Genomic DNA, 56696 nt, shown 5'->3' on the forward strand with positions numbered 1-56696 from the left:
CGTTCAAACTTTTCCTTTGCCATCTCGCAGGGCGCCTCTGGTTAGGGGGCCGCTTTGGCGCGGGCCCGAGTCAATATCGCGCGCTACCTATTGCGCTGGCGGGGAAAAATCAAGCCCGGATTGCACGGTTTCACCGCCCCGCGAACGGTTTCATATTGGCCGTACGGGCGCCCATGCTACCTTTTCCGGATGCAACGCTCCGCCTCTGCCTCGCCGCGGGCCCTGCCCGCCCGCGCATCGCTCGCCGAAAAACCGCTCGGCATCCTGCCCAGCCTGCGGGCCGCGCGGCGCAATCTGCTTGAAATCATTCCCGAATTAGCGACCCACGCGCCGATCATCTCGGGCAATACCGGGGCGCGCTGGCATATGGTGATGGACCCCGACAGTCTGCGCCATGTGCTCAAGACCCGCGTTGAGGACTACCCCAAGTCGCTGGTCACCAAACTGATCCTCGGCCCCGCCGTCGGCGAGGGGCTGTTCGTCGCTGAAGGCGCAGAATGGCGCTGGCAACGCCGCGCCGCGTCGCCTGTCTTTGCCGCGCGCAACATGGAAGCCCTCGCCCCGGTGATGCAGGCCGCCGCCGAAGCCTCGGCACGCCGGATCGAAGCGACGGCCGGAACCGGCCGCGCGATCGACCTGCATCAGGAGATGGTCGCGGCAACCTTCGAGGTGATCTCGGACGTGACCTTCTCGGGCGACGAGGGGTTCGACCGCGCCGCGATCCATGCCGCGATCGACGCCTATATCGCGCAGACCGCCCGCGTTTCGATCCTTGATCTCTTCGCCCTGCCGGCATGGATTCCGCGCCCGCACCGGATGATCTCGGCTGGCGTGGTGCGCGATCTCAAGGCCCATGCGGATCGCGCCATCGAGGCGCGGCGCGCAGTGGGCGCCAAGGACGTGCCCGACCTTCTCGACCTGCTCGATCGCGCGCAGGACCCGGAAACAGGCCGCGAGATGAGCCCCGCCGAGCTGCGCGACAACCTGCTGACCTTCATCGTGGCCGGGCACGAGACGACGGCCCTGACGCTGGCCTGGGCGCTCTATCTGAGCGCCTTCGATCCGCAGGTGCAGGAGGCCGCGCGCGCTCAGGCGCAAGCGGTTCTGGGCGCGCGATCCACCACCGTCGCCGATCTCGAAAACCTGCCGCTGACCGCGCAGATCGTGAATGAAAGCCTGCGCCTCTACCCGCCCGCCGGGTTCCTCTCGCGCACCGCGCAGAAACCCGATCGGCTGCTGGGCCGCGAAATCCGCAAGGGTGACACGGTGATGCTGCCGATCTATGCGCTGCACCGCCACCATGCGCTCTGGGACGACCCCGACGCCTTCCGCCCCGAGCGCTTCGCCAATCCGACCCATGACCGTTTCGCCTTCCTGCCCTTCGGCGCGGGCCCCCGGATCTGCATCGGCGCGGGCTTCGCGCTGCAGGAGGCGCAGATCATCCTCGCCACGCTGCTCGCCCGGTTCCGTTTCACCGCCGTGCCCGGTCGTGCACCGGTGCCGGAAATGATCCTCACCACGCGTCCCAGAGGCGGTGTCTGGCTGACAGTGGAGCGCGCGTGAACAGACCGGGGAGAGGCCTAGCCTTTCCAACTGCTTGAAATATCCCGGGGGTGAATTGCCCGTCAGGGCAAGAGGGGGCAGCGCCCCCTTGCGGGTCGCCCGGCCAAGGCCGGGCGAGACCCTCAGGTGAAGGTGTTGTCGCGCGGGAAACCGCGCGGCGCCATCCGGCCCGCCGAGGCGCGCTTGGCCGTCCATTCGGCAAGGTCGAGCTCGGTGCGGGTACGGCCCGCCGGATCCTTCCAGCTCAGCCCATCGGCCAGCGTGAAGGTGGTGGCGTCAGACAGCCCGCCATCCTTGTATTTCTGTAGCCGCACGCCCTTGCCGCGCGCCATCTCGGGCAGCTCGTCGAGCGGGAAGACCAGCAGTTTGCGGTTCTGGCCGACGCAGGCGACCGTATCGCCCGCGATCTTCGCGCAGACGGTGGTCTTCGCGGCGCCCTTCATGTTGAGCACCTGCTTGCCCGAGCGGGTCTGCGCCACCAATTCCTCGCCGGGACAGACAAACCCGTCACCATCGGACGAGGCCAGCAGGTATTTCTCGCCCGCCTTGGGCACCAGCAGATGGGTAACCTCGGCCTCGTTGGGCAGGTCCACCATCAGCCGCAGCGGCTCGCCCATGCCGCGCCCGCCGGGCAGGTTCGCGCCCAGCACGGTGTAGGCGCGTCCGTTCGAGCCCATCGCCACGATCCGGTCGGTGGTCTCGGCATGCATGGCGAACATCGGCCCGTCGCCATCCTTGAACTTCACCTCGGCGTCGAGCGCATTGTGCCCCTTCATCGCGCGGATCCAGCCCATCTTCGACAGGATCACGGTGATCGGCTCGCGCTCGATCATCGCCTCGATCGGGACTTCCTCGACCTCGCCGGCCTCGGCGAAACCGGTGCGGCGCGCGCCACCTGCGGCATCACGGCCGAATTTCTTGTCGATCTCCTTCAGCTCGGAGCCGATCTTGCGCCATTGCAGCTTGTCGGAGGCGAGCAGGTCCTCGAGCCCCGCGCGTTCCTCGATCAGCGCATCGCGCTCGCGCTTCAGCTCCATCTCCTCGAGCTTTCGCAAGGACCGCAGGCGCATGTTGAGGATTGCCTCGGCCTGCACATCCGACAGCTCGAACTCGGCCATCAGCATCGACTTCGGATCGTCCTCGTAACGGATGATCTCGATCACCCGGTCGAGATTGAGGAAGGCGATGATATAGCCTTCGAGCACTTCGAGACGCGCGTCGATCTTGTCCATCCGGTGCTGCGAGCGACGGATCAGCACCTCGCGGCGGTGATCGAGAAAGGCGCGCAGCACTTCCTTGAGCGAGCAGACCTTGGGCACCCGCCCATCGATCAGCACGTTCATGTTGAGCGAGAAACGGATCTCCAGATCGGAGTTCTTGAACAGCATCCCCATCAGCATCTCGGGCTCGACCGTGCGGGTCTTGGGCTCGAGCACGATACGGATATCATCAGCGCTCTCGTCACGCACATCGGCCAGAGCGGGCACCTTGCGGGTCTGGATGACCTCGGCGAGACGCTCGATCAGCTTGGATTTCTGCACCTGGTAGGGGATCTCGGTGACCACGATCTGCCATTGGCCGCGGCCCAGATCTTCCTTTTCCCACCGCGCGCGCAGACGGAACGCACCGCGCCCGGTGCGGTAAGCCTCGCGGATATTCTCGGGCGGCTCGACCAGCACGCCGCCGGTCGGGAAATCGGGGCCGGGAATATGCTCGACAAGCTCGTCATCACTGATGCCGGGCCGCTTGATCATCTCCAGCAGCGCCTCGACCAGCTCGCCGAGATTATGCGGCGGAATGTTCGTGGCCATACCGACCGCGATGCCGCTCGCGCCATTGGCCAGCAGGTTCGGGAAGGCGGCGGGCAGCACGATCGGCTCTTCGAGCGTGCCGTCATAGTTCGGACGGTAATCGACCGCGTTCTCGGCCAGACCTTCGAGCAGCGATTCCGACGGATGTGCCAGACGCGCCTCGGTATATCGGCTCGCCGCCGGGTTATCACCGTCGATATTGCCGAAGTTGCCTTGGCCATCGACCAGCGGGTAACGCATCGCGAAATCCTGCGCGAGACGCGCCATCGCGTCATAGATCGCGGCATCACCATGCGGGTGATAGTTCCCCATCACATCGCCCGAGATCTTCGCCGATTTCCGGAAGCCGCCAGTGGGCGACAGCTTCAGTTCGCGCATCGCATAAAGGATGCGCCGGTGCACCGGCTTCAGCCCGTCACGCGCATCGGGCAGCGCCCGGTGCATGATCGTCGAGAGCGCATAGGTCAGGTAGCGCTCGCCGATCGCACGGCTAAGAGGTTCGGAAGTGGTGGAGAGGGGGTTTTCGTCGTCACTGCTCATGAGTTTTTTCTACTGCCGCGCCCGATCACGGTCCAGCGGGAAACGCTTTCGGGGGAAATTCTCGGGAACTTTTCCCCTGCCGGGGGAATTCCCCCAGCGTAAGGACGAGAGAGACGTGATAAAATTTGAGTGATCCGAGTCTGTTACGGTCACGGGGGAGAGGAAAATGGGGAAGCTGCTGATTACGACCCTCGCGGGCATCTACGCGGTCATGGCGATCGGCGGGCGCGACCTGCCGACGGACGAGGTGCAGATGGCACAAGCCGCGCCCGCACCTCAGGAACAGGTTGCCCAGGCGGCAATCGATCCGCTCTACGATCCGACAAAGATCATCGCCCCCTCGACCAGCGCGCCGGTGGTTGAAAAGGCGGCCCTGATCACCCGTGTCACGCCCAAGGCGCGGATGCCCGGTCCGGCGCTCAAGCCCTCGCCCGAATACCGCACCCGCGAGAGCGCGCCTGAAATCGCAGGCGGCACGCTCTGGAAGGTTTCGGCCAATTCGCTCAACGTGCGCTCCGGGCCTTCGACCGGCAACAGCGCGGTCGACCGGATCCGTCGCGGCGAACAGGTACTGGTCGTGGCCGAGAAGAACGGCTGGGCGCATGTGAAAATCGAAGGCGACGGCATCGATGGCTGGGTCGCGAAACGCTATCTGACCCCGGCGAACTAAGCGCCGCGCAATTGCTGAGCTGAGATCAGACGGGCCCTTGAAACGGCCCGCTTTTTTTGCCTTTTGCGCAACGCTGCGGAGGTGCAGCGCCACCGCGACACCCCTGACGCTTGCCTTTTCACCGCCGCCTTCATATCCCCGCCCAAAGCACGAATGCCGTCGCGCGCAGCGCAACAAGGGGCGACGGTCAGCAAGGGGCACGCGAGAATGGCAAAGACGATCCTGATCACCGGATGTTCCTCGGGCATCGGCTATGACGCGGCGCATGGGCTCAAGGCCGCCGGCTGGAAGGTCTTCGCCACCTGCCGGCGCGAGGAGGATTGCGAACGTCTGCGCTCCGAGGGGCTGACCTCCTTCCAGCTCGACGTGTCCGATCCCGACAGCATCGACGCGGGCTTCAACGAGGCATTGGCGCGCGGGCGTGGCCGTCTCGATGCACTTTACAACAACGCCGCCTTCGCTTGTCCCGGTGCGACCGAAGACATCCCGCCCGGCGCGCTGCGCGAGATTTTTGAAACCAACCTCTTCGGTCTGCATGACCTGACGACCCGTGCGATCAAGGTGATGCGCGCGCAGGGCGACAATGGGGAAGGGCGCATCCTGCAATGCTCCTCGGTGCTGGGCTTCGTGGGCCTGCGCTGGCGCGGCGCCTATGTCTCGACCAAGTTCGCGCTCGAAGGTCTGACCGACGTTCTCCGCCTCGAGATGGCCGATACCGGCATCAAGGTTGTCCTGATCCAGCCCGGCCCGATCACCTCGAACATCCGGGTCAACTCGATTCCGCCTTTCGAGAAATGGGTGAACTGGGAGGGCTCGGCCCGGCGCGCGCAATATGAAAACGGCCTGCTCAAGCGGCTTTACGAGAAACGAGAGCCCGACACGTTCGAGCTGCCCCCCTCCGAGGTGACCAAGGTGATCCTCAAAGCGCTCGAGGCGCCCAGACCCAAGGCACGCTACAAGATCACCACGCCGACCAAGGCAATGAGCGTCGTGCGCCGTCTCCTTCCCGATCCGATGCTCGACTGGGTGCTGCGCAAGGGCTGAAAAACCTTTCGCAATTTCGCTCGCTCCGGCTATGACTTGGTGCAAGAGGGAGAGGGAATGAATGCGCAGCGATCCGTTGTTCTATGTCGTGGCCGCGGCGAGTTTCGCGGTTTTGGTGATCCTGATGATCGGGATCGCGGGCTTCGGGCGCGGCGGTGATTTCAACAAGAAACACGCCAACAAGCTGATGCGCCTGCGCATCGCCGCCCAGGCGGTCGCCATCGCGCTGATCTTGTTGTTCGTTTATCTGAGAAGAGGTGGCTGATGGTCGTCCTGAATCGCATCTACACGCGCACCGGCGATGCCGGAGAGACCGCACTGTCGAACGGAACCCGCGTGGCCAAGCACTCTGCCCGCGTCGCCGCCTATGGCACGGTCGATGAGCTCAATGCGACGCTCGGCATCGCGCGGCTGCATGCGGACGAGGCGCTGCAAAAACAGCTCTCGGTGATCCAGAATGATCTATTCGACCTGGGCGCCGATCTCGCGCGGCCCGACATGGAGCACGACCACGAAGCGGGCTATCCGGTGCTGCGCATGATCGAATCCCAAGTGACCCGGCTCGAGACCGAGATCGACGCGATGAACAAGAAGCTCGAACCGCTGCGCAGCTTCATCCTGCCCGGCGGCACGCCTCTGGCCGCCCATCTGCACATGTGCCGCACCGTCGCACGCCGCGCCGAGCGCGAGGCCGTGGCGCTGGCCGCGATCGAGGGGGTGAACGAATGGGCGGTGAAATATCTCAACCGCCTGTCGGACTGGTTCTTCGTCGCCGCCCGGATCGCGAATGACGACGGCAAGGACGATGTGCTCTGGGTGCCGGGCGGCAGCCGGTAAGCCTCTTTGGCTCGGGCGACCAGCCCGGGCCGCGCCCGTCCGGCCTTCGCGAAGCTCAGGCGTTCGTCGGGGTGTCCTTCCACTGGAAGGCCACCCTCTCCCGGCTCACCCCTCCCCGTGGGAGGGCGCATTGGCGATGTCATCGCGGGCATGCAGGTCATTCGGGCTTTCGAGATAAAGCGCAGACCACAAGCGTCGCGACGCGCCCACCCGAGGGTCAGGCGCGCCCCTCATCGCTCATCTCACCGCCAGCCCATCCTTGTCGAAGAACACCAGCCGGTCGGCCTCGAAGGCCAGCCCCGCCACGTCGCCGGGGCGCAGATGCGTATCGCCCGCCACCCGCACGTTCACCGGCCCCAGAGGCCCGCAATCGAACAGGATGAACGTATCCGCGCCGAGAAACTCGACCACATCCACGCGCCCGTCGCATTGGCCCTCACCCTCGGGGACCAGCGCAATATGCTCGGGCCGGATGCCCAGCTGCGTGGCCGTGCCCGCCGCACAGGCCCCGCCGCGCCCGCCTTCAAGGCTGTAGCTTCCGCTCGCCGAGGAACAGGGCATCACGTTCATCTTCGGCGAGCCGATGAACTGCGCCACGAACAGGTTCGCCGGGTTCTCGTAGAGCTCCCGCGGCGTGCCGACCTGCGCGATCTTGCCGTATTCCAGCACCACGATCCGATCCGCCAGCGTCATCGCCTCGACCTGATCGTGGGTTACGTAGATCATCGTGCGCTTGAGATTGCGATGCAGTCGCGCGATCTCCAGCCGCATCTCGACCCGCAAAGCCGCATCGAGGTTCGACAGCGGCTCGTCGAACAGGAACGCCGTCGGATCGCGCACGATCGAGCGCCCGATCGCAACGCGCTGACGCTGCCCGCCCGAGAGATCCTTGGGCCGCCGGTCCAGATAGGGTTCGAGCTTCAGGATCTCGGCGGCCGCATCGACCTTGGCGCGCCACTCGGCCTCCTTCACCCCGGCCATCTTCAGCGAGAAGCCCATATTCTCGGCCACCGACATATGCGGATAAAGCGCATAAGACTGGAACACCATCGTCAGCCCGCGCTTCGAAGGCGGCTGATCGGTCACGTCCTTGCCGTCGATCTCGATCGCCCCGCGCGACGTGTCCTCAAGCCCTCCGATCATCCGCAGAAGCGTGGATTTCCCGCAGCCAGAAGGTCCGACAAAGACGACGAATTCCCCATCCGCGATCTCGAGGTCGATCCCCTTGATGACCTGCACCTCGCCGAACCATTTCTCGACGCCCTTTAGCGTGATCGCACCCATCTCACCCCTCCTTCCCGGCCCAGGCGAGCCAGACCGCCGCCGTCCAGGTAAACGCCTTTCCGCCCGCGGCCTCGCCGGTCATCGGGTCGAAATATTCCACGAAACCGTATTTCGCGATGACCTCCTGCGTGCGCTGGCGAACCTCCTCGCCAAGCGCGATCCCGGCCTCGCTCGCCCCTTCGCCGATCATCATGTTCATCATCGCCCAGGTCGGCCCGCGCCAGTAGCGCTTGGCATCGAACCGCGGATCGAAGGGCGCGAGCGAAGGAACGCCATAGGGCGCGGCATCCAGAACGCGGCGCAGATGTCTTTCCATCTCGGGGGCGCTTACGCCGCCGAACCAGCACAGGAAGGAAGCATTGGTCAGCGCGTTCGACCAGATGCCGTTGTTGCAGTTATAGCTGTCGAAGAAGCCCATGCCCGGGTTCCAGAGCGCCTTCGCACCCTCCTCCAGCGCAGCGATCTGATCTTCCAGACCGCCTGTGTCGAGCCCCAGCTGATCGCCTGCGATGAGCAGCTCGCGCAGCCCCCGCAGCAAGATGAAATGCATCGTCGGATCGGCCACTCGGAACGGGTTGCCTTCCGCCATCGCCGCATCGTCCCAGCCCAGCCGCTTGCCGCGCTGCACCAGCCAGATATAGCGGTCGTAATCGTATTTCGTCGGCCGCATCGAGGCGTCGACATGCTGGGTGTCGCGGCGTTCGTAGTAGCCCACCCCCTGCGGGTCGACCCCCTCCATCGCATCATCCCAGTCCGGCGCATTGTCGCGACCCGACTCCCATGGGTGAATGACGAAGATCGCGCCCTTCTCATCGCGCCGCCAGCGCAGGAACCACTCCGCCCAGGCCCGCATCTTCGGGAAAAGCGCGCGGAACCGCTCGGCCCCGAAATCGGGATCCTGACGCAGCAGGCGCGGCGCGAAACTCAGCGCGACCGGCGGCTGGGTAATCCCCGAGGACGCGATCGGCCCATGGCACCCCCAGACATCGGGCCCCGGAAAATAGCCCGGATCGGGCTTGTGGAACAGGATATGCGGGACCATCCCGCTCTCCCACTGCCCGGTGAAGAGCGTCTCGATCTCGGCCCAGGCCCGGTTCAGATCGAACCGCGCGAAGCCAAGCGCGGCAAAGGCGCTGTCCCAGTTCCACTGGTAGGGATAAAGCCCCGCCGTCGGCACGGTATAGCCGCCCCGGTCATTGGCGATCAGGATCGCGCGCGCAGCCTCGTCGCGCTCTGAGAATACCGCCTCGGGCGGCAAGGTATCGGTCATCATCGTGTTATCCTTTCACCGCGCCGGCCGTCAGACCGCGGGTCATGAATCTCTCCAGCCCGAGGAAGATCGCCATGATCGGCACCGTCGCGATCACGGCCCCCGCCATCAGGTGCTGGCGCGGGATCTCGGAGGAGTTGAGCGAGGCGATGCCCCGCGTGAGCGTGAACTTGTTGGGATCGTCAAGCAGCATGAAGGCCAGCAGGAACTCATTCCAGGCGATCATGAAGACATAAAGTCCGACCGAGGCGAGCGCGGGCAGCGCCAACGGCAGGGTGATCTTCCAGATCACCTTCAGCCGCGAGAGCCCGTCCATCAGCCCGGCTTCCTCGACCTCCACGGGCAGGCCGCGGAAATAGCCCTGCAGCATATACAGCGCCACCGGGATCGTGGTGACCGGGTAGATCAGCACGATCCCGAGGATCGAGTTGCGCAGCCCCACCATCGAATAAGCGATGTAGATCGGCAGCGCCAAGACGATCATCGGCACCATGTAGATCAGCAAAATCCCGCGCGAGAACACCTTCTGCCCCCGGAACCGCAGCCGCGCCACCGCATAGGCACCCGGCACCGAGAACAACAGCGTCAGCGCCACCGTCAGCACCGAGACATAGAAGCTCGTCCACAGATAGCGGCCGAAATGGAACCTCTCGAACAGCTCGTAATAGCTGTCGAAGAGATGCCAGCCCTTACTGAGATCAATGGTGAAATCGAGCGGGTTCAGCATCAGCTCCTGCTGCGATTTCATCGAGGTCATCACCATCACGTAGAAGGGGATGATGACGATCGCGGTGAAGAACAGGTAGCCAAAGCCGGTGAGGAACCGGATCACCGCCTCCTCGAATTCGTGCCGGTTCGCGGCGCCGAAAGGCAGCCCCTTCAGTATGGTGTTGAGCGGGATCGCCACCGTGCCCGCGAGCACGATGGTCAGCGCGACCCGGCTCGCCATCGCGAACCCGTCCCCGAATTGCAGCGCGCCAAGCCCCACGCCCATCAGCGCCAGCGCGACGACCACCGCGACCGCATCGGTCAGCCAGCGATTGCCGCGCCAGACGGTGACCAGCCCGGTCAGCGCACCAAGGATCAGCGCCCCCCAAAGCGCGGGCCGCGCCGCCTCGCCACTGGCAAAGGAGATCGCCACCCCCAGCGTCACCGCCATCACCAGCGCCCAGAGCGCCCCGATGATCGGCCCGGTCAGCCAGCCTTTGTGCAGGATTTTCATAGCCCTTCCTCCCGGCTGATCATGCGGAAGAAGAAGGCGGAGAAGATCAGCAGGCAGCCGAACACGACCACCGCGACCGCCGCCCCCGCCCCGATATTCGAGATCGCGAAGGCCTGCTCATAGACGTTCACGGTCAGCGTGCGCGTGCCCGCATTGCCGCCTGTCAGCAGGAAGATGTCGTCGAACTTGTTGAAGGTCCAGATGAAGCGCAGCAGGAACAGGACCGAGAGAATGCCAAGCAATTGCGGCAGGCTCAGATACCAGAATTTCTGGAACGGAGAGGCCCCGTCCATATCGGCCGCCTCATACATATCCGTGTCGATACTTTGCATCCGCGCGAGGATGAACAGGAAGGACAGCGGGAAATAGCGCCAGACCTCGAACAGCGTCACCATGATCAGCGCCAAGGGCTTCTGACCGAAGAAATTGATCGCGCCCTGGCTCACGCCCATCTGCACCAGTAGCGCATTGGCCGAGCCCGAGAACGGATCGAAGAGCGTGATCCAGGTGAAGGCCACGGCGATCACCGGTGCAACGTAAGGGAACAGATAAAGCCCCCGCAGGATGCCCTGGCCCTTGAAGCTCTTGTTCAGCAGCATCGCCGCGAACAGCCCCACGACCAGCGCGCCGAGCGTACCGAACACCGTGTAGAAGACCGTCACGCCGAAGACGCCCCAGAACTCGCCGCTATCGAAAAGCTTGCGGAAATTCTCCAGCGTGAAGGTGGAATCCGTCAGCACATTGTCGGCCTTGCCGCGCACGACAGGCTCGGCATCGCGCACTGCCTGCTCGGCAGTCTTAGGGTCACCCGTGATCTGGGCGTCGATACGGAACCGTTCGTTGTAACCGGGCGCGAGCGTGCCGAAATCGCAGGTCACGGTCTGGCCGCTCAGCGCGCAGCCCTGCGGCAGATCGCCTGTCAGCGTCACGCCCTCGGGCAAGGTATCGGTGAAACCCGCCCCGTGCAGCTCTGCCGTGCGCGAGGGGTTCATGACCCGGTATTCGAGTTGCGCCACCTCGCCCCGGTCGCGCAAGGAGACGCGCAGACGGGTCTCGGCCGGGCGCAGATCGCCCAGTTGCACCGGCTTCACCGAAATCCAGAAGATCGCAAGAAGCGGAATGATCACCACCAGCGCGACGATCGTGATCGTGGGAAAAAGCAGGCCCCAGGCCAGACGCGCCTCGCGTCGGGCGAGCGCGCCGCGCCCCTTGGGCGGCGAAATCTCGGTCATGACGTCCTCCCTGGATCGCCCCTTGTCTCGAGGGGCGGGATCGGACAGGGCGCGCACGCCCTGCCCTGTCGCTCAAGTGCGATCAGTTGATCTTCGACAGCTCGTCATTCATCTTCGCGACCGCGTCCTCGGCCGAGATGTTGCCATCGAGATAGTCACGCACCACGCGGTTGATCACCTGGCTGTTGAGCATCTTCGAGGCCAGCGCCAGCTGACCGTCGCTCACGCCCCAGCGCTGCGCGGTGTCCAGACCTTTGGTGATCTCGTCGATGACGGCCGGATCGTAGAGATCCTTCAGCGGCGCCTTGCGATCCACGCCGACCGGCAGGGTCGCCCATTCGGTGGTGAACTTGCTCGGATCCGCATCGGTGCCGCGACGGGTCGGGAACTTGCCCTCCGGCGCGATCGAGAGCGTCTGGCCGTAGCCTTCATTCATCGAGTAATCGACGAATTGCTCGGCGGCGTTCATGTCGGCATCCGAGGTGATCCCGAAATAGCGCATGTCGGCCCAGCTCGCCCCCTCCGGGTTGTCCGGCCCGGAGATCTTGGTCACGACGCCGGTGTCCTGCGCGAGCGCTTTCGAGGTCGGATTGCCGTCGATCATCGGCGGCGCAGAGTCGCGCAGGCCCGCCAGCTCATCGAGGATGAAGGGCGACCACATGATCATCGCCGCCTTGCCCGCGAAATACAGCTCGCGCGACTGCTTCCAGTAATTGTCGCCGGGCGGGGAAGCCTCGTTCAGCGTCTTGTAGAATTTCAGCGCATCGACCGTCTTCTTCTCGTCGAGCGGCTTGAACCCGTCGGGCCCGACCGGCGAGACGCCGTTGGCAAGGAAGATCTGTTCGAGCACCTGGCTCATGTAGTTGTCATCGACCTTGGTGGCCGCGACGAAGCCATACATGTTCGGCGGGTCGTTGAGCTTCTTCACCGCCGCTTCCATCGCGGCGAAGGTGGTCGGCGGGGCAAGACCTTCCTTCTCGAAGATGTCCTTGCGGTAGAGGATCATCTGCGTCCAGCCATCGACGGGAACCGCAGCATAATCACCATCGCTCTCGACCATCTTCAGCGCGCCGGGCGCGAAGGTCTTGGGGTCAAGCTTGTCAACGACATCGGTCGCAGCCCCGCTGTCGAGAATGCCAGCCTCGGTCCAGGGCAGCACGTTTTGCAGCGGCGTGTAGATCACGTCGGGCAGATCGCCCGCTGCGAAGGCGGCCGTGGCGCGGGTGTTCAGGTCGCTTTCATTGACCGGGATCACCTCCACGTCGATGCCGGTCTTCGCCTTGAAGTCCTCCGCCATCTTCTGCTGCTTGGCCAGACGCTCGGGCTGTTCCTCGGTGGTCCAGAACTTGATCGTCTCGGCCTTCACCGCGACCGCGCCGAGCATCAGCGCGGCGGCGGCGGTGCCCAGCAGGGGTGCCAGGCCGGTTCCACGGATAAGTTTCACTTATAATCCTCCCGATTACTTAAGTTTTGCTTATGAGACTGAGGGTGGCGGCCCGTCCGAGCCGCCGGGTTCGAGACGCGCCACGACCAGCTCTTGCAAGCCGGCTGGATCCGCGCCGCGCAGTTGCGCGATAAGCAGCGCCGCGAGTCTTTCGCCCGCATGTCGGCTGTCCACCGCGAAGCTCGTGAGGGGTGGGTCGATCATCCGCCCCTCGGGAATACCGTCATAGGAAATCACCGACAGCTCGCGCCCGATGCGCAGACCGCGCTCGCGCGCCACGTCATAGGCGCCCAGCGCCGTTGCGTCGGTCGCGTAGACGATGGCTGTCGGTGGCTGGGGCAGATCGAGCAGATCGCGTGCTGCCTGCGCCCCGCCTGCGCGATCGCTGACCTCCATGATCTCCAGCGCCGGATCGAAAGAGATCCCGGCCTCGGCCAGCCCCGCCTGATAGCCCTCGCGCCGCAACACGGCGAAATTGTAAGCCGCGGACGGGCCAACGAAGCCGATGCGCTTGTGACCCAGCGCGGCCAGCCGGGCGACGGCGGCGCGCATCGCCTCGGCCCCGTCCACGTCATACCAGCTCAGCCCCGGATCGGGCTTGCCGTGACCGACGCGGCCGAACAGCACGAAGGGCACATGCTTGGCGCGCAGGAAATCGACGCGCGGATCCTCGACCATGGTGCGCGGCAAGATGAACCCGTCGACCTTGTGCTCCTGCAGGAGCCGCGTGACGGTCGCCTCCATCTCTTCGCGCGAGTTGGACGAGGCAACGGTGAGGGTCCAGCCCTCCAGCGTCGCCTCCTGCGTGATGCCGCCAAGGAAATCCGCAAGGAACGGGCCGTAGCGGTCGGGCGCATCGAGCTCAAGCACGAGACCCAAAGCCCGCACCCGCCCCGTGCGCACAGCCTGCGCATAAGGCATCGGCGCGTACCCCATCTGCGCGGCCATCTCGGCCACGCGGCGGCGCGTCTCGGGCGCGATGTCGGCATAGTTGTTGAGCGCGCGAGAGACTGTGCTCTTGGTCAGGCCAAGAGCCTCGGCAAGATCGGAGATGCGCACCCTGCGGGTGCCCCCCCTGCCCTGCGAAACCGTGTCGCGAATCTCCTCCATGCCCGAAGGCTACGATTACGAAACCGGTTTCGTAAAGCCGAAACTGGTTTCGGTGCGACAATTTCGCTCACAATGGCTTGTGCCGCAGCGCCGCAAAACGCCCGACAAAGGGGCGAAAAGTGATGGGGGAAGTGTCATTCGACACTAGGTAAACAACGCCTATTTGGGCATAGAGGAGTCTCGCAAGTGTCTGCCGAGGAACGAGTGCCGCGTTATGAAAGTCGACCTGCCTCAGGGTGAGAGCCCCCGGCTCTCTCGCGTTGCCGATCCGCAGCGGCTCAACGCGCTGCGCCAGACCGGCCTGCTCGAGGCGGCGCCGGTCGCGGTGTTTCAGCGCGCGACGCGGCTGGCGAGCAAACTGATCGGCGCGCCGGTCTCGCTGGTCTCGCTCGTCGACGAAAATCGCCAGGTCTTCGCCGGTCAGACCGGGCTGAGCGCACCGGGCGAGATGCCCATGATCGAAACTCCGCTGAGCCACTCCTTCTGCCGTTATGTGGTCGAACATGACCGCGCGCTGATCGTCCCAGATGCCCGCAAAGACCCTGAGTTGCGCGACAATGGCGCGGTCGCCGATCTGGGCGTGATCTCTTATCTCGGCGTGCCTCTGCGCACGATCGAAGGTCATGTCGTCGGCTCGTTCTGCGTGATCGGCCATGACCCGCGCGACTGGACCGAGGAAGAACACGAGCTGGTCACCGATATCGCCGCCGGGGTCGAGGCCGAGATCCGGCTGCGCCGCCAACACATCATCTCGCGCCATGAACAGGAAGTGTTCCGCGCCATTCTCGACCAGATGCCGGTGAGCGTGGCGCTGGCCGAGGTGGGCACGGGGCGGCTCGTCGACGTGAATGCGAGCGCGCGCGAGCTCTTGGGGGCGCAGGAACCCAACAGCCCTTTCGCGCCGAAGGTCGGTGTCTATGCCAGCGACGGGCGGCGCTACGAGACGGCGAACCTGCCACTGACCCGCGCCGCGGTCTCAGGGGAGGTCATCAAGGCCGAGGAAATCCGGGTCGAGCGCAGCGGCGCCGAGCCGCGCGACCTGCTCGTCTCCTCGCGCCGCATCGACAGCGATCCGCCGCTTGCGGTCTCGACGGCGCTCGACGTGACCGAGCTGCATGCGGCGCGGCGCGAGGCCGCCGACAGCGACAAACGGCTGGCCCATTTCCACGAGGTGACGCGCGACGGCATTCTTGAGCTTGACGGCGAGGACCGGGTGCGTTTCGCCAATTCCGTCCTGCGCAAGCGGGTGCGCGAAACGGTCAGCGAAAGCACCGAGGACGGGCTGATCGGTTCGGTCCTGTGGGAGAGCGCCCCGCATCTGCGCGGATCTGCCTTCGAGGCGGCACTGCAACGGGCGCGCGAAACGGGCGATCCGCAGAGCACGGACCAGATCGGGCGCGATGAACGCGTACTTGAGGCGCGGATCTATCCCGATGGCGAGACGATGATCGTCTATCTGCGCGACGTGACCGACGAGCGGCTCATGACGCAGGCGCGCGACACGCTCACCCGCGAGCTCAACCACCGGGTCAAGAACGCCTTCGCGATGATGTCGGGGCTGATCGGGATGACCGCGCGCCATGCCGAGAGCCCCGAAGCGATGGCGGCGGGGCTGCGCTCGCGGATCACGGCGCTGGCGCGGGCACATGAGCTGATCAACCCGACCGCCACGATCGAGCGCGAATTCCGCGGCGCGGCGGATTTGGGCGCGTTGGTCGAGGTGGTGCTTTCACCTTTCGTGGACGCCTCTGACAGCCGGCTCGCGATCGGTGGCCCCGAGATCGTGCTGAACCATTCCGGCACCACCAATCTCGCGCTGGTGCTGCATGAGCTGGCGACGAATGCGGTGAAATACGGCGCGCTTTCGCACCCGCAGGGGCGGCTCGCGGTCAGCTGGTCGCGCGCGCCCGAGGACCAGCTCGAACTGCGCTGGGAGGAGAGCGGGCATCCGGGCGGTCTGGCCCAACCCGCGCGCAGCGGTTTTGGCTCACGCCTGATCGATCTGACGGTAAACGGACAATTGCGCGGTTCTTATGGAACCGAATGGGCCCCCGACGGGTTTAGAGCCTGCATAACCGTGCCAATGGATCTGATAAGAGGGTGAGGTAAGCCCATGTACATGAGCAGCAAACGGCTGGAGGGCCGTCACGTTCTCGTTGTCGAGGACGAGATGTTCATTGCCTATGACATCGCCTATTCCATCGAGGAAGCGGGCGGTTTCGTGGCGGGTCCGGTGCCCTCGCTCAAGCGCGCACGAATGCTGATCGAGGACGATACGTTCGAAATCGACGGTGCGATCCTTGACATGAACCTTCTCGACGGGCGGGCGGAAAGCCTTGTGCTCGAGCTGCACGAACGCTCCATTCCGCTGGTGGTGAACACCGCCGAGCCTCTGCCCCTGTCGTTCCAGGCGAGACTTCCCGATATTCCGGTCTTCTCCAAACCCACCATGCCGGAGACTCTGACCGCTGCGCTGCAAGAGCAGATGATGCGCTGATCGCCGGATTACAGGCCTGCGCGATCACGGATCTCTCGCGCAAGCGTGACCGGGGTGCGACATTTCGGACAGTCGCCGGATCCGCAAACGCCTTCCCATACTGCCCGTCACCTTATGCGCCAAAGGGAGGTGACGCATGACCCAACGCCAAAACAATGCCTGCAATGACAATGCCCGTCCGCGCGGTTCGGCCACGCCGTTTCACACGATGAACGGGCTGTTGGCCGCACTTGGCCTCGTGGTGTTCGGCTACGAGATCGAGAGCGGCAAACCGGCCCGCCACGAGATGCCGCAACTGGCCGATGCCGCCGATCTTGCAAGCGGTCCCGATCCCGAGAACGACAATTCAGAGGCTATGCCCGATCATCTCGCGATCCGCATCGCGGGCGCCGAGATGCGCCTGCGTGGCCATATCGCGCCGGGCGATGCGGGGCGCGTGGCGCTGGAAATCGCGGCGCGCAGGCGCGCAGGCGATCCGGTCGCGCGGGTGACGCTCGACAGCACAGGCGGCTCGCTGCATGACGCGCTGCTGATCGGGCGGGTGCTACGCAGCGCGGGCGTCACGACCGAGGTGCGCGACAACGATATCTGTTTCTCCGCCTGCCCCTATCTCTTTGCCGGGGGCGCGCAGCGCATTGCCCAGGGAAATGCGCGGCTGGGCGTGCATCAGGCCACCGATGCCGAAAGTGATCAGGAACGGCAGAGCCCGCGCGCGATGCTGTCGGACCTGCAATCGAGCGAGGCGCGGGTGATCTCGTATCTCGATGAGATGGGCGTGGGACTGGGCATGTTGCAGCCCGCGCTCGCGACCCCGCCCGACAGGATTCACGTGCTCAGCGCGCAGGAACTGTCGCGCTATCACCTGACCACCGCGCCGATCCGGGGCTGACCCGTTCAGACCGGCAGGCGATGAGCGGCGATGATCGACCAGATCTCGGCGTTGATCGCCTGCATCTCGGCAAGGGCTGCCTCCATATCGGCGAGCGTCGCCGCATCGAGCACGCTTTCCTCACCGATGCGCAGGCTCGATTTGCGATCGGCGATGCGCATCTGGATCGCGCGCACCGGACCGCCACCGGCGTCAAACGCATAGAGGCAATGGTTGAAATGGTTGCGCAGTCCCGAGACTTTTTTCATCCGCGCAGCGACCGCAAGAATGCGCGCCCGCGCAGGCTCGGACAGCGGGCAGGCGTCGCGCTTGGCGAGACGCTCAACCAGATCGAGTCTTGCCCGCGTGGTGTTGAGCGTGAGGTGAATGATCACCGCCGCGTCCTTGTCCGTGCCCGCGAGCCCCGCGATCAGGTGGATCAGCAGGCTCTCGGTATTGGTCCAGGCATAGTTGATCCTGCCCACCTGCATCAGGAAGGCGTCGAACTCGGGCGGCGGCGCGCCGCGGAGCAGGGCCTCAGGCCCCGCCATGGCGATGATACCAGATCGCCGCCTCGGTTCGGTTCGACACGCCGAGCTTGCCGATGATGCGATGGATATGCAGCTTCACCGTATGCTCGGACAGGCTGAGCTGACCGGCGATGATCTTGTTGGGCTGACCCGAGGCGAGCATACCCAGAACCTCCGCCTCGCGCGGGGTCAGCCCGGAGCGCGCGGCGACCTCGTCATGGCTCATCGTGCCATGGCGCGTCCCGACCGGCGGTTCGGCCGGACGGCAGCGCACCAGCGCGGGCGGAATGTAGTGGCCGCCCGAGACGATCATGCGCAGGCTGAGAAGCCAGGTCGTCAGGTTCAGGTTCATCGGCAGCAGGCTGATCTGACGCGCAATGATACGCGCGCCGAAACGGTCCATGAGATCCTGGCCGAAGCGATCCTCCTCGAAGGCGATGATCAGCTTGACCCGCTCGAGCAGCGGCATGCGCTCCTCGGCCAGGTCCAGCAGCGTCTCGGCATGGGCTTCGTCGGCGACGAGCGTGCACAGCGCCCCCACACCTTCGAAACGTCCATCGTCTCCCCACGCCTGCCGGAAGCTGTCGAAATCTCCGATGCGCAGGCTGCGCGCGGGCGAGACCTCGGCCTCGACGGTGCGCAGAACGGTATCGGAAAAGATTTGCGGCGCGCCGAGAAAACAGATCGCGGCGTCGTCACGGCGGCACGACGCGCTCACCCGCGCGCCATCGGTATTCGTTTTGGATAATGCATTCATGGCGGCCCCCATTCCGACCAGGAATTCCCTCGTAATGAACGGCCGATCCCACACTCGACCTGCCGATATACAACCTATCATGGATCTAGACTGGGGGCGTCAGCCATTCGGGTTACGTAGCGGTAAGGAATACCGCAGAGCCATATGGACAGCGCCACCTCTTTGCGAGCTGCAACAAATTTTGCGATTCGCCGCGATGCTGCATCGGCAGGGATAGGTGATCACGGCAGTTCCCACCACCATATCTGGGGGCGCTGGCGCGCGGCACCGTGCGACCGCAGCATAAGCCGTCAATTTGGGGCACATCGGGCACTCTCTCCGGGGCTGTGGAAAAAACCACGCCGCTTCAAGCGCCTAGAGGTTGCATGGCATGATTAGACCCATTTGCTAGCTAGGTCCGAAGGCTCTGTCAGGCGCAGGATGTTGGTGTCGCAGCTGGGGGCTGTGACGCGCCTTCTTCCGACAGGGCCCGGCACGGGTAGCCCAGTTTCGAATCACCAGGATTCGGAGCCCGGCATCGCTGTGCCGCGCGGTTCGGGGGCAGGCGCATAACCGGGGGTTCGCCCCCCAAATGCAACGGTTCGACCTACCCGTTTGAAACAGAGTGACGGGCTCGGACCAGCCAACTGGGAGAATGAACATGTCCAGCAAACGTCAACCGCCCATGGGAATGGATCATCACGACGATCACGATCATCACGACGATGACCACACCCCGCCGCCGCCTGCTCCCGATCCGGTCGAGACCCAGAGCCAGGAGCAACAGCAGCAGCAACAGCAGCAAGTGAAGAACGAGAGCGAGACCTCGTCTTCGGCCGATGCTGATGCCGGTGCGATCGCCGGCGCGGGCGCCATGGCCGGGGCCTATGCCGATGGCAGCGACAACAAGAACATGGCGCATAACGACACCGATGTGAAAAACGGCTCGCACTCGGCTTCGAGCGCGGACAATGCGGTGAATATCTCGATCGACTTCCCTGATGACGGGATCTTCGGCGAGGACAATGACTTCGCCGATTTCGATCTGCACAACTCCTCGGTCGGCGACATGGTCATGGCCAACGGGAACATGCATTACGCTTACGAGTATGACCCGGGCAATGATCTGAAGCTCGACGACATCCTCAACGGCGCGCTCGGTGGCGAGGGCAATGATGTCGGGATGGTCAATGCGCTGTCGAACAACCTTGTCGACAATGACACCCTCTCGAACCCCTCGGTGAGCAACAATGGCGCCGGGTTCCAGCAAAACGGCTCGATCACGGGCGGCTCTGCCTCGGCCGATGAGGGCATCTCCGCGAGCGGCGCCGATGGCGGCGAAGGGGCGGATGATGTCGATGCCGCAGGTGGCGGCGCCTTCTCGGGCGGCGGCATCTCGCTGGCCGGTGGCGGCATCTCGATCGCGGCGAGCGAGACCGAGGGTGAAGGCGGCGACGGGGCCGCGGGTCTTGGTCTGGGCGTCGGTCTCGGGCTTGGCCTGTCGGGCGCGGGTGCCGAGGACGGCGATGCCGAAGCGGAAACCGAAGGCGGCGGCGGTGGCGGCGGCCACCCGATGAAGCACATGGGCCCGCCCTCGATGGATGATGGCGGCGGCAGCTCCATGGCACATGACGGCGGCGCGGTCGCAAGCTCGCAAGGGCTCGGCCTCGGGCTCGGCATGGGCAAGGGCATCGGCGGCGATGGCGGCGACGGGTCGGGCTGGTCCTCGACCGGGTCGAGCGCCTCGGGCGGCGGCGCCTGGTCCACGGGCGGCGCCTCGACCGGCGGCGCGGGCGGCACGGTGAGTGCCGTGGGCGGCGCAGGCGGCAGCCTGGGCCAATGGGGCTCGGGCAATGGCGATGACGGCATCGTCACCGGCCAGTCCTATGCCGATGCGAGCGCGGTGATCGACACCACCGCCTTCAACCAGTCGATCGTGATGGGCGCCAATATCCTCGGCAACGCCGTGGATACGACCATCGTCGGCGGGTCGATGACCTCGACCTATATCGGCGACGACGACATGGGAGCGTGATCTGACAACGGCGGCGCGCCTCTCGCGGGGCGCGCCGTCCTCACCTTTTTCGCCTCCGGGTCCGGTCTTGCTCCGCTTCTCGACCCGGCAGGCCCCGCGACCGCGATCGGTCGCCTCATCGGCGGAGCGACAGAGAACCCAGGCGCAACGCCGGGGTACGGGCAACCAGGGGGGTGGATATGCTCGATCGCCAGACGGAAATCATCGCGCATTTCATCGGGGCCTTTAACCAGACCACCGAGAAGCTCGCGGCGCGACAGGATTACGACGCCTTCCGCGCCGCGCGGTTGAGCGAGCCCGACGCAGGCGATCTGCTGACTGTCGAGATCCGGGTCTCCTCGGATTATGCGCTGGAGGGCTACGGGCCGGGGCTGAACTTCGACGCACCGCCACCGCTGCCGCCCGAAGCACCCTGGCTGCCGGTGGCGCAGATGCCCGACCGGATCCTGCCCGATCTCGGCCTGCTTCCGCCTCCGAGCTACAAGGACGCGCCCGGGATCGACCTTCCGGTGATGACACCACCCCCGAATTTCTACCTGCTGCTGGACCCGCCCGGCTCGGTGATCACGATCACGGCGCAGGTCAACACGCTGGTCGATCAGGATGTGCTGGTGAACCGGCCCTTCGAGATGCCTCCCGAGCTCCTGGGCAGCTACGGGCCCGAGGCAAGCGCGGCGAAGCTGACGCTTCTGGCCGAGGCGGGCGATGCACTGAGCGTGGCGACCCCCGAGCTTGGGACCAGCGCGGCGGATCATGCCGGGATGCTGATCGACGCGATGGAGGAGCTTGATCCGCAGGCGGTCGGCGACGGCGTCGAGGCGGCGCTGTTTCGCGCAAGCCCAATCCAGCCGGTGCCGGAGCCTGTCTCCGAAGATGAGGGCGAAACGGTGGAGGCGGTTCCTGCCCCACCCCTGCTCGGCCCCGGTTTCGACGGCAGCCCGGTGATCAATGGCGTGCTGGCCGAGGCGATCCCGGAGACGCTCAAGGAACGGCTCGAATCGCGCAACGCGGAAGACGAGACTGAAGACGGGGGCGACATCCCCGGCATCGTGGAGGTCGAGGACGAGGCGGCGGGCACGGTCTCGGGCCAGAGTGCCGAGCCCGTCCCGATCGAGATCACGCAAAGCCTCGAGACCGGGGACAACCTCGCCCTGAACCAGTATCAGGCCGCGCATGAATGGATCGACGCGCCGGTGATCGCGGTCGCGGGCAGCGCGCAATCTCTCAGCCTGATCTCGCAGGTCAACGTGATGCGCGATCAGGATCTGACGGATGTCTCCGCGCCGGGCCTGATATCTGCGGCGGCCTTGCCCGCCGATCCCGCCTCGCAGGCGGTGAACGCGGCGAGCTTCACGCAGGAAGCCAATCCCGCGCAGTTTCTCGATCTCGATATTCCCGGCGGAGAGAAGATGGTGGGGCTCGTACGCATCGAGGGCGATGTGACGGTCGACAATCACCTTACGCAGGTGAACGCGATCTCGGATGGCGATCTGGTGAGCTACGAGTTCGGCCCCTACCAGACCGAGATCACGATGGGCGGCAACGCGGCCGTCAACCTCGAGACGTTGCTCGAATACGGCATGAAATTCGACGTGATCCTGATCGGCGGCGATCTGATCGAGATCGCGCAGATCGAGCAGATCAATGTGCTGCTCGACGATGATCTGATCCTCAGCGATCCGCCGATGGGTGAGACGGCGGGCGGCAGCGCGTTGGTGCAAAGCCATGACAACCTGCTCTGGAACGAAGCGTCGCTGACCAAGATCGGGATCGACGCACAGATGGAGATGAGCGCGCGCTTTCAGGCGACGCTCGACAAGCTGGCCGATCTGGCCGAGGGCGAACGCGGCGCGACCCCGAGCGGAGCCGCGTTCGATGCGGTGAAGGAGCTGTTCGACGATCCGCTTCTTGCCGGGCTCGACGCGCTGCGCGTTCTCTGGATCGAGGGCGACTTGATCGTGCGCGACACGCTCACCCAGATCAACCTGCTCGACGATGCCGATCTCGTGTCGGTGGGCGGTGGCGGACCGGAAGGGATCGCGGTCGAAACCGGCGACAATATCCTTGGCAATGTCGCGGGGCTGACGGTGGCCGGTGTCGACAGCACGATCATGGCGGGCGAAGGGGTCTATTCCGACGCGGTGATCTGGCAGGCGGGGATGCTCGACGAGGGGCCGCCAGGTCTGGGGATCGGCAACGGGCTGGAAAACGGGCAGGGCCATGGCAACGGCAATGGCAACGGGGCGCTGGCCTCTGAGGCCGTGGTCTTTCTCGCCGACGGCATGATCGAGGCGCGACCGAATTACGACGACGAAGATTTCCAGACGGGTCCGGGGTCACAAGGCGTGGCCCATGGGGCGGGCGCGTCACTGGATGCATTGCACGGCGTTCTGGCCTGATCAGGCCGAACGCATCCGAGACGGGGGAATGACGGATGCAGGACGAGAGGGCGGGGATGGCCCCGGATGAGCGCGCGCGCGCAAACGGCGCGACGCAGTTAGACGACAGGCAAGCGGAGCCCGACATCGCGCAGGGCCCCCTTGCCACCGAGACCCGGGACGGGACGGCGCAATCCGTGACCTCGGCCCGGACGGAGGGTGGTGCGGACACATACCAGGAGGCGCCTGTCCCCGCGCAAAAAGCCTCTGGCTCCCCACCCGCACCGCCCTCCACTCCCCGCTTTCACAAGCGGCTGGGGCCTGCCGACTACACCCGCACGCTTGGCGATATGAAACGGCGACTGCGGGCGAACCTTGCCTTCGTGGTGCTGATGACCTGCGCCACGAATATCCTCGTGTTGGCGGTGCCGATCTACCTGTTCCAGATCTCCGACCGGGTTTTCACCTCGCGGTCCACCGATACGCTGGTGATGCTGACGATCGTGATCGGCGGGGCGATCGTCGTGCAGACTCTGCTCGATGCGGTGCGCCGGCTGGTGCTGATGCGCTCGGCAGTGGATGTGGCCGCGCGGCTGGGCGCGCCGGTCCTGTCGGCGGCGGCGCAGGCATCGCTCCATTCCAACGGGCGCGAATATCAGGTGCTGGGCGATCTGGGCGCGCTGCGCAGCTTCCTGGTCTCGGGTACGCTGCTGTCCTTTCTCGATGTGCCCTTTGCGCCGATCTTCGTGCTCGCGGTCTTCCTGATCCATCCGCATCTGGGCACGATCGTGGTGGTCACGGCGCTCTTGCTGATGATTTTCGCCTGGATCAACCAGCGCATCACCTCGGACGGGTTCCGGCGCGCCAATATCGCGCAAACCAAGGCGAACCTTCACCTCGAGTCGATGTCGCGCAACAGCCAGATCATCAATGCGATGGCGATGATCCCCGAGGCGGTGGCGATCTGGGGGCGCGACACCGCCGCCTCGCTGCGCGCACAGACCGAGGCACAGGATCGCAACGTCTTCACCGCCTCGGCCTCGCGGATGTTTCGTCTGTTCACCCAGATCGGGATGCTCGGCTGGGGCGCCTATCTCGCGCTCGACGGGCAGCTCACGGGCGGCATGGTGATCGCGGCCTCGATCGTCGCGGGCCGGGCGCTGGCACCGATCGAAGGGGCGATCGAGGGCTGGAACTCGTTCCTGCTCGCACGCGGCGCCTATGACCGGGTGGGCCACCTGCTCGCCGGCGCGAAAAGCCGCAATGACAAACTACGACTGCCGAAGGTCGAGGGGCGGCTGGATGTGGAGCGGCTCCTGTATGTGCCGCAGGGCACGAAACATGTGGTACTCAACGCGCTGACTTTCTCGCTGGCCCCCGGTGATCAGCTCGCGATCATCGGCAATTCGGGCGCGGGCAAGACGACGCTGGGCAAGATGCTGGTGGGCTCGATCCTGCCGACCTCCGGCGCGGTGCGGCTCGACCTGATGGATATCCGCAACTGGGATCCGCGCCAGTTTGGCGAATGCATCGGCTACCTGCCGCAGGACGTGCAGCTTTTTCCCGGCACGATCAAGCAGAACATTGCCCGGATGCGCGAGGACGCAAGCGATGCCGAGATCCATCGTGCCGCAGCACTTGCCGATGTGCATGAGATGATCGCTTCGCTGCCGCAGGGCTACGAGACCGTGGTGGCCGCCGATGGCTCGCCGCTGTCTGGCGGACAGAAACAGCGGATCGGACTGGCGCGCGCCTTCTTTGGCGATCCGAAATTCGTGGTGCTCGACGAGCCGAATTCCAACCTCGACACGGCGGGCGATGCGGCGCTGGTGCGCGCGCTGGGTCATGCGAAGGCGAACGGGATCACGGTTGTCGTGGTCACGCAGAAACCCTCGCTGCTGAGTGCGGTGGACAAGATCATGCTGCTCGCCGACGGCAATATCGCGATGTTCGGCTGGCGCGATCAGATGCTGGCCGAGCTGGAGCGGCGCAAGCGCCCGCAGGCGGAACAGGTGCAACAGCGGCCCGGCGCCGCGCCCTTGCAAGGAGCCCCGGCATGAGCGTGCAACTGACCAATGATGGCGCGCCCGAATGGTTCGCCGAGGTGCCCCGTTCGATCCGCGGGCTGGTGCTGACGGGGCTCGCGATCTTCGCGCTGGCCTTCGGGGGGTTCGGCGTCTGGGCCTTCACCGCGCCACTGGCCGCGGCCGTGATGGCGCCCGGCTCCTTCGTGGCGACCGGCCGCAACAAGATGATCCAACACCTCGAGGGCGGGATCATCAAGGAGATCCATGTCTCCGAGGGCGATTTCGTCACCGCGGGCCAGCCGCTGATGCGGCTTGACGAGACCTCGGCGCTGGCCAATGAGCGCGCGCTGTTCCTGCGCCGCGCACGGCTGGAGGCAATGGAGGCGCGCATCCTGGCCGAATATGATGGCTGGCGGGCACTGGTCTTTCCCGACTGGCTGAGCGAGGCGCGCCGCGATCCCGAAATCGCCGCGATGATGGATTCGCAGCAACTCTCCTTCGACGTGACGAAGGCGCGGGTGCAAAGCGAACTGGACCTGCTTTCGCGCAACATCTCGGCGATGGAGAGCCGGGCCGATGGCTACCGCGCCCAGCTCGCCGCGACGCGGGCGCAACATGCGCTGCTGAGCGAGGATCACGAGAGCAAGGCCCAGCTTTTCGAAAGCGGGCTGATCCGGCGCACCGAGCTTAATGCGTTGCGCCGCGCGCTTGCGGATGCCGAGGGGCAGATCGGACGGCTTCAGGCAGAGGTCGCCGAGAGCGAGGAAATGCGCGCGAAATACGAGGCGCAGAAAACCCAGACGATCGAAACCCATCGCCAGGCCGCGCTGGATGAACTGGAAAGCGTACAGGCCGAACTCGACTCGGTACGCGAACAGGAGCGCAAGGCGAACTCGGTCCTCAAGCGCGTGGTGATCGACAGCCCCGTCTCGGGCACTGTGGTGCGGCTGAACTATTCGGGCGTCGGTGGCGTGGTCGAGGCGGGCAAGGTGATTGCCGAGATCCTGCCCTCGGAAGCGCCGCTGATCATCGAGACGATGATCGCGCGCACCGATATTGACGCGATCAAGGTCGGTCAGGAGGCCTCGGTGCGGCTCTCGGCGCTCAATCAGCGCACGACGCCGATCCTGACCGGCGAGGTCTATTACATCTCGGCCGATGCGATCGTGGAGCGTTCGGGCGATCAGCCACGCGAGGTCTATCTTGCCCGGATCCGCCTGCCCGCCTCGGAATTGCGCCGTGTTCCGGGCTTCGCGCCGATGCCCGGGATGCCGGTCGAGGTGATGATCCAGACCGCCTCGCGCAGCTTCGCGCAATATATCGCCAAGCCCGTGGTCGACTCGATGAATCGGGCTTTCCGGGAACATTGACAGGCGGGAATAGTCGGATTTCGCGAATTTCAGCGCCGGGAACCACCTTTCGGCGCCGAAATTCGGCGTTTATATTTTGTTATATTTATCAATATGATGAACGTTAAATTAGACCGCCTCTAAATTCCTGACAAAAATAATCGATCACAAAGGCGTAAAAATACCAGAGTTCATTTGTCAGAGATCAAATTCATCGCTATCTCCGGGATGTAGAGATCGGGAAATCAGAGTCGTTTCCGACACCGGAGTTGATGATCATGAAGGCCAGCGCTGAAAAGATCGAAACCTGCAAATGCGCCTACCCGCTTGGCCAGTGCCGGCGCGGGTTCAAGGGGACTCTGGTCTCGGTCTGCCCGCTCGCTGGCAAAGACGGCTATGATGCGGATGAACTGGAACTGCGCCTTCTGGAGCTCGGCTTCATCGAGGGCGCATCGGTTCACGTTCTGCATGAAGGGCCGTTCGGTCGCGACCCGATCGCCGTTCGCGTAAACGATACCACGGTCGCCTTGCGCCGCAGCGAAGCGATGGCCATCCTCGCGGAATGAGTTCGGCCCCCGCCATATCCCAGCCCCAAGCCAGCCAGCCCGATCCAGATGCCCAACCCATCGAGGTTGCGCTGGTCGGTGCGCCCAATTGCGGCAAGACGGCTCTGTTCAACGCGATGACCGGCGCGACTGCGAAGGTCGGGAACTATTCCGGCGTCACGGTCGAGCGCAAGGTGGGCATCGCGACAACGCCCGCGGGGCGCAAGTTCTCGGTCATCGACCTGCCAGGCACCCATTCCCTGCGCGCCCGTTCCCCCGATGAGGAGGTCACCCGCGACGTGCTGCTGGGTCAGCGCCCCGGCGAGCGCGTGCCCGACATGATCCTTGCCGTGGGCGATGCGACGAACCTGCGCGGCGCGTTGCGGCTGGTGTCGGAACTGAAGAAGGTCGGCCTACCGATCGTGATGATCCTCAACATGATCGACATCGCGCGCCATCGCGGACTTCAGATCGACCATGAGGCACTGAGCGACGAACTCGGGATCCCGGTGATCCCGGCAACGGCGGTGCGCAAGGGCGGGCTCGACGAACTTTGGCAGACTGTCGATCCGATGCTGGACGCCGGGCTGGCCGAGCCGCAGCCGAGCAGCTGGGCGGTGCCCAACACGCATGACATGCGCGTCGCGATGCGCGAGGCCGAACGGCTCGTGAATGCCCATGTGATCCGCCCGCCCGAGCCCGACACGGTCTCGGCCAAGATCGACCGGGTGGTGCTCAATCCCTTTGCCGGGCCGGTGATCCTGCTCGCGATCCTCTTCGTGATGTTCCAGGCGGTGTTTTCCTGGGCCGCGCCCTTCATGGATGCGATCGACGCGGGATTTACCTGGCTGGGCGGGATCGTCACCGCCGTGCTGCCCGAGGGGCTGGTGCAGAGCTTCCTCGCGGACGGGATCATCACCGGGATCGGCTCGGTGATCATCTTCCTGCCGCAGATCCTGTTTACCTTCCTCTTCATCCTGCTCTTGGAAGATTTCGGCTACATGGCACGCGCAGCCTTCCTGATGGATCGCATCATGGGGCGCGCGGGGCTGAACGGGCGGGCTTTCATCCCGCTGCTATCCAGCTTCGCCTGCGCGATCCCCGGCATCATGGCGGCGCGGGTGATCGACAACAAGCACGACCGATTGACGACGATCCTCGTGGCCCCCTTGATGACCTGTTCTGCCCGGATCCCGGTCTATACGCTGATCATCGCGGCCTTCATCCCGAACCGCACGGTTCTTGGCGGTCTGAGCCTGCAGGGGCTCGTGATGTTCGGGCTCTATGCGGCAGGCGTGTTCTCGGTGCTCGCGGTGGCTTTCGTCGCGCGCTACATCTTCGCCCGCGAGGAACGCCATGCGCCGCTGATGCTCGATCTGCCCGATTACAAGATGCCGATCCTGCGCAATATCGCGCTTGGCCTTTACCAGCGGGCGAAGATCTTCCTGCGCCGTGCAGGCACGGTGATCTTCTGGGCGACGGTGGTGATCTGGGTGCTTTCGACCTTCCCGCTGCCGCCCGAGGGCGCGACGGAACCGGCGATCAACTATTCCTTCGCCGCGATGATCGGCAAGTTCATCGCCCCCGTTCTGGCGCCCCTGGGCTTCAATTGGCAGATCGCGGTGGCACTGGTGCCCGGCATGGCCGCGCGCGAGGTGATGGTCGCGGGTCTCGCCACGGTTTATGCGGTCGGCGGCGAGAGCGGGCTGGTGCATCTGCTGGCCGATCAATGGAGCCTCGCGACCGCGCTTGCGGTGCTGGCCTGGTTCATCTTCGCGCCGCAATGCATCTCGACGCTCGCGGTGATCCGGCGCGAGGCGGGATCGGCGAAATGGATGTGGGTCGCGGTGGGTTACATGTTCGCGCTGGCCTATATCGCGGCCTTCCTGACCTACCGGATCGCTGTGGCCTTCGGCGCAGGCTGAGCCCCTGCGACCATTTGCGCCTCGACCTGCAACAAATCTGGCGCAGAGGTGAGGTGCGGTGAGGGCGCCCCCACCTTGAGTTTCCCGCCCGCTTCGCGATGATGCCCGAAATCACTCACGACAAAGAGAGCCCCGGATGATCAACCGCCGCCTCGTAGCCCTCGCGGGCTTCCTCGCCCTGCTCGTTCCGCAAATGGCCGCGGCCCATATCACCCAGACCGGCTCGGGCGGGTTCACCGCCGGGTTCGAGCATCCGCTCTCGGGCTATGACCATTTCCTCGCGATGTTCTCGGTCGGCCTTTGGGGCGCGCAGATGGGCGGACGGCGTGTCTGGTCGTTGCCGGTGACCTTCCCGATGATCATGGTCGTGGGGGGCGTCATCGGCATTCTCGGCCTGCCTCTGCCCGGGATCGAGATCGGCATCGCGCTCTCGATCATCGTGCTCGGCCTCGCGATCGCGGCGGCGTGGAAACCCGCCGAATGGGTGTCGCTGGCGATCATCGCGGTCTTTGCACTCTATCACGGCTATGCGCATGGGGCCGAACTGCCGATGGCCGCCGATCCGGCCGATTTCGCCATCGGCTTCGTGCTCGCGACCGGCATGATCCACGTGATCGGCGTCGGCGTGGGGCTGGTGCTGGAACCGATCCGGCACGGGCAGTTCTCGAAGCTGCTGGGCGTCTTCATCGCCGTCGTGGGCCTGGGTTTCCTTGCGCTGGCTCTGGGCTATCTGCAATCGCAACTCGGTTTCCTGCAAGGCGGGCTGTACCTCTTTGGCAAGTGATCTTTCACATCGCGAGACCACCACGCACGGCTGGCTGCGCCATCTGTGGGTTCTGGCCGGGCTGACCGGGCTGATCGTGCTGGCGCTGATCCCGCCCGCCCAACGCGGCGAGACCGGTGCCTGGCTGATCCGCGACGCGCTCGCGGTCGAGCGGCTCTTCCCGATCTTCGGCTTCGGCATCGCGCTGGCGCTGGTGCCGCTGAGGCGCGCGCAGATCGCGGCGCTTCTGTGGGTGATGGGCATGGGGCTGGGGCTCGCCTTCCGGATCGACCTGATGGCCGCGCTCCAGCAGATCCCCGGTGCGATCACCCATCACTTCCTGACCCTGCCGCTCACCGCGATCACCGTGGGCGCGACGCTGGCACTCGGGCGTGGGCCACGCCCGGTGCTGATCGTGCCGGCGGGTCTGATCCTCGGGATCTTCTACGCGCTTTCGGTAAAGCTGTCGGACCCGAGCTTCGGCGGCAAACCCTGGATCTTTCTTGCCGGGATGGGGCTTGCGATCTGGCTGATGGGCGCGGTCTGGCTGATCCTGCGCAGCTGGCAGGCGGGCTGGTTCGAGATCGCGGGCAGGATCATCGGTAGCTGGCTCGTGGCGATCGGGCTTCTCTACGGGGGCGTCGCGCTGATGGGCAACAAGCTCAAGCCCAAGACCGCAACCCCTGCCAATGCCGCTTCGGAAAACGCGCCTGCCGCACAGGCCGCCGTGCCCGGAGCCGATGAATTCCCCAGTTTCGGCACGCCTCCTCCAGCCGCCCCGCCCGGCCAGGAAAAACCGGATTTCCAGCCATGATCCGCCCTGTCCTGTTCGCCGCCCTTCTCGCGGCCACGCCGCTCACCTCGAACGCTCACCCCGAAGACGAGATCCTGATCCGCATGCTCGTCGGCATGGACAAGGGCCAGATCACCCATATCGGCGAGAGCTGGACCTTCGATCCCACCGTCTCCGACTGGCTGATCCAGACCTTCGACGCCAATGGCGACGGGCAGTTTTCGGGTGATGAGCTGGGCGCATTGCAGGACGCGGCGAAGCAGAACTCGGAAGGGTCCTATTTCTACACCCGAATCTGGAAAGGGGCCGAACAGCTTCCCGATCCGCAGATCTACGGCTTTCAGGCGACGGTAAAGGACGGTTCGGTGACGATGGCCTTCGCGCTGGCGCTGGCCGCACCGGAAGATCCCAACGCCCTGCGCATCGAGATGTACGACCCGGAGAATCTCACTGGGCTCGTCCCGGTGAAGGAAAACCCGGTGGTGATCCGGGGGCTGACCGATGGCGAGACCTGCGTGCCCGCGGTCGCGGTGAACAAGCCCGACGTGCATGGCGGGCCCGATGCGATCCCGATCGCGCTGACGATGGCCTGCAACGGCTGAGCGTGTTTCAGCTCGCCGCGACCCGCGCGCGCCAGAGCGTGAAGAGCCCCGCGCTCACCACCACCGCCGCACCGATCACCACGTTCATCTCCAGCGCCTCGTGGAACACGATCACACCAAGCGCCGAGGCGAAGACCAGTTGCAGATAGGCGAAGGGCTGGATCGCCGAGGCCTCGGCCACCTCGTAAGCCTTGATCAGCAGGAAATGCCCGGTCGCGGCGGTGAAGCACAAGATCCCCATCCAACCCCAGTCCGAGAGGATCATGTTTTCCCAGTGCCAGATGCCCACGGCGGTCACCACCACCGCCCCCACGACCCCGGTATAGAAGAACGAGACCGAGGCCGGATCGACCCGCCCCACATAGCGCGTCATCAGCGAGTAGAGCGCAAAGAGCAGCGCCGCCGCCAGCGGGATCAGCGCGTAGGGAGAGAAGACTCCAAAACCCGGCTGAAGGATGATCAGCACGCCGATGAAGCCCACGCCGATCGCGACCACCCGCCGCCAGCCGACTTTCTCGCCCAAGACGGGCCCCGACAGGGCCGCCACCAGCAACGGATAGCAGGCGAAGACCGCGTGGGAATGGACAAGCCCCAGATAGACGAAGGCCTGCACCATCACGATCACCTCGGTGATCAGCACGACCGAGCGGATCAGCTGCGCCCAAGGCAGGCTTGAGCGCGTGGCGCGTTTGATCCCTCCAGGACTGCGCGCGGCGATCACCAGAACGAACGCCGCGAAGAACCAGAACCGCACCATCAGCGCCATGTAGACGTTGTAGGTCTCGGCCAGGTGCCGCGAGATCCCGTCCTGCATCGCGAAGATGAAGGTCACCGCGACCATCAGCAGAATGCCCTTGCGGTTCGACTGCTCAACCATGTTTCACCCCGCGCGACATGTGCCTCTTGCGCCCGAAACCGGGCGAACGGCTGACCTCGAACCCGGCCTCTTCCAGCGACCGGCGCACGAAACCCGCCGCCGTATAGGTCGCGAATGTGCCGCCCGGAGCGGTATGCGCGCCGACCTGAGCCATCAGATCCGCGCCCCAAAGCTCGGGGTTCTTCGCGGGCGAAAACCCGTCGAGAAACCACGCGTCAGCTTTCGCCTCCCAAGCCGGGAGCAGCTCACGCGCGTCCCCCTCCAGGATCTCGACCGAAATCGGGCCCAGCTGAAACCGGCGCTGCCCAGCGGCCCATGCCTCGAGATACGGCCCCGCCACCGAAGCGACCTCGGGAAAAGCCTCGAGAGCACGGGCGATCTCCTCGGCCTGCATCGGATAGGCCTCGAAGGAGGTGAAGCGGATCGGGCACTCCTCCGGACAAGCCAGCCGCAGCGCCAGCAGGTTCAGCCCCGTCCCGAAGCCCAGCTCGGCCACGTGAAACCCGGGTCGCAGCCGCGCGGGCAGATCATTGCCCGCGAGAAAGACGTGGCGCGTCTCGGCCAAGCCTCCCGCGAGGCTGAAATAGGGATCGTCGAAACGACGCGAAACCGGCACGAGGCCGTCGCGCCAATCGAGATCGGCTTTGCTCTGGTCAGGGGCGGTCATCGGGGATAGTCCACAGTCTCTGGCCCAGCCTTGAAGCAGGAAGCGCGAAATGACAAGCGGCAGACCCGACATAACGGTGCGCGGCGGCGGCATCTTCGGCCTCGCCATCGCGTTTGCGGCGGCGCAGCGCGGCGCTGGCGTCCGGCTGATCGAGCGCACCCGCATCGGCGCGGGCAGCTCGGGCGGTCATGTCGGCGCGCTCGCCCCGCATGTGCCCGAGAACTGGAACCCGAAGAAACAGTTCCAGCTCGAAAGCCTGATGATGGCGGAAGCCTTCTGGTCCGAGGTGCAGCGCGTAGGCGGCAAGGATCCGGGCTATGCGCGGCTCGGCCGGATACAACCGCTGACGGATGAAGCGCAAATTGCGCGCGCCAAGGAACGCGCCGCAGGGGCCACCGAGCTCTGGAAAGGCTTCGCCACATGGCGCGTCACCGAGGCCGCCACCTTCGCGCCCTTCGTGCCGCCCTCCCCCACCGGGCTCGTGATCCATGACACGCTCTCGGCCCGCGCCAATCCCCGCGCGGCCGGGGCGGCGCTGGTCTCAGCGCTGGAGGCACTGGGCGCAGAGATCATCATCGGCGAGGCCGAGGAAATCGGCCCCGTAATCCACGCCACCGGCGCACCGGGCCTCGCCGAACTGAACGCCGCTTTCGGCAAGACCGTGGGCACCGGTGTGAAAGGACAATCTGCGCTTTTCCGATATGATGCGGGCGCGGTCCCTCAACTCTACGCCGAGAGCCTGCACATCATCCCCCATGCCGACGGCACCGTCGCGATCGGCTCTACCTCGGAGCGGGACTTCGACGCCCCCGACACGACCGACATCCAACTCGACTCGCTGATCGAGAAAGCCTGCACCCTCTGCCCGCCGCTCGCCGAGGCCCCGGTGATCGACCGCTGGGCCGGGGTGCGCCCGCGTGCCAAATCCCGCGCGCCGATGCTGGGGGAATGGCCCGACAGGCCGGGCCATTTCATCGCCAATGGCGGGTTCAAGATCGGCTTCGGCATGGCGCCGAAAGTGGCGCAGGTCATGGTCGATCTGGCGCTCGACGGGCATGACGCGATCCCCGAGGGGTTCCGCGTGGCGGATAACCTCTAAGGGGCGCTGCCCCTCGGCCTACGGCCTCACCCCGGGATATTTGCCGCAGTTGGAATGGAAAGACGCTGCCGCCTTCCAACTGCATGAAATATCCCGGGGGGCACGCTTCAGCGTGCGGGGGCAGCGCCCCCTGCGACGAGGCCAGCCCGCGCGACCTCCCTGTCCGTAATCCCGAAGCGCGGCGCGTATTTCTCTCGCGCGGCGATCAGGCGCGGATCGTCCGGGCGCAGGCCGAGCGTGCGGATGAACTCGACGCGGCTCTGGGTTTTCAGCTCGTCGCGCGAGATCGCGGTGCCCATCAGCCGGTCAATCACCTCGCCACCTGCGGTGACGTGAAACCATTTCGAGAAATCGCGGAAATGGTGCTGGTTGTGCAAGGTGGAGACATGGCGTTCGATCGCGGTCTTCTTCACCGTGACATGGGCGGTGGTGTGGAACCATTCATAGGCGAGGAAGGTCGCGGCGCCGCCGAGCGGGACAATGGCGACGGCGATGTCGAACGCATGAGGCAGGCCGAACAGCGACAGGATCGCCCAGAGCAGCGCGGTATTGCCCACCAGAACCGGCACGATCACCGAGAGCGGCGCAAAGAGCAGCGGCCAGCAGGTCGGGAATTCGTGATGGCCGTAATGCACGCGGTAGAGCCAGTTGAAGGCCCATTGCCGTTTCGGGGGCGCCATGTGGAAGATGTAGCGGTGCAGCCCGTATTCGTTGAGCATCTGCGCCGGGATGCCCAGAAGCGCCACGGCCCAGAGCCAGACGGGCCCTTGCGCGACCCACCACGCAGCCGCCGCGACGACCACGATCATCACCCAGATCGACAGATGAGACAGCATCAGCCGCATCCGCATCGCGAAACCTCCCAGAAATCTCCTCCGGGGATCAGCGTGACACGGCGCGGGCCGTGCTCAAAGCGTTTCGCGACGTCAGTCGGCCTTCTCTTCGGCCTCGGTCTCGCGCTCCACCGCCAGTTCGCCCTGCGAGGTATCGGCATCGGCGGTGTGCACCGCCCAGTCGCCCTCGCCCGCCGGGCGCGGCAGTTTGTCGGCCGGCCAGTCGCGGAAGATATTGGCCTTCGAGATAAAATGCGCGGTGATCGGCGCGGTGAGGAAGATGAACACCGTCACCATCAGCTCGTGCAACGTCAGGTGGCCTTGTTTCGCCGCGAACCAGACCATCGAGGCGATCAGGATCGAGCCCACGCCCAGCGTCGCGGCTTTGGTGGGCGCATGCAGGCGCGTCATCGGGTCGGGCAGTTTCACCAGACCGAAGCTGCCGACGAGGCCGAACACGCCGCCGATCACGAGCAGCGCGGAAATCACGATATCCCAGAACATATCCATCACGCCCTCACTCGATAATGTCGCCGCGCAGGATGAATTTCGCGAAGGCCACCGTCGCCACGAAACCGGTCATCGCGTAGAGGATCGAGGCCTCGAAGAAGAGCGCGGTGCCCTCCCAGATCCCGAACAGAACGATCATCGCGATCGCGTTCACCGCCATCGTGTCGAGCGCCAGAACCCGGTCTGTCACGCCGGGCGCTTTCACGACCCGGTAGAGATTGAACAGAAGCGCCAGCGAATAGCAGGCGATGGCGAAGATCAGGGCATAGGTGATCATTCGAAAATCTCCTTCAGGCGGGCCTCGTAGCGGGTCTTGATCTCGTCGCGCACCGCATCGGCATCGGGCGCGTGCAGGCAGTGCACCAGCAGCGAATGGCCGTCGGCGGCCAGTTCCGCCGTCAGCGTGCCGGGCGTCATGGTGATCGTGCCGGCCAGCACCGTGATCGCCTCGGGCTCGACGAGATCGAGCGGCACCGAGACCCAAGCCGGGTGCAGCTTGGAATTGGGCATGAAGAGCACGATCTTCGCCACGGTGATATTGGCGACGATGATGTCCCAGATCACCACGAGGATATATTCGAGGATCTTCACCGGATTACCGATGCGCGGACGCGCGGGCCAGTAAGGTGCGGTCAGCCACGGGATCACCAGCCCCACGAGGATCGCGAAGACCAGCGAGTTGAGCGTATAAGCATTGGCCAGAAGCAGCCAGACGATCGTGAGCGTCAGCGTCAGGTAGGGGTGCGGCAGGATCTTGCGGATCATCTTGGTCCCTCCCCTCAATGCGTCGCGGCCGGGGCGTCATGCCCGGTCTCGGTCTGGGTGTCGGTTGTGTGCCCGTCGGTGGCGGTGCCATCCGTTGCGTGGCCGTCTTCGGAGCGCATTTCCTCGATCACCTCCATATGGCCGTGATCATGGGCGCCGATCCGGGCGGCCTCCTGCGCGCGCGCCTCGGCCCCTGCCAGCACCGCATCGGTATATTGCACGGGCGTGAAGAGCTGGGCGGACGTGGCTTGCAGCCAGGTGCTTGCCGGTCCTGCCAGCACGGTCAGCGCGACCGAGCCTGCCAGCAGGATCCCCGTGGCGGTGAAGGCCAGCGCGGGCGAGCTTGCATCTTTCGAGGGTTGCGGCCGCTCGTCCTCCTCGGCCTCGACCGCGTAGGAGCGCCAGAACACCTGGCTGCCCGCGCGCCCGAAACCGACGATGGCGATGAGCGAGGTGATCAGCACCACGGCCCAGAGCCCCCATTGTCCGCGCGTGGCATCGAGGATCATCAGCTTGCCGAGGAAGCCCGAGAGCGGCGGCATCCCCGCCATCGCGATCGCGCCCGCGAAGAACAGCGCCGCGATCAGCCCATGCTGGGCGATCTTCGGCGCATCGGTAAGCGCCAGCCCCCAGCGCCCCCGGCGCTCGCGCACCAGATCAGCGATCAGGAACAGCGCGGCGGCGACCAGCGTGGAATGGACCATGTAGTAGAGCCCCGCCGAGGTCGCCCCTTGGGTGAATTGCGCGAAGGCCAGCATCATCGTGCCGACCGATCCGATCACCGAATAGGCGACCACCCGACCGAGCGAGCGCGCGCCGAGAATGCCGACCATGCCGATCACCAGCGTCACCATCGCGGCGGGCAACAGGATGTCATGGGCAAGCGTCCCGGTCGTGCCGGTGATCGGGAAGATCAGCGTATAGACCCGCACGATCGCATAGACGCCCACCTTGGTCATGATCGCGAACAGCGCCGCTACCGGGCCGGGCGCGTTGGTATAGGTCGCGGGCAACCAGAACTGGAACGGCACCAACGCGGCCTTCACCGCGAACACCAGCATCAAAAGCGCAGCACCCACCTTGATCAGCGCGCTCTGATCGGCGGGCATCTGCGCCACTTTCACCGCCAGATCGGCCATGTTGAGCGTGCCCGCCACCGCGTAGATCGTGCCGAGCGCGAACAGGAACAGGGTCGAGCCCGCGAGGTTGTAGACGACATATTGCACGCCCGATTTCAGCCGCGCGCGCCCGCCTCCGTGGATCATCAGACCATAAGAGGCGATCAGCAGAACCTCGAAGAAAACGAAGAGGTTGAAGGCGTCGCCCGTCAGGAAGGCGCCGTTGATCCCCATCATCTGGAACTGCATCAACGAGTGGAAATGCCAGCCGCGCTTGTCCCAGCCCGAGCCGATCGCATAGAGCACGATCACGAGGCCGAGGATCGAGGTCAGCAGCAGCATCAGCGCCGAGAGCCGGTCGAGCACCAGAACGATCCCGTAGGGCGGCTCCCAGTTGCCGAGGCGGTAGACCTCGGGCGGCCCCATCGAGGCCGACACCATCAGCACGATCGCCAGCACCAGAAGCACCGACATGCCGAGGATCGAGGCCACGCGCTGCGTGACCAGATCGTAACGCATCCACAGCACGATCAGCGGCGCGAGCATTGCCGGGATGACGACCGGCGCGATGATCCAGTGGTCCATCATTGGCCGTCCTCCTCGCCATCGAGGTCGATCCGGTCATTGCTCGCCTCGATGAAGGCGCCGAGCGCGAGCATCACCACCACGGCGGTCATCCCGAAAGAGATCACGATCGCGGTCAGCACCAGCGCCTGCGGGATCGGGTCGGTATAGGAGGTCACACCGTCACGCAGGATCGGCGGCTGATTGATGACCAGACGACCCGTGGCGAACAGGAACACGTTGACCGCGTAGGACAGCAGCGACATGCCCACCACGACGGGGAAGCTGCGCAGGCGCAGGATCATGTAGATGCCGGCGGCGGTCAGCACGCCGATGGCGGAAGCGACAAGCAGTTCCATCAGTGATCGCCTCCGTTGGTCTTCTTGTTCTCGTGGATCGTGTCACGCTCGGCCTGGGTCGCCTCCGGTGCGGCGCGGGCGGTCTTCCACCAGCGGCGGGGCACCTTGGCCTCGGGCGGGTATGGCCCGGCGGCGAGCGGGGCAAGCACCCGCGCCTCGGGTTTCTCGGCCGCGATATGCGCGCCATCCTCGCCTCCCTGCTCGCCCATCGCGGCACGCCGCGCGAGGCGGCTCAGGCCGCCCAGCGCCAGCATGACGGAGCCGACGACGCCCAGGAACACGCCAAGATCGAAGCCTGCCGCGGTTGCCAGTTCGAACTTCTCGAGGCCCGGCAGTTTCACATAGCCGAAATCGGAGGTGAGGAAGGGCATGTCGTTGAAGAACGCCCCCGCCCCGGTGATCCCGGCGACCAGCACACCTGCCGCGATCAGCACGTGGTAATAGACCTTCTGGCGCGCCTGGGTCCAGGCGAAGCCCGAGGCCATGTATTGCGTGACCAGCGCGATCGCCACGACCAGACCGGCGATGAAACCGCCGCCCGGCTGGTTATGCCCGCGCAGGAAGATATAGAGCCCGACCACCAGCGCGATCGGCATCATCACGCGGGTCACGATCAGCAGCATCAGCGGGTGCTTGTCGCCGCCACGCGCCACATCCGGCCGCCACGCGATCAGCTTGCGCGACGACGCGCCCTGCAGCAACGCCTCGGTCAGCGCGAAGATCACCAGCGCCGCGATGCCAAGCACCGTGACCTCGCCGTAAGTATCGTAGCCCCGGAAGTCGACGAGGATCACGTTCACCACATTGTCGCCGCCCGCGAGGTTGTAGCTGTTGTCGAGCATGTAACCCGACATCGTCGGGAAGGCGAAATCGCGGGTCATCAGCGCATAGATCAGCCCCGTCACCGCGACGCCCGCGACGATGGCGAGACCCGCGTCGAAGCCGAGCTTCATCCGGCTCGATTCCGTCTTCGTGACCTTGGGCAGGAAGTTCAGCGCCAAGAGCATCAACACCGCCGTCACCACCTCGACCGAGATCTGCGTCAGCGCGAGGTCCGGCGCCGAGAGGAAGATGAAGGAGATCGAGACGATCAGCCCGACGATCCCGATCATCACCAGCGCGAGGATACGGTTGTGGTGGAAGGCCACGATCGAGAGTGCCGCCGTCAGCAGCAGAATCCACGCCGCGATGGCCGCGCCGTTGACCGGGGTGAGCTCGCGCGTCGGCGCCCCGATCGTGCCGGTCGAGAAGGCGTAAAGCCCCGCCGCGACCGAGGCCACGGTGAACAGCATCAGGTAGCGCGCCATCGAGCCCGTATGCAGGCCCTGCGTGATGAAGGCCGCCAGCGCCTGCGCCTTGTCGATGATCCAGTCGAAGATCGCCTTCGCCTCGGGGCGCGGGGTCTTGTCCCAGATCTTTTGCAGCGGCGCATGGGCGCCGAGGAAGATGATACCGCCGATCACCGCGATGGCCGACATGATCAGCGCCGGGGTCACCCCGTGCCAGATCTTGAGCGGGTGCATGTGATAGCCGCCGCCCACGACCGCGTTCGTCGCCATCTGGACATAGGGCCCGGCCACCGCCATCGGGAAGAGACCGATTGCGAGCACGAGGACCACGAGGAAACCGGGGCTCAGCCACATCCCGAAATTCGGGTCATGCGGTTTCTTCGGCAGGTCCTCCGAGACCGGGCCGAAGAAGGCGTGGGTGATGAAGCGGAAGGCGTAAGTTGCCGAGAACAGCGCCGCGAGCGTCGCCATCGCCGGGATCAGCCAGTCATTGTTGAGCCAGCTCGTATGGGCGGCGGCCTCGAGCATCATCTCTTTCGAGAGGAACCCGTTGAAGAAGGGAATACCCGCCATCGACAGCGCCGCGATGGTCGCGATGGTGAAGGTGATCGGCATCAGCTTGCGCAGCCCCGAGATCCGGGTCAGGTCGCGCGTGCCTGTCTCGTGATCGACGATGCCCGCGCTCATGAAGAGCGCCGCCTTGAAGGTCGCATGGTTGATGATGTGGAACACCGCGGCCAGCGCGCCTGCCTCGGTGCCAAGGCCCAGCATGAAGGTGATCAGCCCGAGATGCGAGACGGTCGAGAAGGCCAGAAGCGCCTTCATGTCATGCTTGAAGATCGCGATCAGCGCCGCGATGAACATCGTGAAGAGCCCGACCGAGGCCACGATATAGAACCATTCCGGCGTGCCCGAGAGCACCGGCCACATCCGCGCCATCAGGAAGAGCCCCGCCTTCACCATCGTCGCCGAGTGCAGATAGGCCGAGACGGGCGTGGGGGCCGCCATCGCGTGGGGCAGCCAGAAATGGAACGGGAACTGGGCGGATTTGGTGAACGCGCCCCCAAGGATCAGCAGCAGCGCCGGGATGTAGTAGGGGCTCGCCTGGATCGCATCCTTGTGCTTGAGGATCTCCGAGATGTCGTAGCTGCCCGCGATATGGCCGAGGATCAGCATCCCCGCGATCATCGACAGCCCGCCCATCCCGGTCACGGTCAGCGCCATCCGCGCGCCCTGACGGCCTTCGGGCAGGTGCTTCCAATAGCCGATGAGCAGGAAGGACGAGAGCGAAGTCAGCTCCCAGAAGATCAGCAGGAGCAGGATATTGTCCGACAGAACAATGCCCACCATCGCGCCCTGGAACAGCAGCAGGTAGGTATAGAACTGACCGACCGGATCGCGGTTCGACAGGTAGTAGCGCGCATAGAGGATGATCAGCAGACCGATCCCGAGGATCAGCGTCGCAAACAGCATCCCCAGGCCGTCGATCCAGAAATTAACGTTCAGACCCAGCCAGGGCAGCCAGTCGATCTTGGTCTCGACCACACCCCCGGCCAGCACCGTCGGCAGGTTCAACAGGAGCCCCAGCAGCGCGAGCCCGGTAAAGAGCGCGGCGACCGCGGCGGCATTGTTGCGTCCGGTGCGGATCAGGATCGACGGCAGGGCAGCGCCAAGGAAGGGCAAGGCGGCGATCAGGGCAGGCGACATTTTCTCTCCGGTCCGTTCTTTGGCGGGCCTTGGGGCGAAAGATGCGCGCGCATTGCTCCCCCCCGCGCAAGCTTTCCTTTACCTGCGCATGAGGGTCTCGCCTGTCAAGCGCCGTGGGGCGGAATCAGCGCCAGAATCGCCCCGGATTCGACCGTTAGCGCCCACAAAGCCCGGTCGCCCGCCATCCTTCAGGATTTCGCACTCGCAGCGAACTGTGATCGGAAGAGCGCAACATCGGCGGGAAACCGCGCTTTTCTGCGCATGGATGGGCAGGGTTATGCAAATTTCGCATGGCTCGGCCCCTCCGGCGGCTCCGAGCGCGCAAGACCTCTTGCAAGTTTCGCGACCCTGTGACTATGCAAAAATCGATCCGCTCCTATTTAAGGACGCGAAGCGACTGTTATCGCAGGGAAACACATGCCTCATTCCCGCACCTTGCCAGTGTCCAATCTTACCCGCCGCCAGCTTCTGCGCGCCGGCTCCGCAATGGGCTGCCTCGCCGCAGCGGGCCTCGTTCCGCGCCCTCTCATGGCGCAGGACGCACAACCTGCGGGCGATGCCGCGCCGGCGACTGCCGCACCCGCTGCACCGCAGCAAACGCCCTTCTCGTTCGACGCGCTCGCCGCCGAGATGCAGCAGGCCGCGAAAGGCGACCCGGTACCGCCCGCGACCAGCTCGGCGGATTTCCTCAGCAAGCTGACCTATGACAGCTACCGGCTGATCCGTTTCGACCCCGCGAAAGCGCGTTTCGCCGATATAGAGAACACGCGTTTCGAGCTTCAGGCCTTCCATCTGGGCTGGCTTTTCAAGGAGCCGGTGCAGCTTTTTACCGTCGAGGCCGACCAGTCGCGCCCGATGGAATTCAACACCGACGATTTCATCTACGAGCGCGAGGCGCGCCAGATCGTCCCCGAACACGCCGCCCTTCCGGGCGTCGCGGGTTTCCGCCTGCATAGCCCGATCAACCGCCCCGACATCATGGACGAGCTGATCGCGTTTCAGGGCGCCTCCTATTTCCGCGCGCTCGGCCGCGGTTCGGCCTATGGGCTTTCGGCCCGTGGGCTTGCGGTGAATACCGGCTTGTCCGTCGCAGAGGAATTCCCGCGCTTCACCCGGTTCTGGATCGAGACTCCGCAACCGGGCGCGAATACGATCACGGTCTATGCTGCGATGAACTCGCAATCTCTGACCGGCGCCTATCGCTTCGTCATCACCCCCGGCGAAGCGACGGTGATGGATGTGACCGCACGGCTCTTCATCCGTGCCGATATCCAGCAGCTCGGCGTCGCACCCCTGACCTCGATGTTCCTTTATGGCCCGCGCAACCGCTCGGATTTCGACGATTACCGTCCGAAAGTGCATGACAGCGACGGGCTCGCGATCGAGCAGGCCGATGGCGACAAGATCTGGCGTCCGCTGCAGAACCCCGGCAAGCTCGCGTCGTCCTATTTCTCGGAAGTTGCGCCCAAGAGCTTCGGCCTTTATCAGCGCGACCGCGACTTCGACCATTACCAGGACGCCTCGGCCCATTATGAGCGCCGCCCCTCGGTGCGCGTGACCCCGAAAGGCGACTGGGGCAAAGGGATGGTGCGGCTCGTCGAGATCCCGTCGAACCTCGAAGTGAATGACAACATCGTGGCCTTCTGGGTGCCCGAAGCGCCCGCGAAGGCTGGCGATGCGCTGGAATTCGCCTATCGGCTGGAATGGGGTGACCTGCCCCCCGATCCGGCGGATACCCGCGCTCATATCGAGGAGACGCGGGCGGGCGAAGGTGGCGTCTCGGGCGTGGAAAACACCAAGGGCACCCGGAAATTCGTCATTGATTTCAAGGACGGAGAGATTTCGCGCCTGCCCGGATCGGCGGCCGACAAGATCAAACCGGTCACCCATGCCAGCAAGGGCAAGATCGTCACCCAGACGCTGTCGAAGGTGGAGCAGGACGGCGTGTGGCGGCTCGTGCTGGATGTTTCCGCCGATGGCGACGCGCCGGTGGAACTTTCCGCGCATCTATCGGGTTTCGGACGGAGCCTCTCCGAAACCTGGCTTTACCAGTGGAATAAATCATGATGTCCCATCTCGACCTGCCCGCAGTCCCCGCGATGACCGAGCAAGCCCGCCCCATGCGCCCCACCTCCCCCGAGGCGCTGATCGCTGGCCCCTGTGCGCTGCCCGCAGCTCCGATGGCAATGCCGCCGCAACAGATCGAGCCCGATCTGAGCCTGAGCACCCGCCTCGCGCGTCTGTTCACCCGCCGCCCCGTCGGGGAAGGCACCTGACATGACCGCGCTCACGCGTCCTCGCGGCGCCGTCCTGATCGCCCTGCGCGCCCTCGCGCTAGGGCTCTCGGCGCTGGCCGGCATCGGGGCTTTCGTGCTGTTTTTGCAATTCGGTCAGGCCGACGGGCTGCAGACGCTCGATGTCGTGCGCGCAGTGCTGATCCTGATCTCGACGCTCTGGCTCGCCTGGGGCGCAGTGCAGGCGCTGATCGGTTTGAGTTCGCGCGCCGCGCCGCCCGATTATGACACCCAAGCCCCGATCCGCGGGCGCACCGTTGTTCTCGTACCGGTCTATAACGAAGACCCGGTCGCGACCTTCTCGCGGGTGGCTGCGATGGATGCCTCTCTGGCCGCGACCCGCGACCCCGCCACGATCCATTTCGCGATCCTCTCGGATACCCGCAAGGACGACATCGCCGAGCGCGAGGCGCGCGTTTTTGCCCATCTCGTGGACGAGCGGAACGGGCTTGGCCGTTTCTTCTACCGCCGCCGGATCAACAATATCGGCAAGAAGGCGGGCAATATCGAGGATTTCATCACCCGCTCGGGCGCGGCCTATGATTACGCGCTGATCCTCGACGCCGACAGCCTGATGGAAGGCGAGACGATCCTGCAGATGATCCGCCGGATTGAGGCCGAGCCGCGTCTGGGCCTGCTGCAAACCCTGCCCAAGGTGATCCGGGGCCGCTCGCGCTTTGCCCGTGCGATGCAATTCTCGGCAAGCTTCTTCTCGCCGGTCTTTGCGCGCGGCCTCGCGATGCTGCAAGGCAAGACCGGCCCGTTCTGGGGCCATAACGCCATCGTTCGCACCCGCGCCTTTGCCGAGAGCTGTGGCCTGCCCGCGCTGAAGGGTGAGCCGCCCTTCGGGGGCCATGTCATGAGCCACGACTATGTCGAGGCGGCGCTGCTGGCGCGCAAGGGCTGGCTGGTGCGGCTCGACGACGATCTGGAAGGGTCGTTCGAGGAGGGCCCGGAGAACATCGTCGATCACGCCAAGCGCGACCGCCGCTGGTGCCAGGGCAACCTGCAACATGCGCGCATCATCGGGGCTCCGGGGCTGCGCGGCTGGTCCCGCTTCGTCTTTGCGCAAGGCATCATGGCCTATATCGCGCCGCTGTTCTGGCTGGGCTTCCTCGCGGCCTCGATCGCGGCACCTTTGTTCGTGCCGCCGCCGGATTACTTCCCCGAACCCTACTGGCCCTTCCCCTACTTCCCGCCATCCGAGGCCTCGAAAGCGATCGGCCTCGCCATCGGCATCTTCGGACTTCTGCTGGTGCCGAAACTGCTGATCGCGGGCCGCGCGGCGCTGATCGGTTCGGCGCGCGGTTTTGGTGGCGGCACATTGGCCTTCGCCTCGACGCTGGCGGAACTGATGTTTTCTTCGCTCACCGCTCCGGTGCTTCTGGCCTTCGCGACACGCTCCGTCTTCCAGGTACTGATGGGGCGTGACGGCGGCTGGCCCACGAACAATCGCGGCGACGGGCGCATGAGCCTCACCGAGGGGTTCGCGGCGTCTTGGTGGATCGTCGCGATCGGCCTTGGCGGGCTCGTGCTGACCGATCTGCTCGCGCCGGGGCTGCTGCTGTGGCTTCTGCCGGTCGGGTTGCCGATGATCGCCGCTCCCTGGCTGATTTCGTGGTCCTCGCAGCCCTCACGTTCGCGACTGATGCTGGTGCCGAGCGAAGTGGCGACCCCGCGCGTGGTGGGCCTGCATGACGCGATCTTCACTCGCTGGGAGAACGCTTTCCCGACCCCCGACCCTGCCCAGCTCGCGCCGATAAGCGCGGCCTCCCGGAGCCCCGCCCATGCCTGAGCGCTCTGCCCCCCTGCCCATGAAAACCGGGCGCGACCTGCGGATCGACCTGTTCCGCGGCCTCGCGCTGATCATGATCTTCATCGATCATATCCCGGGTAATCTCTACGAGAATTTCACCTCGCGAAATCTGGGTTTCTCGGATGCAGCGGAAGGATTCGTCTTCATGTCGGGTCTGGCCGCCGCGCTGGCTTATGGGCCGGCGCTCGCGAAGGGGCTGAGCTGGGAGGGCACGTCGCGACTCTGGGGCCGCGCATGGCTTCTGTATCTGGTCCATATCCTCACGGCGGTCTGGGCGATCGCCATCGTCTCGGCCGCAGTGCAGTTCTGGGGCAACGAGGCGATGCTCGCGAAGAACGCCTTCAAGACCTATGGCAGCGATCCGTTCGGCTTCCTGATCGGGATCGCGACGCTCGGCCATCAGCTGGGCTACGTGAACATCCTGCCGATGTATATGGCGCTATTACTGATGGCGCCGGCGCTGATCCGGATCGGGCAGCGCAGCCAATGGGCCTTGCTGGCGACTTCGGTCGGGCTTTGGGCGGTGACGGGTCTGTTCCGGCTGAACGTGCCGAACTATCCGATGCAGGGAGGCTGGTTCTTCAATCCGCTCGCCTGGCAACTGGTGTTCAGCCTCGGCATCCTGACCGGGCTCGCGATCCGCGAGGGCAAGCGGCTGGTGCCGGTGCGCGGTTGGATCGTGGCACTCGCGGCGGGCTGGCTGATGCTGACCTTCGCCTGGGTCCACTCCGACTGGATGCTCGAGACCTTCGGTCACGGCACTTGGCAGTTGCGCCAATGGGGCGTGCCTTTCTTCATCGCGGGCTTCGACAAGACTTTCGTTTCGCTGCCGCGCCTGACGCATCTTCTGGCGCTCGTCTATATCCTCTCGCTGCCGGGGATCGTGCCGCGCATCGCCGCAGCGCGCGCAGTGGCGCCGATCCGGTTGCTGGGGCAGCATTCCCTGCCGATCTTTGCACTCGGGACGATCCTTGCCATCGCCGCGCAGGCGATCAAGCAGATCCATCCCGGCGGGCTGGGGCAGGACACGCTGATCATCGGGACGGGCCTGGCGCTGCAACTGGGCTTTGCGTTCGCGCGCGACCGGCTGGGACCGAAGGCGATCGCACGGCGCAAACGTCAGCGCGAAGTATCGGGGCCGCAGCTGGCCTTCGAGCCTACCGTTGCACTGAACGCGGGCAACAGCCCGGTGCCGATGCCACCGCGCCGGACCCGCTCTGCGGCACGCTGACGTGACCTCAGGGCGTGATGAGCCCGTCAGAGTTCCGCGTCTGCTCCTTGATAGCCTTCACTGCGGCCTGAACTTTCGGCGTGCGATGCAGATCCACATGGGTCACCAGCCATAGATCGGTGTCCCAGGTGTCATAGGGTTTCACCACCTCTTCAAGCGTCGGATCGGCGCGCCCCATCGGCACGGTCAGGAAGCCGAGACCAAGTCCGGCCTTGATCGCTTCTACCTGGCTTTCATGCTCGTTCGCCCGGAAGACCACCTGCTCGTCCGGTACGTTCTCACGCAGCCAGCGATAGAAAGGGGCGCGGCTGTCGCGGTTGTCGATCGAGACGAAGCGATGCTGCGCCAGCTCTTCCTTGGAGCGCGGAATGCCGTAGCGCTCGACATAGGCGTGGCTCGCGTAAAGCGCATTCTGCATCCGGCCCAGCGATTGCACGACGTTGTCGGGCTCAGTCGGGCGGTTGCCGGCGCGGATCGCGACATGGGCCTCGCCATATTCCAGCCGAAACACGCGCTGATCGGTGAGATAGCGCAGCCGAAGCCCCGGATATTCGCCAAGCAGCTTTTCCATCGCGGGCAACACCAGAACCGACACCGCGGTCAGAGAGGTCACGATCAACTCGCCCGTCACCTCTTCGCCCGCGCCCGCGATCCGGGCGGCGAGCTGGCTGAATTGATCTTCGGTCGCCTGCCCCACCGACAGCAATTGCTGGCCTGCCTCGGTCGGCGTGTAACCACGCGGATGGCGTTGGAAGAGCTTGGTTCCAAGCTTGTCCTCCAGCGCGTCGACATGGCGGATCACCGTTGCGTGGTGAACGCCCAGAACTTCCGCGGCTCCCGAAACGGTCCCGATCCGCGCGACCTGAAAGGCCGTGCGAATTTCGTCCCAGCTGTCAAAACCCATTTTGTGCACCCATGAACATTACATGCTCGATCATGCCCGTTGAGTTCCTAAATGCAATAGCCATCCTATAGGCCACCAACATTGTGAACGGAGCCCTCCCCCAATGACCAAGATTCTTCGGATCGACAGCTCGATCAAAGGCGATGCCTCGATTACCAAGCGCCTCACCGACAAGGTCGTCGACCAGCTCGGCGGAGAAGTGATCGCGCGCAACGCAACCACTATCCCGTCCATCGACGGCGCCTGGATCGGCGCGGCCTACACCCCGGCTGACCAGCGCAGCGACGAGCAGAAAGCCCTCCTCGCGCTTTCCGACGAACTGATCGCGGAACTGAAATCGGCCGACACCGTCGTGATCGGCTGCGGCGTCTACAACTTCGGCGTGACCGGCCCGCTCAAGGCCTGGATCGACCAGATCTGCCGCGTCGGCGAAACCTTCCGTTACACCGAAGCTGGTCCCGAAGGCCTCGCCGGGCCCAAGCGCGTGATCATCGCTTACGCGTCGGGCGGCGTGCCGGTCGGATCGGCCTTCGATTTCGCGACCCCCTATATCAAGCAGGTGCTCGGCTTCATCGGCATCTCCGATGTGACGATCATTGCCGCCGAAGGCGTTGCGGTCGATGAGAACGCCGCCGTTGCCAAGGCCGAAGAGCAGATTCTCCATCTCGCGGCCTAATCCGCGTCCCCTTCCTGTTCCTCCCCTGACTGGCCCCGTGGTTGACTCCGCGGGGCCTTTGTCATAATCCACGCGAGATTTCCCCGGAGGACGAATCCCTCCGGTCCCGGCATGCGGTCGGGATCGCCACCAGTCAGCGCGTTGCGCCCACTGGTGCGCTTGTCGTTTGTCACGGCCCCAAACCTAGGAGGGTGGCCCATGTTCGAAAGTCTATCAGAGCGCCTAGGCGGCGTCTTCGACCGGCTGACCAAACAAGGTGCGCTTTCCGCCGAGGACGTGAAAACCGCGCTGCGCGAAGTGCGCGTGGCGCTGCTTGAGGCCGATGTCTCGCTGCCCGTCGCGCGCCAGTTCATCAAGGCGGTCGAGGGCAAGGCCACGGGTGCTGCCGTCACCAAATCGGTCACCCCCGGCCAGCAGGTCGTGAAGATCGTCCATGACGAGCTGATCGCGATGCTCTCGGGCGAAGGCCCGGCCGATGCGCTCAAGATCGACAACCCGCCCGCGCCGATCCTGATGGTCGGTCTTCAGGGCTCGGGGAAAACCACCACCACCGCGAAGCTCGCCAAGCGTCTCAAGGACCGCGAAGGCAAGCGCGTGCTGATGGCCTCGCTCGACACCAACCGCCCGGCCGCCATGGAGCAGCTCGCGATCCTCGGCACTCAGATCGGCGTCGACACGCTGCCGATCGTGAAGGGCGAGAACGCGGTGCAGATCGCCAAGCGCGCCAAGCAGCAGGCAACTTTCGGCGGCTATGACGTCTACATGCTCGACACCGCGGGCCGTCTGCATATCGACGAAGTGCTGATGGATGAGGTGCAGGCGGTGCGCGACGTGGCGCAGCCGCGTGAAACGCTGCTCGTGGTCGATGGCCTGACCGGTCAGGATGCCGTCAACGTCGCGACCGAGTTCGACGAGAAGGTCGGCGTCTCGGGCGTCGTGCTGACCCGGATGGACGGCGACGGTCGTGGCGGTGCGGCGCTCTCGATGCGCGCGGTCACCGGCAAGCCGATCCGCTTCGTGGGTCTGGGCGAGAAGATGGACGCGCTCGAGACCTTCGAGGCCGAGCGTATCGCGGGCCGCATCCTCGGCATGGGCGATATCGTCGCCCTCGTGGAGCGCGCGCAGGAAACGCTGGAGAAGGAACAGGCGGAGCGCATGGCCAAGCGCTTCCAGAAAGGCCTGTTCAACATGAACGACATGCGTGGCCAGCTTGAGCAGATGCTCAAGATGGGCGGGATGCAGGGCGTCATGGGCATGATGCCGGGCATGGCGAAATACGCCAAGCAGGCCGAAGAGGCGGGCCTCAGCGACAAGACCATCCAGCACCAGATCGCGCTGATCAACTCGATGACCAAGCAGGAGCGTGCCAACCCGCAGCTGCTGCAAGCCAGCCGCAAGAAGCGTATCGCGGCGGGTGCGGGGCTTGAGGTTTCCGAGCTCAACAAGCTCCTGAAGATGCACCGTCAGATGGCCGACTCGATGAAGAAGATGGCCAAGATGGGCAAGGGCGGCATGCTCAAGCAGGCGATGAAGATGATGGGCGGCAAGGGCGGCATGCCCGATCTGGCGAACATGGACCCCGCCGAGGTCGAAGCCGCGGCGAAGGCGATGGGCGGCAAGCTGCCTCCGGGTGGCCTTGGTGGTCTCGGCGGCGCGCTGCCGCCGGGCCTGTCGGGCTTCGGCAAGAAGAAGTGATCCGATGACCGTCGCGCTGTCCCCCACTCCTGTTCTCGAGACCGAGCGTCTCGTGCTTCGCGCCCCGCAGGCGCGGGACTGGGAGGCATGGCGCGACTTCTACCTTTCCGAGCGCGGTCACTGGTTTCGCCCGGTCAAGAACCCCACCGCCGAAGATGCCTGGCGCAGCTTCGCGGCGATCACCGGCCATTGGGTTCTGCGCGGCTGGGGCATGTTCATCATGACCGAGCGCGGCTCGGATCAGGGTTTCGGCGCGGTCGGCCCCTGGATGCCCGAGAGCTGGCCCGAGGCGGAGATCGCCTGGTCGGTCTGGTCGCAGGACGCAGAGGGCAAGGGTTACGTGGCCGAGGCCGCGCGCGCCGTGATCGCCCATGCCTTCCGCGATCTGAACTGGTCCACCGCGGTCAGCTATATCGACCCGAACAACACCCGTTCGTCCGCACTGGCCGAACGTCTGGGCGCGCGCCCCGATCCGACCGCCGCCCATCCGGGCGAGCCGCCGATCGTGGTCTGGCGCCACCCCGAACCGCAGGAGGCCGCAGCATGAGCGACGCAATCACCCGTGCCGCCGAGCTTCTGAAGGAACATCGCGACAGCATCGACCGGCTCGATGCGGTCCTGATCTGGACGCTGGCCGAGCGCTTTGCCCAGACCAAGGCCGTGGGCAAGCTCAAGGCCGAGCACGCGCTCCCGCCCTCCGATCCCGCGCGCGAAGAACAGCAGATCGCGCGGCTCGAGAAACTGGCACTCGATTCCGGTCTCGACCCGGAATTTGCCAAGAAATTCCTTAACTTCGTGATTTCGGAAGTGATCCGTCACCACGAGAAATTCCAGAAATGACGGGCCAGATGGCCCGCTCACCAGCCATCCAAAGGAGATAACTGTCATGGCTATGAAGATCCGCCTCGCCCGTGGGGGCTCCAAGAAGCGTCCGTTCTACTCGATCGTCGCCTCCGACTCGCGCATGCCGCGTGACGGCCGCTTCATCGAGAAGCTGGGCACCTACAACCCGCTGCTGCCGAAAGACAGCGAAGAGCGCGTGAAGATGAACATGGAGCGCGTGAAGTACTGGCTGAGCCAGGGCGCCCAGCCGACCGACCGTATTGCCCGCTTCCTCGAAGCCGCTGGCGAAATGGAAAAGCAGGAACGCGCCAACATGAAGAAAGCCGTCCCGGGCAAGAAAGCTCAGGAACGCGCCGAAGAGAAAGCCGCGAAAGCTGCCGAGGCCGCTGAAGCTGCTGCCGCTCCGGCTGAAGAGGCTGCCGCGGAAGAATAATCCGCCAGCACGGTGGATGGCTGGCGGGCCGGGCGCTTCTCGCGTCCGGCCCCTGCCCCTTTCAGGACTGCTTTTCTCAGAATCAGGAGTACCGCATGACCCTTCCCGACCGTGTCTGTGTCGGCGCCATCGCCGGAGCATTCGGCGTGCAGGGCGAGGTGCGCCTGAAAAGCTTCTGCGCCGAGCCCGAGGATATCGTGGATTATGCGCCGCTTTACACCGAGGATGGCAGCCGCAGTTTCGACGTGACGCTCTCTCGCCCGCTCAAGAACGGGCTGGGCGTACACCTCTCGGGCGTTGAAACGAAGGAACAGGCCGATGCGCTGCGCGGCGTGACGCTCTGGACCGAGCGCGAGAACCTGCCCTCGCTGCCCGATGATGAATTCTATCATGCCGATCTGATCGGTCTCGAAGTGGTCGACACCGGCGGGGCGAAGCTCGGCACGGTGCGCGCGGTGCACAATCACGGCGCTGGCGATTTCCTCGAGATCTTCGCCCCGGGCCGCAAGCAGGCGCTGTTGCTGCCCTTTACCAAGGCCGCCGTGCCGACCGTCGACCTCGCCGCTGGCCGCATCGTCGCCGACCCGCCCGAGGACCTGTGAGCCGATGCGCGTGATCGTCCATCCGGGCTTTCACAAGACCGGCACCTCCACCATCCAGACGGGGCTGCGCGCGGCCCGCACGCATCTGCCCGATTGGGCGATCGCGCTCCGCGAGGATATCCCCGATGCCTCCGCCGCCGCCCGAGCCTATTCGCTGACGCGCGACCCGATGGAGCTGGGCCTCTATCAGGCGGCGCTGGCCGATTGGGCCGACGCGTTGCCGAAGGGGACGAAGCAGGCCGTGATCTCGATCGAAGGGCTGTCCGGCCACATGCCGGGGCGCGACGGGGTGCTCGATTATGCCGCCGCCCCCGCTCTCATGGCCGCACTGGCCGAAGTGTTCTGGGCGGCCTATGGGTCGGCGCTTGATCTCGAGATGTTCCTGACCATCCGCGAGACATCCGCCTGGATCGACAGCCTGCATTGGCAGCATGTGCGCACCGGCACACTGGGCGAACCCCTCACCGCGTTTCGCGCGCGGCTTGACGGTTTCGAGATCGCACCAACTCTGCGCGACATCGAGACTGCCGTGGCTCCGGCCCGCGTGACCTCGGTGGCGCTCGAAGAGACGCTGTCCTATCCGCGTGGGCCGCTCACCCCGCTTCTCGATCGCATGGGTATCTCGCTCGCCGCGCGCGCGCCCATCGAAGCCGGGGTGACCGCGAATGCCCGACCGAGCGCGGTGGATCGCGCCGTCCTCGCCGATACGCTTGCCGCGATCAACGCGGAGGGCTTGCCGCGCGAGGCCGCGCAGGAGAAAAAACGCGACGTGCTGCGCGCAGCCTGGCGTGAAGAGGCAGAGGTGAAGAGCGATGACTGACGACAAACCCACCCTCGCGACGAAATCCCACGGGCGGCTGAGCATCTCCGCTTCGCGCAAGCCGCGCACGTTGATGGAGGAGCCCGCGCGCCTGAAAGGCGCATGGACGGCAAAGATCGTCACGCTCTTCCCTGAGGCCTTCCCGGGAACGCTGGGACTGAGCCTCCTGGGCCGCGCACGCGAGCTGGGTCTGTGGGCTTTGGAGACCATCGACCTGCGCCCCTTCGGTATCGGCAAGCATCGCAACGTGGACGACACGCCCGCAGGCGGCGGCGCGGGCATGGTGCTGCGCGCCGATGTGGTGGGCGCCGCGCTGAGCGAAGCGGCGATCGGCACGCCCGAGGACCGCGCACGCTGGCCGGTCATCTACCTCTCGCCGCGCGGCAAGCCCTTCGATCAGGCGATGGCGCGCCGCTTCGCCGAGGCCGACGGGATGACGCTTCTTTGCGGACGGTTCGAGGGCGTGGACGAGCGCGTGCTGGAGCATTTCGGCGTCGAGGAGGTCTCGATCGGCGATTTCGTCCTCACCGGCGGCGAAGTGGCCGCCCAGGTGCTGATCGACGCCACCGTGCGGCTGATCCCGGGCGTGCTCGGCAATGCCGAGTCGGCGGTGGAGGAAAGCCATTCCAGCGGGCTGCTGGAGCACCCCCAATACACCCGCCCTGCTGAATGGGAAGGCCGCACGATCCCCGAGGTGCTGACCTCGGGCAACCACAAGAAGATCGAAGCGTGGCGCCGCGAGATGAGCGAGAAGCTGACGCAGGAACGGCGGCCGGATCTGTGGGAGAAGCACGCAGCGAAGAAAGACTAGGCGTTCCCAACTACCGGTCTCGCGCTAAGATGACTTCAATTTCATCATAGGCAGTTCGCGATGTGGCTTTTTTACGACCTCGCGGACAACGCAGAGTTCGTTCATGAATTTCAAAAGTTGGAAGACCCAATTTATCTTTGAGGAAGCGTTTTCGATCGCTGTCACCGTTCTTGGCTATGTGATCGACTACAAGCTCTTTTTCTTTCTGGGGCTAATGAATATCTTCAGCATCGTGCCCGGACGCGCTTTCCGTCGGTTCCTTAAAGAGGTGCAAGAGCGCACGGAAACTCCGACGACGACCCCAAACGAGACCGAGAAATAGCGCCGTCGCCCAGACCGCTCGAAGTCGCCAAGCCCACAAGGGCTGAACCCCAGCTTTCCCCTTGCCACATTGGTCATTTCCCCGTAATACGCGCGGGTCCGGACCGGAATCGGCCCTCGGACCCTTTTGCTGTTGCCCGGCGGCGCCTTCTTCGGCCCGCTCCAAGGCCCGGCAAAGGGCGCAAAAGCGAAAGACGACCTGAACCCTCCCGCGGGCGCGACCCTGATACAGGCGACCGGACCCGGCGAAGACGCGGAGCTCTGAGGCGGCGAAACCTTCACGGGAAAAACCGTGAGCATCGAAAGGAAACAGCGATGAACCTGATCGCACAGATCGAGGCGGAGCAGATCGCCAGCCTCGGCAAGACCATCCCGGATTTCAAAGCCGGCGACACCATCCGCGTTGGCTACAAAGTCACCGAAGGCACCCGTTCGCGCGTGCAGGCCTATGAAGGCGTCTGCATCGCCCGCAAGGGCGGCGACACGCTGGCGGCGTCGTTCACCGTGCGCAAGATCTCCTTCGGCGAAGGCGTGGAGCGTGTGTTCCCGCTCTACTCGACCAACATCGACTCGATCGAAGTGGTCCGCCGTGGCCGCGTCCGTCGCGCGAAGCTGTACTACCTGCGTTCGCGTCGCGGCAAATCGGCCCGTATCGCCGAAGACACCACCTACAAACCCAAAGCCGACGCGTAAGGAGCGGGACTATGAAAGCGGAAATCCATCCCGACTACCACATGATCACCGTCAAGATGACCGACGGCACCGAGTACCAGACCCGTTCGACCTGGGGCAAGGAAGGCGACACGATGACGCTCGACATCGACCCGACCTCGCACCCGGCCTGGACCGGCGGCTCGTCGCGCCTGATGGACACCGGTGGCCGTGTGTCGAAGTTCAAGAACAAATATGCGGGCCTCGGCTTCTGAGCCTGAGCTGCATGACCGTTTCGGAAAAGGGCGCCTTCGGGGCGCCCTTTTTCATTGCGCAACTGATGGTCTGACGCACGGCTTCACGACATCAGAGCCGCGCACGGGGATGGACCCCCAGATACTGGCCGCCAGATACTGGTCTCCAGATACTGGCCGCGCCCCCTAGCCCTTCCCTTGATTCCCTAGTAAACCGCGCCCAAACCGCAGACACGCAAGAGGGTCTTCATGGCGCGCCATCTCATCACCTCGGCCATTCCCTATATCAACGGCATCAAGCACCTCGGGAACCTCGTGGGCTCGCAGCTGCCGGCTGATCTCTTCGCCCGCTACCAGCGCGCGCGGGGCAACGAGGTGATGTTCATCTGCGCCACCGACGAGCACGGCACACCGGCCGAGCTGGCCGCCGCCAAGGCCGGCAAGCCGGTCGCGGAGTATTGCGCCGAGATGCATGACGTGCAGGCGAAGATCGCAGAAGGCTTCCGTCTCAGCTTCGATCATTTCGGCCGCTCGTCGAGCCCGCAGAACCACCGCCTGACGCAGCATTTCGCGGTCAAGCTGGCCGAGGCCGGGCTGATCCGCGAAGTCACCGAGCAGCAGATGTATTCCAAGGCCGACGGACGCTTCCTGCCCGACCGCTATATCGAGGGCACCTGCCCGAATTGCGGCTTCGAGAGCGCACGCGGCGATCAGTGCGACAACTGCACCAAGCAGCTCGACCCTGTGGACCTGATCAACCCGCATTCGGTGATCTCGGGCTCGACCGATCTGGAGATGCGCGAGACCAAGCATCTCTTCCTGCGCCAATCGGCGATGAAGGATCAGCTCGACGCCTGGATCGATAGCAAGACCGACTGGCCGGTGCTGACGACCTCGATCGCGAAGAAATGGCTCCACGACGGCGACGGCTTGCAGGATCGCGGCATTACCCGCGACCTCAGCTGGGGCGTCCCTGCTCAGTTCGAGGGAGCGCCCTGGTCGGGCATGGAAGGCAAGGTCTTCTACGTCTGGTTCGACGCGCCGATCGAATATATCGCCGCGACCGAGGAATGGACCGAGAAGACAGGCGGCGACTGGGAGCGCTGGTGGCGCACCGACAAGGGTGCGGAGGACGTGACCTATACCCAGTTCATGGGCAAGGATAACGTGCCCTTCCACACGCTGAGCTTCCCCGCGACCATCCTCGGCTCGGGCGAGCCGTGGAAGCTCGTGGATTACATCAAGTCGTTCAACTACCTGAACTACGATGGTGGCCAGTTCTCGACCTCGCGCGGGCGCGGCGTCTTCATGGATCAGGCGCTGGAAATCCTGCCCGCCGATTACTGGCGCTGGTGGCTTCTGAGCCACGCGCCCGAGAGCGCCGATGCCGAATTCACGTGGGAGAACTTCCAGGTTTCGGTGAACAAAGATCTTGCGGACGTTCTGGGCAATTTCGTCAGTCGGATCACCAAATTCACCCGCTCGAAATTCGGCGAGGCGATCCCCGAGGGCGGGACCTGGGGCGATCAGGAGACAGCGCTGACCGAGGAGCTGAGCACCCGCATCCGCGCCTATGAGACGCATATGGAAGAGAAAGACATCCGCAAGGCCGCGGGTGAACTGCGCGCGATCTGGGTGGCCGGCAATGAATATCTTCAGGCTGCAGCCCCCTGGTCCGTCTTCAAGACCGATCCCGATCAGGCCGCCGCCATCGCGCGCCTGGCGCTGAACCTGATCCCGCTCTACGCCGTGCTTTCGGCGCCCTTCATTCCCGATGCCGCAGAGCTGATGCTGGACGCGATGCAGACCGAGGATCGTAGCTGGCCCGAGGATGTAAAAACCGCGCTTACCGCGCTTCCCGCGGGCCATGCCTTCACCACACCCGAGGTGCTCTTCCGCAAGATCTCGGACGAGGAGCGCGAAGCCTGGCAGGACCGTTTCGCCGGCACGCGGGACTGATCCCTAAAAGAGGGGGCGCTGCCCCCTCTGGCCTTTGGCCATTCACCCCCGAGATATTTGGATCAAGAAGAAGGGTCAGATTCTCTTAACCAGAATCGGGCCAGACTAACTGTGCGGTACAGGCGGAGACGCCGATGACCGCTCAAGGAGAAGCGCCCGGCCTGCTGCCCGAAGAGGGTTCGAGCCGGGCGTATTTGCTTCTTCTTGATGGAAATATCTCGGGGGTGAGGCGCCAGAAGCGCCGAGGGGGCAGAGCCCCCTCTTGATTGCGATGCGTATCGCGGTCCGGCGACGATAGAGAGACAGCGTCCCTTAGCCCACATCGGTTCGCCCGCGCCGGTCTGGCCGCAGGTTGGAATAAAGAACGTGATTGCGCCAGCGCCCATTGATCTGCAGATAACTCTGCGCGACACCCTCGTATTTGAAGCCTGACTTCTCCAGAACCCCGCGCGAAGGGCCATTCTCCGGCAGGCAGGCAGCCTCGATCCGGCTCAGGTCGAGCTTGGTGAAGGCGTGATGCACG

The 56696-nt window shown here is 65.0% G+C and carries 54 protein-coding genes (1 of these 54 running past the window's edge); 34 read left to right on the forward strand and 20 right to left on the reverse strand.

Features of this window, described 5'->3' with window-relative positions; all coding sequences use genetic code 11:
- The first annotated feature begins 189 nt into the window (after positions 1-189).
- Complete coding sequence (locus TP2_RS05760) at positions 190-1563, forward strand: cytochrome P450 (protein WP_038074743.1); 1374 nt, start codon at positions 190-192, stop codon at positions 1561-1563.
- A 122-nt stretch (positions 1564-1685) separates the two neighbouring features.
- Here the strand turns inward: TP2_RS05760 and parC are convergent, their stop codons facing one another.
- Positions 1686-3914 carry a DNA topoisomerase IV subunit A gene (parC, locus tag TP2_RS05765; protein ID WP_038074750.1) on the reverse strand — a complete coding sequence of 743 codons (2229 nt, stop codon included), beginning with the start codon at positions 3912-3914 and terminating at the stop codon, positions 1686-1688.
- Positions 3915-4080: 166 nt separating this feature from the next.
- Here parC and TP2_RS05770 point away from each other — a divergent pair, with 166 nt between their 5' ends.
- The 4 genes from TP2_RS05770 (at position 4081) to TP2_RS05785 (ending at position 6465) form a co-directional block, all read left to right on the forward strand.
- A complete protein-coding gene (locus TP2_RS05770) occupies positions 4081-4584 on the forward strand; it encodes an SH3 domain-containing protein (RefSeq protein ID WP_038074755.1) in 504 nt (167 codons plus the stop codon).
- Positions 4585-4791: 207 nt separating this feature from the next.
- Complete coding sequence (locus TP2_RS05775; RefSeq protein ID WP_038074759.1) at positions 4792-5628, forward strand: SDR family NAD(P)-dependent oxidoreductase; 837 nt, start codon at positions 4792-4794, stop codon at positions 5626-5628.
- 61 nt (positions 5629-5689) lie between these two features.
- Positions 5690-5893: a twin transmembrane helix small protein gene (locus TP2_RS05780; protein WP_038074764.1), complete on the forward strand. Its 204-nt coding sequence runs from the start codon at positions 5690-5692 to the stop codon at positions 5891-5893.
- A complete protein-coding gene (locus tag TP2_RS05785) occupies positions 5893-6465 on the forward strand; it encodes a cob(I)yrinic acid a,c-diamide adenosyltransferase (protein ID WP_038074772.1) in 573 nt (190 codons plus the stop codon). Before TP2_RS05780 ends, TP2_RS05785 begins: the two co-directional genes overlap by 1 nt.
- A 237-nt stretch (positions 6466-6702) precedes the next feature.
- Here TP2_RS05785 and TP2_RS05790 read toward each other — a convergent pair whose 3' ends face one another.
- From TP2_RS05790 to TP2_RS05815, 6 genes are all read right to left on the reverse strand, one after another.
- On the reverse strand, positions 6703-7749 hold the full coding sequence (locus TP2_RS05790; protein WP_038074773.1) for an ABC transporter ATP-binding protein: 1047 nt from the start codon (positions 7747-7749) through the stop codon (positions 6703-6705).
- A gap of 1 nt (position 7750) precedes the next feature.
- The gene (locus tag TP2_RS05795; RefSeq protein ID WP_240473715.1) at positions 7751-9022 is read right to left on the reverse strand and encodes an MGH1-like glycoside hydrolase domain-containing protein; all 1272 of its coding nucleotides are present in this window, start codon (positions 9020-9022) and stop codon (positions 7751-7753) included.
- 4 nt (positions 9023-9026) lie between these two features.
- Complete coding sequence (locus TP2_RS05800; protein ID WP_038074774.1) at positions 9027-10241, reverse strand: carbohydrate ABC transporter permease; 1215 nt, start codon at positions 10239-10241, stop codon at positions 9027-9029.
- The gene (locus tag TP2_RS05805) at positions 10238-11473 is read right to left on the reverse strand and encodes a carbohydrate ABC transporter permease (RefSeq protein ID WP_038074775.1); all 1236 of its coding nucleotides are present in this window, start codon (positions 11471-11473) and stop codon (positions 10238-10240) included. The genes TP2_RS05800 and TP2_RS05805 overlap by 4 nt, the downstream gene beginning before the upstream one ends.
- An 82-nt stretch (positions 11474-11555) precedes the next feature.
- Positions 11556-12857 (reverse strand): ABC transporter substrate-binding protein, encoded by a 1302-nt coding sequence (locus tag TP2_RS05810; protein ID WP_051692357.1) that lies wholly within the window; start codon positions 12855-12857, stop codon positions 11556-11558.
- 90 nt (positions 12858-12947) lie between these two features.
- Positions 12948-14027: a LacI family DNA-binding transcriptional regulator gene (locus TP2_RS05815; RefSeq protein WP_038074784.1), complete on the reverse strand. Its 1080-nt coding sequence runs from the start codon at positions 14025-14027 to the stop codon at positions 12948-12950.
- A gap of 214 nt (positions 14028-14241) precedes the next feature.
- On the opposite strand from TP2_RS05815, the gene TP2_RS17910 reads away from it, so the two are divergent.
- The 3 genes from TP2_RS17910 to TP2_RS17915 all read left to right on the forward strand — a co-directional run bounded on the left by TP2_RS17910 (position 14242) and on the right by TP2_RS17915 (position 17413).
- The gene (locus TP2_RS17910) at positions 14242-16131 is read left to right on the forward strand and encodes an HWE histidine kinase domain-containing protein (protein ID WP_051692248.1); all 1890 of its coding nucleotides are present in this window, start codon (positions 14242-14244) and stop codon (positions 16129-16131) included.
- A 9-nt stretch (positions 16132-16140) separates the two neighbouring features.
- Positions 16141-16524 carry a response regulator gene (locus TP2_RS05825; RefSeq protein ID WP_051692250.1) on the forward strand — a complete coding sequence of 128 codons (384 nt, stop codon included), beginning with the start codon at positions 16141-16143 and terminating at the stop codon, positions 16522-16524.
- Positions 16525-16660: 136 nt separating this feature from the next.
- On the forward strand, positions 16661-17413 hold the full coding sequence (locus TP2_RS17915; protein ID WP_051692252.1) for a COG3904 family protein: 753 nt from the start codon (positions 16661-16663) through the stop codon (positions 17411-17413).
- A 5-nt stretch (positions 17414-17418) separates the two neighbouring features.
- Here TP2_RS17915 and TP2_RS05835 read toward each other — a convergent pair whose 3' ends face one another.
- Both TP2_RS05835 and TP2_RS18460 read right to left on the reverse strand, forming a co-directional pair.
- A complete protein-coding gene (locus TP2_RS05835) occupies positions 17419-17943 on the reverse strand; it encodes a hypothetical protein (RefSeq protein ID WP_038074785.1) in 525 nt (174 codons plus the stop codon).
- Positions 17930-18679: a helix-turn-helix transcriptional regulator gene (locus TP2_RS18460; protein ID WP_169739507.1), complete on the reverse strand. Its 750-nt coding sequence runs from the start codon at positions 18677-18679 to the stop codon at positions 17930-17932. The genes TP2_RS05835 and TP2_RS18460 overlap by 14 nt, the downstream gene beginning before the upstream one ends.
- A gap of 640 nt (positions 18680-19319) precedes the next feature.
- Between TP2_RS18460 and TP2_RS05845 the strand changes: the two genes are divergently transcribed.
- From TP2_RS05845 to TP2_RS05885, 9 genes are all read left to right on the forward strand, one after another.
- Positions 19320-20693 carry a hypothetical protein gene (locus TP2_RS05845; RefSeq protein WP_157617055.1) on the forward strand — a complete coding sequence of 458 codons (1374 nt, stop codon included), beginning with the start codon at positions 19320-19322 and terminating at the stop codon, positions 20691-20693.
- Positions 20694-20872: 179 nt separating this feature from the next.
- Positions 20873-23092 carry a hypothetical protein gene (locus TP2_RS05850; RefSeq protein WP_038074789.1) on the forward strand — a complete coding sequence of 740 codons (2220 nt, stop codon included), beginning with the start codon at positions 20873-20875 and terminating at the stop codon, positions 23090-23092.
- A 329-nt stretch (positions 23093-23421) separates the two neighbouring features.
- Positions 23422-25131 (forward strand): type I secretion system permease/ATPase, encoded by a 1710-nt coding sequence (locus tag TP2_RS05855; RefSeq protein ID WP_240473716.1) that lies wholly within the window; start codon positions 23422-23424, stop codon positions 25129-25131.
- A complete protein-coding gene (locus TP2_RS05860; protein ID WP_038074792.1) occupies positions 25128-26468 on the forward strand; it encodes an HlyD family type I secretion periplasmic adaptor subunit in 1341 nt (446 codons plus the stop codon). The genes TP2_RS05855 and TP2_RS05860 overlap by 4 nt, the downstream gene beginning before the upstream one ends.
- A 257-nt stretch (positions 26469-26725) precedes the next feature.
- Positions 26726-27013: a FeoA family protein gene (locus TP2_RS05865; RefSeq protein WP_084714085.1), complete on the forward strand. Its 288-nt coding sequence runs from the start codon at positions 26726-26728 to the stop codon at positions 27011-27013.
- A complete protein-coding gene (gene feoB, locus TP2_RS05870; RefSeq protein WP_084714004.1) occupies positions 27010-28917 on the forward strand; it encodes a ferrous iron transporter B in 1908 nt (635 codons plus the stop codon). Before TP2_RS05865 ends, feoB begins: the two co-directional genes overlap by 4 nt.
- A gap of 136 nt (positions 28918-29053) precedes the next feature.
- Complete coding sequence (locus TP2_RS05875; protein WP_051692257.1) at positions 29054-29701, forward strand: HupE/UreJ family protein; 648 nt, start codon at positions 29054-29056, stop codon at positions 29699-29701.
- Positions 29691-30494 carry a hypothetical protein gene (locus tag TP2_RS05880; RefSeq protein ID WP_038074795.1) on the forward strand — a complete coding sequence of 268 codons (804 nt, stop codon included), beginning with the start codon at positions 29691-29693 and terminating at the stop codon, positions 30492-30494. Before TP2_RS05875 ends, TP2_RS05880 begins: the two co-directional genes overlap by 11 nt.
- Positions 30491-31075, forward strand: a complete 585-nt coding sequence (locus TP2_RS05885) for a DUF1007 family protein (RefSeq protein WP_038074798.1) — start codon at positions 30491-30493, stop codon at positions 31073-31075. The genes TP2_RS05880 and TP2_RS05885 overlap by 4 nt, the downstream gene beginning before the upstream one ends.
- Positions 31076-31082: 7 nt before the next feature.
- Here TP2_RS05885 and TP2_RS05890 read toward each other — a convergent pair whose 3' ends face one another.
- Positions 31083-31952 (reverse strand): DMT family transporter, encoded by an 870-nt coding sequence (locus tag TP2_RS05890; protein ID WP_038074802.1) that lies wholly within the window; start codon positions 31950-31952, stop codon positions 31083-31085.
- Positions 31945-32619, reverse strand: coding sequence for a tRNA (5-methylaminomethyl-2-thiouridine)(34)-methyltransferase MnmC2 (mnmC2, locus tag TP2_RS05895; protein WP_038074808.1), 675 nt, complete (start codon positions 32617-32619; stop codon positions 31945-31947). Before mnmC2 ends, TP2_RS05890 begins: the two co-directional genes overlap by 8 nt.
- A gap of 49 nt (positions 32620-32668) precedes the next feature.
- Here mnmC2 and TP2_RS05900 point away from each other — a divergent pair, with 49 nt between their 5' ends.
- Entirely contained in the window at positions 32669-33718 is a 1050-nt protein-coding gene (locus tag TP2_RS05900; RefSeq protein ID WP_038074814.1) for an NAD(P)/FAD-dependent oxidoreductase, read from the forward strand.
- Between the two features lie 107 nt (positions 33719-33825).
- On the opposite strand, the gene TP2_RS05905 is transcribed toward TP2_RS05900, so the two are convergent.
- From TP2_RS05905 to TP2_RS05935, 7 genes are all read right to left on the reverse strand, one after another.
- Positions 33826-34554, reverse strand: coding sequence for a sterol desaturase family protein (locus tag TP2_RS05905; RefSeq protein WP_240473717.1), 729 nt, complete (start codon positions 34552-34554; stop codon positions 33826-33828).
- 90 nt (positions 34555-34644) lie between these two features.
- Entirely contained in the window at positions 34645-35055 is a 411-nt protein-coding gene (locus TP2_RS05910) for a Na+/H+ antiporter subunit G (RefSeq protein WP_051692359.1), read from the reverse strand.
- A gap of 13 nt (positions 35056-35068) precedes the next feature.
- Complete coding sequence (locus TP2_RS05915; protein WP_038074819.1) at positions 35069-35338, reverse strand: K+/H+ antiporter subunit F; 270 nt, start codon at positions 35336-35338, stop codon at positions 35069-35071.
- Entirely contained in the window at positions 35335-35826 is a 492-nt protein-coding gene (locus TP2_RS05920) for a Na+/H+ antiporter subunit E (protein WP_038074822.1), read from the reverse strand. The genes TP2_RS05915 and TP2_RS05920 overlap by 4 nt, the downstream gene beginning before the upstream one ends.
- A 14-nt stretch (positions 35827-35840) precedes the next feature.
- Complete coding sequence (locus TP2_RS05925; RefSeq protein WP_084714088.1) at positions 35841-37529, reverse strand: monovalent cation/H+ antiporter subunit D; 1689 nt, start codon at positions 37527-37529, stop codon at positions 35841-35843.
- Entirely contained in the window at positions 37529-37867 is a 339-nt protein-coding gene (locus TP2_RS05930) for a Na+/H+ antiporter subunit C (RefSeq protein ID WP_038074823.1), read from the reverse strand. Before TP2_RS05930 ends, TP2_RS05925 begins: the two co-directional genes overlap by 1 nt.
- Positions 37867-40863, reverse strand: coding sequence for a monovalent cation/H+ antiporter subunit A (locus TP2_RS05935; protein ID WP_084714011.1), 2997 nt, complete (start codon positions 40861-40863; stop codon positions 37867-37869). The genes TP2_RS05930 and TP2_RS05935 overlap by 1 nt, the downstream gene beginning before the upstream one ends.
- 417 nt (positions 40864-41280) lie before the next feature.
- Here TP2_RS05935 and TP2_RS05940 point away from each other — a divergent pair, with 417 nt between their 5' ends.
- From TP2_RS05940 to TP2_RS05955, 4 genes are read left to right on the forward strand one after another with little or no spacing between them, the layout of a single operon-like run.
- Positions 41281-42930 carry an OpgD/OpgG family glucan biosynthesis protein gene (locus TP2_RS05940; RefSeq protein ID WP_038074824.1) on the forward strand — a complete coding sequence of 550 codons (1650 nt, stop codon included), beginning with the start codon at positions 41281-41283 and terminating at the stop codon, positions 42928-42930.
- Positions 42927-43139: a hypothetical protein gene (locus TP2_RS05945; RefSeq protein ID WP_157617056.1), complete on the forward strand. Its 213-nt coding sequence runs from the start codon at positions 42927-42929 to the stop codon at positions 43137-43139. Before TP2_RS05940 ends, TP2_RS05945 begins: the two co-directional genes overlap by 4 nt.
- A 1-nt stretch (position 43140) precedes the next feature.
- Positions 43141-44952: a glucans biosynthesis glucosyltransferase MdoH gene (gene mdoH / locus TP2_RS05950; protein ID WP_038074832.1), complete on the forward strand. Its 1812-nt coding sequence runs from the start codon at positions 43141-43143 to the stop codon at positions 44950-44952.
- Positions 44945-46204 (forward strand): OpgC family protein, encoded by a 1260-nt coding sequence (locus TP2_RS05955; RefSeq protein WP_051692259.1) that lies wholly within the window; start codon positions 44945-44947, stop codon positions 46202-46204. The genes mdoH and TP2_RS05955 overlap by 8 nt, the downstream gene beginning before the upstream one ends.
- A 7-nt stretch (positions 46205-46211) precedes the next feature.
- On the opposite strand, the gene TP2_RS05960 is transcribed toward TP2_RS05955, so the two are convergent.
- Positions 46212-47108 carry a LysR family transcriptional regulator gene (locus tag TP2_RS05960; protein WP_038074834.1) on the reverse strand — a complete coding sequence of 299 codons (897 nt, stop codon included), beginning with the start codon at positions 47106-47108 and terminating at the stop codon, positions 46212-46214.
- A gap of 103 nt (positions 47109-47211) precedes the next feature.
- Between TP2_RS05960 and TP2_RS05965 the strand changes: the two genes are divergently transcribed.
- The 12 genes from TP2_RS05965 to metG all read left to right on the forward strand — a co-directional run bounded on the left by TP2_RS05965 (position 47212) and on the right by metG (position 56173).
- A complete protein-coding gene (locus TP2_RS05965; RefSeq protein ID WP_038074835.1) occupies positions 47212-47784 on the forward strand; it encodes an FMN-dependent NADH-azoreductase in 573 nt (190 codons plus the stop codon).
- A gap of 198 nt (positions 47785-47982) precedes the next feature.
- Positions 47983-49479: a signal recognition particle protein gene (gene ffh / locus TP2_RS05970; RefSeq protein WP_038074836.1), complete on the forward strand. Its 1497-nt coding sequence runs from the start codon at positions 47983-47985 to the stop codon at positions 49477-49479.
- Between the two features lie 4 nt (positions 49480-49483).
- A complete protein-coding gene (locus TP2_RS05975; protein ID WP_038074839.1) occupies positions 49484-50026 on the forward strand; it encodes a GNAT family N-acetyltransferase in 543 nt (180 codons plus the stop codon).
- Complete coding sequence (locus tag TP2_RS05980) at positions 50023-50319, forward strand: chorismate mutase (protein ID WP_038074840.1); 297 nt, start codon at positions 50023-50025, stop codon at positions 50317-50319. Before TP2_RS05975 ends, TP2_RS05980 begins: the two co-directional genes overlap by 4 nt.
- A gap of 46 nt (positions 50320-50365) precedes the next feature.
- Complete coding sequence (gene rpsP / locus TP2_RS05985) at positions 50366-50755, forward strand: 30S ribosomal protein S16 (RefSeq protein WP_038074841.1); 390 nt, start codon at positions 50366-50368, stop codon at positions 50753-50755.
- A gap of 95 nt (positions 50756-50850) precedes the next feature.
- Positions 50851-51357: a ribosome maturation factor RimM gene (gene rimM / locus TP2_RS05990; protein ID WP_038074842.1), complete on the forward strand. Its 507-nt coding sequence runs from the start codon at positions 50851-50853 to the stop codon at positions 51355-51357.
- Positions 51358-51361: 4 nt separating this feature from the next.
- The gene (locus TP2_RS17925; RefSeq protein WP_051692262.1) at positions 51362-52177 is read left to right on the forward strand and encodes a hypothetical protein; all 816 of its coding nucleotides are present in this window, start codon (positions 51362-51364) and stop codon (positions 52175-52177) included.
- A complete protein-coding gene (trmD, locus tag TP2_RS06000) occupies positions 52170-52988 on the forward strand; it encodes a tRNA (guanosine(37)-N1)-methyltransferase TrmD (protein ID WP_038074849.1) in 819 nt (272 codons plus the stop codon). Before TP2_RS17925 ends, trmD begins: the two co-directional genes overlap by 8 nt.
- A gap of 103 nt (positions 52989-53091) precedes the next feature.
- Positions 53092-53310, forward strand: coding sequence for a hypothetical protein (locus TP2_RS06005; protein WP_038074850.1), 219 nt, complete (start codon positions 53092-53094; stop codon positions 53308-53310).
- A 314-nt stretch (positions 53311-53624) separates the two neighbouring features.
- Complete coding sequence (gene rplS, locus TP2_RS06010) at positions 53625-54002, forward strand: 50S ribosomal protein L19 (RefSeq protein WP_038074852.1); 378 nt, start codon at positions 53625-53627, stop codon at positions 54000-54002.
- A gap of 11 nt (positions 54003-54013) precedes the next feature.
- Positions 54014-54235, forward strand: a complete 222-nt coding sequence (gene rpmE, locus TP2_RS06015) for a 50S ribosomal protein L31 (protein ID WP_038074857.1) — start codon at positions 54014-54016, stop codon at positions 54233-54235.
- Positions 54236-54463: 228 nt separating this feature from the next.
- The gene (metG, locus tag TP2_RS06020; RefSeq protein ID WP_038074858.1) at positions 54464-56173 is read left to right on the forward strand and encodes a methionine--tRNA ligase; all 1710 of its coding nucleotides are present in this window, start codon (positions 54464-54466) and stop codon (positions 56171-56173) included.
- A gap of 312 nt (positions 56174-56485) precedes the next feature.
- Here metG and TP2_RS06025 read toward each other — a convergent pair whose 3' ends face one another.
- Positions 56486-56696, reverse strand: partial view of a GNAT family N-acetyltransferase gene (locus TP2_RS06025; RefSeq protein ID WP_038074859.1) — the final stretch only. The gene runs 374 nt beyond the window's last position; 211 of the gene's 585 nt are visible here — the last part of the coding sequence; the start codon falls outside the window, past its right edge; its stop codon occupies positions 56486-56488.

Source organism: Thioclava pacifica DSM 10166 (assembly GCF_000714535.1).
In the GTDB taxonomy this organism is placed as follows: Bacteria; Pseudomonadota; Alphaproteobacteria; order Rhodobacterales; family Rhodobacteraceae; genus Thioclava; species Thioclava pacifica.

Coding starts and splice junctions, on each gene's coding strand:
- TP2_RS05760 (WP_038074743.1), top strand. CDS start 190: ATGCAACGCTCCGCCTCTGCCTCGCCGCGGGCCCTGCCCGCCCGCGCA.
- parC (WP_038074750.1), bottom strand. CDS start 3,914: ATGAGCAGTGACGACGAAAACCCCCTCTCCACCACTTCCGAACCTCTT.
- TP2_RS05770 (WP_038074755.1), top strand. CDS start 4,081: ATGGGGAAGCTGCTGATTACGACCCTCGCGGGCATCTACGCGGTCATG.
- TP2_RS05775 (WP_038074759.1), top strand. CDS start 4,792: ATGGCAAAGACGATCCTGATCACCGGATGTTCCTCGGGCATCGGCTAT.
- TP2_RS05780 (WP_038074764.1), top strand. CDS start 5,690: ATGCGCAGCGATCCGTTGTTCTATGTCGTGGCCGCGGCGAGTTTCGCG.
- TP2_RS05785 (WP_038074772.1), top strand. CDS start 5,893: ATGGTCGTCCTGAATCGCATCTACACGCGCACCGGCGATGCCGGAGAG.
- TP2_RS05790 (WP_038074773.1), bottom strand. CDS start 7,749: ATGGGTGCGATCACGCTAAAGGGCGTCGAGAAATGGTTCGGCGAGGTG.
- TP2_RS05795 (WP_240473715.1), bottom strand. CDS start 9,022: ATGATGACCGATACCTTGCCGCCCGAGGCGGTATTCTCAGAGCGCGAC.
- TP2_RS05800 (WP_038074774.1), bottom strand. CDS start 10,241: ATGAAAATCCTGCACAAAGGCTGGCTGACCGGGCCGATCATCGGGGCG.
- TP2_RS05805 (WP_038074775.1), bottom strand. CDS start 11,473: ATGACCGAGATTTCGCCGCCCAAGGGGCGCGGCGCGCTCGCCCGACGC.
- TP2_RS05810 (WP_051692357.1), bottom strand. CDS start 12,857: ATGCTCGGCGCGGTCGCGGTGAAGGCCGAGACGATCAAGTTCTGGACC.
- TP2_RS05815 (WP_038074784.1), bottom strand. CDS start 14,027: ATGGAGGAGATTCGCGACACGGTTTCGCAGGGCAGGGGGGGCACCCGC.
- TP2_RS17910 (WP_051692248.1), top strand. CDS start 14,242: ATGAAAGTCGACCTGCCTCAGGGTGAGAGCCCCCGGCTCTCTCGCGTT.
- TP2_RS05825 (WP_051692250.1), top strand. CDS start 16,141: ATGTACATGAGCAGCAAACGGCTGGAGGGCCGTCACGTTCTCGTTGTC.
- TP2_RS17915 (WP_051692252.1), top strand. CDS start 16,661: ATGACCCAACGCCAAAACAATGCCTGCAATGACAATGCCCGTCCGCGC.
- TP2_RS05835 (WP_038074785.1), bottom strand. CDS start 17,943: ATGGCGGGGCCTGAGGCCCTGCTCCGCGGCGCGCCGCCGCCCGAGTTC.
- TP2_RS18460 (WP_169739507.1), bottom strand. CDS start 18,679: ATGAATGCATTATCCAAAACGAATACCGATGGCGCGCGGGTGAGCGCG.
- TP2_RS05845 (WP_157617055.1), top strand. CDS start 19,320: ATGTCCAGCAAACGTCAACCGCCCATGGGAATGGATCATCACGACGAT.
- TP2_RS05850 (WP_038074789.1), top strand. CDS start 20,873: ATGCTCGATCGCCAGACGGAAATCATCGCGCATTTCATCGGGGCCTTT.
- TP2_RS05855 (WP_240473716.1), top strand. CDS start 23,422: ATGAAACGGCGACTGCGGGCGAACCTTGCCTTCGTGGTGCTGATGACC.
- TP2_RS05860 (WP_038074792.1), top strand. CDS start 25,128: ATGAGCGTGCAACTGACCAATGATGGCGCGCCCGAATGGTTCGCCGAG.
- TP2_RS05865 (WP_084714085.1), top strand. CDS start 26,726: ATGAAGGCCAGCGCTGAAAAGATCGAAACCTGCAAATGCGCCTACCCG.
- feoB (WP_084714004.1), top strand. CDS start 27,010: ATGAGTTCGGCCCCCGCCATATCCCAGCCCCAAGCCAGCCAGCCCGAT.
- TP2_RS05875 (WP_051692257.1), top strand. CDS start 29,054: ATGATCAACCGCCGCCTCGTAGCCCTCGCGGGCTTCCTCGCCCTGCTC.
- TP2_RS05885 (WP_038074798.1), top strand. CDS start 30,491: ATGATCCGCCCTGTCCTGTTCGCCGCCCTTCTCGCGGCCACGCCGCTC.
- TP2_RS05890 (WP_038074802.1), bottom strand. CDS start 31,952: ATGGTTGAGCAGTCGAACCGCAAGGGCATTCTGCTGATGGTCGCGGTG.
- mnmC2 (WP_038074808.1), bottom strand. CDS start 32,619: ATGACCGCCCCTGACCAGAGCAAAGCCGATCTCGATTGGCGCGACGGC.
- TP2_RS05900 (WP_038074814.1), top strand. CDS start 32,669: ATGACAAGCGGCAGACCCGACATAACGGTGCGCGGCGGCGGCATCTTC.
- TP2_RS05905 (WP_240473717.1), bottom strand. CDS start 34,554: ATGCTGTCTCATCTGTCGATCTGGGTGATGATCGTGGTCGTCGCGGCG.
- TP2_RS05910 (WP_051692359.1), bottom strand. CDS start 35,055: ATGTTCTGGGATATCGTGATTTCCGCGCTGCTCGTGATCGGCGGCGTG.
- TP2_RS05915 (WP_038074819.1), bottom strand. CDS start 35,338: ATGATCACCTATGCCCTGATCTTCGCCATCGCCTGCTATTCGCTGGCG.
- TP2_RS05920 (WP_038074822.1), bottom strand. CDS start 35,826: ATGATCCGCAAGATCCTGCCGCACCCCTACCTGACGCTGACGCTCACG.
- TP2_RS05925 (WP_084714088.1), bottom strand. CDS start 37,529: ATGGACCACTGGATCATCGCGCCGGTCGTCATCCCGGCAATGCTCGCG.
- TP2_RS05930 (WP_038074823.1), bottom strand. CDS start 37,867: ATGGAACTGCTTGTCGCTTCCGCCATCGGCGTGCTGACCGCCGCCGGC.
- TP2_RS05935 (WP_084714011.1), bottom strand. CDS start 40,863: ATGTCGCCTGCCCTGATCGCCGCCTTGCCCTTCCTTGGCGCTGCCCTG.
- TP2_RS05940 (WP_038074824.1), top strand. CDS start 41,281: ATGCCTCATTCCCGCACCTTGCCAGTGTCCAATCTTACCCGCCGCCAG.
- TP2_RS05945 (WP_157617056.1), top strand. CDS start 42,927: ATGATGTCCCATCTCGACCTGCCCGCAGTCCCCGCGATGACCGAGCAA.
- mdoH (WP_038074832.1), top strand. CDS start 43,141: ATGACCGCGCTCACGCGTCCTCGCGGCGCCGTCCTGATCGCCCTGCGC.
- TP2_RS05955 (WP_051692259.1), top strand. CDS start 44,945: ATGCCTGAGCGCTCTGCCCCCCTGCCCATGAAAACCGGGCGCGACCTG.
- TP2_RS05960 (WP_038074834.1), bottom strand. CDS start 47,108: ATGGGTTTTGACAGCTGGGACGAAATTCGCACGGCCTTTCAGGTCGCG.
- TP2_RS05965 (WP_038074835.1), top strand. CDS start 47,212: ATGACCAAGATTCTTCGGATCGACAGCTCGATCAAAGGCGATGCCTCG.
- ffh (WP_038074836.1), top strand. CDS start 47,983: ATGTTCGAAAGTCTATCAGAGCGCCTAGGCGGCGTCTTCGACCGGCTG.
- TP2_RS05975 (WP_038074839.1), top strand. CDS start 49,484: ATGACCGTCGCGCTGTCCCCCACTCCTGTTCTCGAGACCGAGCGTCTC.
- TP2_RS05980 (WP_038074840.1), top strand. CDS start 50,023: ATGAGCGACGCAATCACCCGTGCCGCCGAGCTTCTGAAGGAACATCGC.
- rpsP (WP_038074841.1), top strand. CDS start 50,366: ATGGCTATGAAGATCCGCCTCGCCCGTGGGGGCTCCAAGAAGCGTCCG.
- rimM (WP_038074842.1), top strand. CDS start 50,851: ATGACCCTTCCCGACCGTGTCTGTGTCGGCGCCATCGCCGGAGCATTC.
- TP2_RS17925 (WP_051692262.1), top strand. CDS start 51,362: ATGCGCGTGATCGTCCATCCGGGCTTTCACAAGACCGGCACCTCCACC.
- trmD (WP_038074849.1), top strand. CDS start 52,170: ATGACTGACGACAAACCCACCCTCGCGACGAAATCCCACGGGCGGCTG.
- TP2_RS06005 (WP_038074850.1), top strand. CDS start 53,092: ATGAATTTCAAAAGTTGGAAGACCCAATTTATCTTTGAGGAAGCGTTT.
- rplS (WP_038074852.1), top strand. CDS start 53,625: ATGAACCTGATCGCACAGATCGAGGCGGAGCAGATCGCCAGCCTCGGC.
- rpmE (WP_038074857.1), top strand. CDS start 54,014: ATGAAAGCGGAAATCCATCCCGACTACCACATGATCACCGTCAAGATG.
- metG (WP_038074858.1), top strand. CDS start 54,464: ATGGCGCGCCATCTCATCACCTCGGCCATTCCCTATATCAACGGCATC.